Source organism: Inhella gelatinilytica (genome assembly GCF_016093295.1).
Lineage (GTDB): Bacteria > Pseudomonadota > Gammaproteobacteria > Burkholderiales > Burkholderiaceae_C > Inhella > Inhella gelatinilytica.
The window spans coordinates 56494-111576 of record NZ_JAEDAL010000003.1; the positions used below are offsets into that span (position 1 = coordinate 56494).

At 64.2% G+C, this 55083-nt stretch carries 55 protein-coding genes and 2 tRNA genes (2 of these 57 cut by a window edge); 29 read left to right on the forward strand and 28 right to left on the reverse strand.

What is annotated here, in order from left to right:
• From I7X43_RS08140 to I7X43_RS08150, 3 genes are all read left to right on the forward strand, one after another.
• Nucleotides 1–668, forward strand: partial view of a histone deacetylase family protein gene (locus tag I7X43_RS08140; RefSeq protein ID WP_246480279.1) — the 3' portion only. The gene continues 277 nt to the left of window position 1, outside the view; 668 of the gene's 945 nt are visible here — the last part of the coding sequence; its start codon lies beyond the left edge, outside the window; its stop codon occupies nt 666–668.
• On the forward strand, nt 631–1893 hold the full coding sequence (locus I7X43_RS08145) for a mechanosensitive ion channel family protein (protein WP_246480281.1): 1263 nt from the start codon (nt 631–633) through the stop codon (nt 1891–1893). The genes I7X43_RS08140 and I7X43_RS08145 overlap by 38 nt, the downstream gene beginning before the upstream one ends.
• 66 nt (nt 1894–1959) lie before the next feature.
• Entirely contained in the window at nt 1960–2817 is an 858-nt protein-coding gene (locus tag I7X43_RS08150; RefSeq protein WP_198100442.1) for a hypothetical protein, read from the forward strand.
• 14 nt (nt 2818–2831) lie between these two features.
• Here I7X43_RS08150 and I7X43_RS08155 read toward each other — a convergent pair whose 3' ends face one another.
• The 5 genes from I7X43_RS08155 to I7X43_RS08175 form a co-directional block, all read right to left on the reverse strand.
• Nucleotides 2832–5630 (reverse strand): M16 family metallopeptidase, encoded by a 2799-nt coding sequence (locus I7X43_RS08155; protein WP_198100443.1) that lies wholly within the window; start codon nt 5628–5630, stop codon nt 2832–2834.
• Between the two features lie 134 nt (nt 5631–5764).
• Complete coding sequence (locus I7X43_RS08160) at nt 5765–7303, reverse strand: fumarate hydratase (RefSeq protein ID WP_198100444.1); 1539 nt, start codon at nt 7301–7303, stop codon at nt 5765–5767.
• A 74-nt stretch (nt 7304–7377) separates the two neighbouring features.
• Complete coding sequence (locus I7X43_RS08165; RefSeq protein WP_198100445.1) at nt 7378–8949, reverse strand: sensor histidine kinase; 1572 nt, start codon at nt 8947–8949, stop codon at nt 7378–7380.
• A gap of 31 nt (nt 8950–8980) precedes the next feature.
• Nucleotides 8981–9877, reverse strand: a complete 897-nt coding sequence (locus tag I7X43_RS08170; RefSeq protein WP_198100446.1) for a DMT family transporter — start codon at nt 9875–9877, stop codon at nt 8981–8983.
• A 70-nt stretch (nt 9878–9947) separates the two neighbouring features.
• Entirely contained in the window at nt 9948–11582 is a 1635-nt protein-coding gene (locus tag I7X43_RS08175) for an alpha-amylase family glycosyl hydrolase (RefSeq protein WP_198100447.1), read from the reverse strand.
• Between the two features lie 259 nt (nt 11583–11841).
• Here I7X43_RS08175 and I7X43_RS08180 point away from each other — a divergent pair, with 259 nt between their 5' ends.
• The gene (locus I7X43_RS08180) at nt 11842–14553 is read left to right on the forward strand and encodes an alpha-1,6-glucosidase domain-containing protein (RefSeq protein WP_198100448.1); all 2712 of its coding nucleotides are present in this window, start codon (nt 11842–11844) and stop codon (nt 14551–14553) included.
• Between the two features lie 80 nt (nt 14554–14633).
• Nucleotides 14634–16061 carry an ATP-binding protein gene (locus I7X43_RS08185; protein WP_198100449.1) on the forward strand — a complete coding sequence of 476 codons (1428 nt, stop codon included), beginning with the start codon at nt 14634–14636 and terminating at the stop codon, nt 16059–16061.
• A 171-nt stretch (nt 16062–16232) separates the two neighbouring features.
• Here I7X43_RS08185 and argF read toward each other — a convergent pair whose 3' ends face one another.
• Together argF and I7X43_RS08195 are read right to left on the reverse strand one after the other, a co-directional pair.
• Nucleotides 16233–17189, reverse strand: a complete 957-nt coding sequence (gene argF / locus I7X43_RS08190; protein ID WP_198100450.1) for an ornithine carbamoyltransferase — start codon at nt 17187–17189, stop codon at nt 16233–16235.
• Complete coding sequence (locus I7X43_RS08195; protein ID WP_198100451.1) at nt 17186–18379, reverse strand: aspartate aminotransferase family protein; 1194 nt, start codon at nt 18377–18379, stop codon at nt 17186–17188. The genes argF and I7X43_RS08195 overlap by 4 nt, the downstream gene beginning before the upstream one ends.
• Before the next feature lie 116 nt (nt 18380–18495).
• On the opposite strand from I7X43_RS08195, the gene I7X43_RS08200 reads away from it, so the two are divergent.
• Nucleotides 18496–18816 carry a DUF3579 domain-containing protein gene (locus tag I7X43_RS08200; RefSeq protein ID WP_198100452.1) on the forward strand — a complete coding sequence of 107 codons (321 nt, stop codon included), beginning with the start codon at nt 18496–18498 and terminating at the stop codon, nt 18814–18816.
• Nucleotides 18817–18909: 93 nt separating this feature from the next.
• Here I7X43_RS08200 and rpsT read toward each other — a convergent pair whose 3' ends face one another.
• A complete protein-coding gene (gene rpsT / locus I7X43_RS08205) occupies nt 18910–19206 on the reverse strand; it encodes a 30S ribosomal protein S20 (RefSeq protein ID WP_198100453.1) in 297 nt (98 codons plus the stop codon).
• 176 nt (nt 19207–19382) lie between these two features.
• Here rpsT and murJ point away from each other — a divergent pair, with 176 nt between their 5' ends.
• Genes murJ through folK form a run of 6 tightly spaced genes read left to right on the forward strand, consistent with a single transcriptional unit; the run spans nt 19383 to nt 25356 of the window.
• Nucleotides 19383–20939 (forward strand): murein biosynthesis integral membrane protein MurJ, encoded by a 1557-nt coding sequence (murJ, locus tag I7X43_RS08210; protein WP_198100454.1) that lies wholly within the window; start codon nt 19383–19385, stop codon nt 20937–20939.
• Between the two features lie 27 nt (nt 20940–20966).
• Nucleotides 20967–22040, forward strand: coding sequence for an AI-2E family transporter (locus tag I7X43_RS08215; protein WP_198100455.1), 1074 nt, complete (start codon nt 20967–20969; stop codon nt 22038–22040).
• A complete protein-coding gene (locus I7X43_RS08220; protein WP_198100456.1) occupies nt 22037–22708 on the forward strand; it encodes an HdaA/DnaA family protein in 672 nt (223 codons plus the stop codon). Before I7X43_RS08215 ends, I7X43_RS08220 begins: the two co-directional genes overlap by 4 nt.
• Nucleotides 22689–23357, forward strand: a complete 669-nt coding sequence (locus I7X43_RS08225; RefSeq protein ID WP_198100457.1) for an HAD family hydrolase — start codon at nt 22689–22691, stop codon at nt 23355–23357. Before I7X43_RS08220 ends, I7X43_RS08225 begins: the two co-directional genes overlap by 20 nt.
• Nucleotides 23354–24868, forward strand: coding sequence for a polynucleotide adenylyltransferase PcnB (gene pcnB / locus I7X43_RS08230; RefSeq protein WP_198100458.1), 1515 nt, complete (start codon nt 23354–23356; stop codon nt 24866–24868). Before I7X43_RS08225 ends, pcnB begins: the two co-directional genes overlap by 4 nt.
• Nucleotides 24865–25356: a 2-amino-4-hydroxy-6-hydroxymethyldihydropteridine diphosphokinase gene (gene folK, locus I7X43_RS08235; RefSeq protein ID WP_198100459.1), complete on the forward strand. Its 492-nt coding sequence runs from the start codon at nt 24865–24867 to the stop codon at nt 25354–25356. Before pcnB ends, folK begins: the two co-directional genes overlap by 4 nt.
• Before the next feature lie 18 nt (nt 25357–25374).
• On the opposite strand, the gene I7X43_RS08240 is transcribed toward folK, so the two are convergent.
• Together I7X43_RS08240 and I7X43_RS08245 are read right to left on the reverse strand one after the other, a co-directional pair.
• Nucleotides 25375–25800, reverse strand: coding sequence for a TM2 domain-containing protein (locus I7X43_RS08240; protein ID WP_198100460.1), 426 nt, complete (start codon nt 25798–25800; stop codon nt 25375–25377).
• Nucleotides 25797–26345, reverse strand: a complete 549-nt coding sequence (locus I7X43_RS08245) for a GNAT family N-acetyltransferase (RefSeq protein WP_198100461.1) — start codon at nt 26343–26345, stop codon at nt 25797–25799. Before I7X43_RS08245 ends, I7X43_RS08240 begins: the two co-directional genes overlap by 4 nt.
• A 183-nt stretch (nt 26346–26528) precedes the next feature.
• Here I7X43_RS08245 and rpsP point away from each other — a divergent pair, with 183 nt between their 5' ends.
• From rpsP to I7X43_RS08275, 6 genes are all read left to right on the forward strand, one after another.
• Nucleotides 26529–26792: a 30S ribosomal protein S16 gene (gene rpsP, locus I7X43_RS08250; RefSeq protein ID WP_198100462.1), complete on the forward strand. Its 264-nt coding sequence runs from the start codon at nt 26529–26531 to the stop codon at nt 26790–26792.
• An 8-nt stretch (nt 26793–26800) separates the two neighbouring features.
• The gene (gene rimM / locus I7X43_RS08255) at nt 26801–27364 is read left to right on the forward strand and encodes a ribosome maturation factor RimM (RefSeq protein ID WP_198100463.1); all 564 of its coding nucleotides are present in this window, start codon (nt 26801–26803) and stop codon (nt 27362–27364) included.
• Nucleotides 27365–27382: 18 nt separating this feature from the next.
• Nucleotides 27383–28141: a tRNA (guanosine(37)-N1)-methyltransferase TrmD gene (gene trmD, locus I7X43_RS08260; RefSeq protein ID WP_198100464.1), complete on the forward strand. Its 759-nt coding sequence runs from the start codon at nt 27383–27385 to the stop codon at nt 28139–28141.
• A gap of 116 nt (nt 28142–28257) precedes the next feature.
• Nucleotides 28258–28611 carry a 50S ribosomal protein L19 gene (gene rplS / locus I7X43_RS08265; protein WP_198100465.1) on the forward strand — a complete coding sequence of 118 codons (354 nt, stop codon included), beginning with the start codon at nt 28258–28260 and terminating at the stop codon, nt 28609–28611.
• A gap of 112 nt (nt 28612–28723) precedes the next feature.
• The gene (locus I7X43_RS08270; protein WP_198100466.1) at nt 28724–29434 is read left to right on the forward strand and encodes an NUDIX hydrolase; all 711 of its coding nucleotides are present in this window, start codon (nt 28724–28726) and stop codon (nt 29432–29434) included.
• Between the two features lie 11 nt (nt 29435–29445).
• Nucleotides 29446–30435, forward strand: a complete 990-nt coding sequence (locus I7X43_RS08275; protein WP_198100467.1) for a CobD/CbiB family protein — start codon at nt 29446–29448, stop codon at nt 30433–30435.
• A 41-nt stretch (nt 30436–30476) separates the two neighbouring features.
• On the opposite strand, the gene I7X43_RS08280 is transcribed toward I7X43_RS08275, so the two are convergent.
• From I7X43_RS08280 to I7X43_RS08290, 3 genes are all read right to left on the reverse strand, one after another.
• The gene (locus I7X43_RS08280) at nt 30477–32513 is read right to left on the reverse strand and encodes a S9 family peptidase (RefSeq protein WP_246480282.1); all 2037 of its coding nucleotides are present in this window, start codon (nt 32511–32513) and stop codon (nt 30477–30479) included.
• Between the two features lie 64 nt (nt 32514–32577).
• Nucleotides 32578–33192 (reverse strand): RluA family pseudouridine synthase, encoded by a 615-nt coding sequence (locus I7X43_RS08285; RefSeq protein ID WP_198100468.1) that lies wholly within the window; start codon nt 33190–33192, stop codon nt 32578–32580.
• The gene (locus tag I7X43_RS08290; protein ID WP_198100469.1) at nt 33189–33662 is read right to left on the reverse strand and encodes a protein-tyrosine phosphatase family protein; all 474 of its coding nucleotides are present in this window, start codon (nt 33660–33662) and stop codon (nt 33189–33191) included. The genes I7X43_RS08285 and I7X43_RS08290 overlap by 4 nt, the downstream gene beginning before the upstream one ends.
• 44 nt (nt 33663–33706) lie before the next feature.
• Here I7X43_RS08290 and I7X43_RS08295 point away from each other — a divergent pair, with 44 nt between their 5' ends.
• From I7X43_RS08295 to I7X43_RS08305, 3 genes are read left to right on the forward strand one after another with little or no spacing between them, the layout of a single operon-like run.
• Complete coding sequence (locus I7X43_RS08295) at nt 33707–34207, forward strand: YbaK/EbsC family protein (protein ID WP_198100470.1); 501 nt, start codon at nt 33707–33709, stop codon at nt 34205–34207.
• Nucleotides 34197–34415 (forward strand): DUF1289 domain-containing protein, encoded by a 219-nt coding sequence (locus I7X43_RS08300; protein WP_198100471.1) that lies wholly within the window; start codon nt 34197–34199, stop codon nt 34413–34415. The genes I7X43_RS08295 and I7X43_RS08300 overlap by 11 nt, the downstream gene beginning before the upstream one ends.
• On the forward strand, nt 34415–35071 hold the full coding sequence (locus I7X43_RS08305) for a 2-hydroxychromene-2-carboxylate isomerase (RefSeq protein WP_216860104.1): 657 nt from the start codon (nt 34415–34417) through the stop codon (nt 35069–35071). Before I7X43_RS08300 ends, I7X43_RS08305 begins: the two co-directional genes overlap by 1 nt.
• 71 nt (nt 35072–35142) lie before the next feature.
• Here I7X43_RS08305 and I7X43_RS08310 read toward each other — a convergent pair whose 3' ends face one another.
• From I7X43_RS08310 to I7X43_RS08340, 7 genes are all read right to left on the reverse strand, one after another.
• Complete coding sequence (locus I7X43_RS08310) at nt 35143–35943, reverse strand: substrate-binding periplasmic protein (RefSeq protein ID WP_198100472.1); 801 nt, start codon at nt 35941–35943, stop codon at nt 35143–35145.
• A gap of 35 nt (nt 35944–35978) precedes the next feature.
• Nucleotides 35979–36968 (reverse strand): porin, encoded by a 990-nt coding sequence (locus I7X43_RS08315; protein ID WP_198100473.1) that lies wholly within the window; start codon nt 36966–36968, stop codon nt 35979–35981.
• Nucleotides 36969–37135: 167 nt separating this feature from the next.
• Nucleotides 37136–38809, reverse strand: coding sequence for an NAD(P)/FAD-dependent oxidoreductase (locus I7X43_RS08320; RefSeq protein WP_198100474.1), 1674 nt, complete (start codon nt 38807–38809; stop codon nt 37136–37138).
• A gap of 65 nt (nt 38810–38874) precedes the next feature.
• A complete protein-coding gene (locus I7X43_RS08325) occupies nt 38875–39039 on the reverse strand; it encodes a hypothetical protein (RefSeq protein ID WP_198100475.1) in 165 nt (54 codons plus the stop codon).
• 280 nt (nt 39040–39319) lie between these two features.
• A complete protein-coding gene (locus I7X43_RS08330) occupies nt 39320–41041 on the reverse strand; it encodes a cation acetate symporter (protein WP_198100476.1) in 1722 nt (573 codons plus the stop codon).
• Nucleotides 41038–41346 (reverse strand): DUF485 domain-containing protein, encoded by a 309-nt coding sequence (locus tag I7X43_RS08335; protein ID WP_198100477.1) that lies wholly within the window; start codon nt 41344–41346, stop codon nt 41038–41040. The genes I7X43_RS08330 and I7X43_RS08335 overlap by 4 nt, the downstream gene beginning before the upstream one ends.
• A gap of 142 nt (nt 41347–41488) precedes the next feature.
• Nucleotides 41489–42091, reverse strand: coding sequence for a TIGR00645 family protein (locus tag I7X43_RS08340; RefSeq protein ID WP_198100478.1), 603 nt, complete (start codon nt 42089–42091; stop codon nt 41489–41491).
• 126 nt (nt 42092–42217) lie between these two features.
• On the opposite strand from I7X43_RS08340, the gene acs reads away from it, so the two are divergent.
• On the forward strand, nt 42218–44161 hold the full coding sequence (gene acs, locus I7X43_RS08345; protein WP_198100479.1) for an acetate--CoA ligase: 1944 nt from the start codon (nt 42218–42220) through the stop codon (nt 44159–44161).
• Between the two features lie 162 nt (nt 44162–44323).
• On the opposite strand, the gene I7X43_RS08350 is transcribed toward acs, so the two are convergent.
• Nucleotides 44324–44635 (reverse strand): c-type cytochrome, encoded by a 312-nt coding sequence (locus I7X43_RS08350; protein WP_198100480.1) that lies wholly within the window; start codon nt 44633–44635, stop codon nt 44324–44326.
• A gap of 116 nt (nt 44636–44751) precedes the next feature.
• Here I7X43_RS08350 and I7X43_RS08355 point away from each other — a divergent pair, with 116 nt between their 5' ends.
• Nucleotides 44752–44991 (forward strand): TIGR04438 family Trp-rich protein, encoded by a 240-nt coding sequence (locus tag I7X43_RS08355; RefSeq protein WP_198100481.1) that lies wholly within the window; start codon nt 44752–44754, stop codon nt 44989–44991.
• A 35-nt stretch (nt 44992–45026) separates the two neighbouring features.
• Here the strand turns inward: I7X43_RS08355 and ilvD are convergent, their stop codons facing one another.
• A complete protein-coding gene (ilvD, locus tag I7X43_RS08360; RefSeq protein WP_198100482.1) occupies nt 45027–46709 on the reverse strand; it encodes a dihydroxy-acid dehydratase in 1683 nt (560 codons plus the stop codon).
• A gap of 93 nt (nt 46710–46802) precedes the next feature.
• Here ilvD and I7X43_RS08365 point away from each other — a divergent pair, with 93 nt between their 5' ends.
• The 6 genes from I7X43_RS08365 to I7X43_RS08390 all read left to right on the forward strand — a co-directional run bounded on the left by I7X43_RS08365 (nt 46803) and on the right by I7X43_RS08390 (nt 50621).
• Nucleotides 46803–47714: a LysR family transcriptional regulator gene (locus tag I7X43_RS08365; protein ID WP_198100483.1), complete on the forward strand. Its 912-nt coding sequence runs from the start codon at nt 46803–46805 to the stop codon at nt 47712–47714.
• 58 nt (nt 47715–47772) lie between these two features.
• Nucleotides 47773–48747, forward strand: coding sequence for a tetratricopeptide repeat protein (locus I7X43_RS08370; protein WP_198100484.1), 975 nt, complete (start codon nt 47773–47775; stop codon nt 48745–48747).
• Between the two features lie 58 nt (nt 48748–48805).
• Nucleotides 48806–49603 (forward strand): prolipoprotein diacylglyceryl transferase, encoded by a 798-nt coding sequence (lgt, locus tag I7X43_RS08375; protein WP_198100485.1) that lies wholly within the window; start codon nt 48806–48808, stop codon nt 49601–49603.
• Nucleotides 49600–50328 carry a DNA polymerase III subunit epsilon gene (gene dnaQ, locus I7X43_RS08380; protein ID WP_310737540.1) on the forward strand — a complete coding sequence of 243 codons (729 nt, stop codon included), beginning with the start codon at nt 49600–49602 and terminating at the stop codon, nt 50326–50328. Before lgt ends, dnaQ begins: the two co-directional genes overlap by 4 nt.
• A 40-nt stretch (nt 50329–50368) precedes the next feature.
• A tRNA-Val gene (locus tag I7X43_RS08385) sits at nt 50369–50443 on the forward strand.
• Between the two features lie 103 nt (nt 50444–50546).
• A tRNA-Val gene (locus I7X43_RS08390) sits at nt 50547–50621 on the forward strand.
• Nucleotides 50622–51273: 652 nt separating this feature from the next.
• Here I7X43_RS08390 and I7X43_RS08395 read toward each other — a convergent pair.
• The 6 genes from I7X43_RS08395 to I7X43_RS08420 all read right to left on the reverse strand — a co-directional run.
• Nucleotides 51274–51738: a hypothetical protein gene (locus tag I7X43_RS08395; RefSeq protein WP_198100487.1), complete on the reverse strand. Its 465-nt coding sequence runs from the start codon at nt 51736–51738 to the stop codon at nt 51274–51276.
• 3 nt (nt 51739–51741) lie between these two features.
• Complete coding sequence (locus I7X43_RS08400; protein ID WP_198100488.1) at nt 51742–51888, reverse strand: hypothetical protein; 147 nt, start codon at nt 51886–51888, stop codon at nt 51742–51744.
• Nucleotides 51885–52262, reverse strand: a complete 378-nt coding sequence (locus I7X43_RS16570) for a helix-turn-helix domain-containing protein (RefSeq protein WP_310737541.1) — start codon at nt 52260–52262, stop codon at nt 51885–51887. The genes I7X43_RS08400 and I7X43_RS16570 overlap by 4 nt, the downstream gene beginning before the upstream one ends.
• Complete coding sequence (locus I7X43_RS08410) at nt 52225–52449, reverse strand: helix-turn-helix transcriptional regulator (RefSeq protein WP_198100490.1); 225 nt, start codon at nt 52447–52449, stop codon at nt 52225–52227. Before I7X43_RS08410 ends, I7X43_RS16570 begins: the two co-directional genes overlap by 38 nt.
• Before the next feature lie 535 nt (nt 52450–52984).
• Nucleotides 52985–54169, reverse strand: coding sequence for a tyrosine-type recombinase/integrase (locus I7X43_RS08415; protein WP_198100491.1), 1185 nt, complete (start codon nt 54167–54169; stop codon nt 52985–52987).
• Nucleotides 54170–54347: 178 nt separating this feature from the next.
• Nucleotides 54348–55083, reverse strand: partial view of a transporter substrate-binding domain-containing protein gene (locus I7X43_RS08420; protein ID WP_198100492.1) — the 3' portion only. The gene runs 149 nt beyond the window's last position; 736 of the gene's 885 nt are visible here — the last part of the coding sequence; its start codon lies beyond the right edge, outside the window; the stop codon is at nt 54348–54350.

Here is a 55083-nt window from a genome sequence, read left to right on the forward strand (position 1 = left end):
CGGCGGCTCTGCACGCGGCGGGTGCCGCGGTGCAGGCCACGCAGTGGGTGCTGGAGGGCCGGGTGCGCAACGCCTTTTGCGCAGTGCGCCCCCCGGGGCACCATGCCACGCGGGACCGCGCGATGGGGTTTTGTTTCTTTTCCAACGCGGCGCTCGCCGCCCGCGTGGCGTTGCGCGTGCACGGTCTCCAGCGCGTGGCGGTGATCGACTTTGATGTGCACCATGGCAATGGCACCGAGGACGTGTTGGCGGACGACCCGGGGGTGCTCATGGTCGGTCTCTTTGAGCACCCGCTGTATCCCTATAGCGGGGTGCCTCCCAAGGGCAACAACATGTTGAATCTGCCCCTGCCGGCCCAGACCGGGTCAGCGGAAATCCGCGAACTGATTCGCGCCCACTGGGTGCCGGCGTTGGAGCGTTTTAAGCCGGAGCTTCTGGTGATTTCAGCGGGTTTCGACGCGCACCAGCTCGACCCGTTGGGCCTTTTGCGGCTGACCGAGGCGGATTACCGCTGGATCACCGAAACCTTGGTGGAGGTGGCCGGGCGTCATGCGCAAGGGCGCATCGTCTCCTGTCTGGAAGGCGGCTATCACCTGCATGCCTTGGCTCGCAGCGTGATGGCCCATGTGGATGTCTTGGCACACGATGGAGAGCAACACCGTGGATGAATGGAGCCAGTTGCTGGGGCAGCGCGGTGTGAGCTGGGAGGCTCTGGCTTTGGGGGTGGGGTTGGCGTTGGCCTGGGTGCTGGTGCGGGCCCTGGCAAGCCGACGCGAGGGGGAGGCCGGTGTGCTCTTGGGCCGGCACGGGGTCGACGGCTTGTTTTTCCCGTTGCTGTTGATGCTGCTGACCTATGCCCTGATCAAACTGTGGCCGGCGTTTGGGTTCAAACCCGCGCTGTTGAAGTTGGTGCAGCCCATTTGGATCAGCCTGGCTGTCATTCGCCTGGTGGTGCGGGTACTCCAAGCGGCGCTGCCAGCGTCGCGCGGGACGTTGCTGGCCGAGCGGTGGGTGGCTTGGTTGGCGTGGGGCGGTTCGGTGCTTTGGATCACCGGTTTGTGGCCTGCGGCGATGGAGGAGCTGGAATCCATTGCGTGGAAGCTGGGCGGGAGCACCGTCAGCCTGCGCAGCTTGCTGGAAGGCGCCGTTGCGGTAGTCGTCATCCTGGTCGGGGCCCTGTGGCTGTCGGCGGTGCTGGAGAGCCGACTGCTCAAGAACAGTGCCCAGAACGACCTGAGTGCGCGCAAGATCATCGCCAACCTCATCCGGGCCGGTTTGCTCTTCACGGGCCTGTTGTTGGCTTTGTCGATCGCCGGGATTGATCTCACAGCACTGTCCGTGCTGGGCGGTGCCTTGGGCGTGGGCTTGGGCTTCGGCCTGCAAAAGCTGGCGGCCAATTACGTCAGCGGTTTTGTGATCTTGGCCGAACGGTCACTGCGCATCGGGGACGTGGTCAAGGTCGATGGCTTTGAGGGGCGGATCACCGACATCAAGACACGCTACACGGTCATCCGGGCCCTGAACGGACGCGAAAGTGTGGTGCCCAACGAACTGCTGATCACGCAGCGAGTCGAAAACAGCTCACTTGCCGATCCGAAGGTGTTGCTCAGTACGGCAGTGACCGTGGGCTATGAAACCGACTTGGAGCCCCTCATGGCGGCGTTGCAGACCACGGTGGCCGCGGTCCCGCGGGTTCAACAAGACCCAGGCCCGGTGGCCCAGTTGCACGGGTTCGGTGCGGATGGGCTGGACTTGCATCTGCACTTCTGGATTGCGGACCCGGAGAACGGCAGCGGCAATGTGCGCAGCGATGTGAACCGCGCCATCCTGAATTTGTTGCGCACCCAGGGCATTTCCATTCCGTATCCCCAGCGCGTGGTCCATCAGCGCTAACCCGGCTGGTTGCGCCGGCGAAATTGCGGTGAGATGGCGGGGTCTTGCACTTCCCGCGCGAATCTGGTGAGAGTTGCTGCCCTGGCCCTGTTGCTCAGTTTGGCGTCGTCGGCACGCGCCACCGAGGTGGTGTGGGCGATTGTGGACAGCGCGCCCTACCACTTGAGCGGGCTGGGCGGCCTGGGACACACGGTGGATAGTCTGGGTCACGGCATCACGGATCATTTGATTCGCGGATTGGCCACCCGAATGCCCGGATTCAAACACCGCTTGGTTCATCTGCCGCGCACCCGGTTGTGGCGCGACATGGCGGCAGGCCAACCCCTTTGCTATGCCGATGCCTTCAAGACACCCCAGCGCCTGAAATGGGCCCACTTCACCTCTGTGACGCCGCCGCTGCGCCAGATTGTGGTGACCCGCCAGGGCACCCTGCCCGATGCGGGTGAAAAATCGCTGGCCGATTTGCTGTCCCAAGTCCAGCTCCACGGTGTGTTTGAAACCGATCGCAGCTATGGCGTGCATTTGGACCGCGTAATCGCGGCCGCTGGGCCCCATGTGAAGCGTCAAGCCCTACCGGATTCCCCCCAGTTGTTGCGCATGCTCGAGGCCGGCCGCATGGACTATGTGGTCGAGTACCCCCCGGCAGTGACGTATTTGTACGAGCGCCTGCAACCGCGGCCCAAGCTGGACTTCCATTTGATCGCGGAAGACCGGCAGGCCGATGCGGCCTATGTCGCCTGCACCCGTGGGGCCTGGGGTCTGAAAGTGATTCAGGCGGTCGATCGTGCGATGCGGGACTGGGCACTCCAGCCCGAGGCAAGTCAGGCGCTTTTGCGTTGGATGCCGCCCGAAACCGCACAGCAAGAGCGCCCCGGCATGGAGCGCTTCTACACGGAGCGGGCGGCGCGCAGCGACGTGGAGTGAGCTGCCCGCAGCGATCAGGGCTGAACTGGGGGCTTGGCCTTGTAGTCGCCGGCGCTCGACCACACCATTTTTTCGGGTTTCAGGTAGCGGCGCAGGGCGGCATTGACTTGCTCGGCCGTGACGGTGCGGTAGCGGGCATCCCATTCGGCGGTGTACGCCCAAGTCTTTCCATGTTCCTGCAGCTTGGTCAGGGAGAACGCCAGGCTGGATTCCTTGGCGCGCCCCTGCAGGCGGCCCTCCAAGAGATCTTTTCTGGCGCGCTCCACCTCGGCCGTGCTGAACCCCTGGTTCAGCACTTCCTCTAAAACGGTACGGATTTGGGCTTCGACCTTCAAGCGGTTTTGGGGAGCAAATTGGGTGCGGAGGGTCCAGGCACCGGCGTCGCCCCATTCCGGCAGGGTGAGGGAGGACTCGATGCCGTAGGTCAAACCCCCTTGCTGACGCAGGCGAGTGTTGAGTCGGCTTTCCAGTGAACCGCCGCCCAGCAGGTGATTGGCCACCAGCAGCGCCACTTCGTCGGGATGGTCTGCCGGGAATTGCAGTTCCTGCCGCACCTGCAGCAAGGCAGCGGCCTTGTCGGAGGCCTGGGCATGGAAGCTGGCGGGCGGCACGTCCTTGAAGGGCCGGGTGTGGCGGCGGTAGACCGGCGCCTCGGGTTTTTTCCAGGCGGCCAGTTCGTGGTCCAGCAGGGCTTCAAGGCCGTCGGGCAGGGGCCCCACGAAGGCCAGTTCGCCCTCATTGGCACTCCAGTAACGCGCATGGAAGGCCTTCAACTGGTCCGTGGTAATGCTCTGCACATAGCCGATGCGATCGTCCAGGCTGGCGAGGTAGTCCGGTGAACCCGGTTCAGCCTGACGGACTTGGTTGTAGTGAGCGCGTACCTCGGCCTGACGCAAGGTTTCGGGTTCCTGGCGTGAGGCCTGCAAGCCCTGTACCGTGGCGCGCTGGCGCCGCTGCCAGGCTTCCTCGGGGAAGGTGGGCGTGCGCATGACCTTGAAGGCCAACTGGAGCAACTCGCCAAAACTGGCCTTTTCTCCCTCCAGCGTCAGCGTCAGACCTTGAGGGCCGCTGGTGATGTTGAACTGGCCTTTGAGGCGAAACGCCTCGTCGATGAGTTGCTGCTTGCTCATCTGGGCATTGCCCTCCATGAGCTGTATGGCCACGTGGCTGGCCTCATGGAACTGATGGGCCTGTGCCCCATCGCCCCAACGAAGCTGAATGCGACCAAACACCTGGTCGCCGCGGGTCTTTTTTTCCACCCAGGCCAGCGGCAGTCCACTGTGGGTGAGTCGGGTCCAACGCGTGCGGGCCTGCAGGTGCTCGGGGGCGGGGTTCAACTGCTCGCCGGCATTGAGCTTGGCGCTGTCGCTCAGCGTGTCCAAGCCTTCCTGACGATTGGCCAGCAGCGCAATGGCGACCTGCCCGGAGGTTTTCACCGGCTCATAGCGGGCCACGGTGCGGTTGTTGGCCTGGAAGGTGCGAGCCGCGGTTTGGTGCAGGTCCTCCAGTTTCACGGTTTTGACGAGTTGCAGCAGCTTGAACACCAGGCGCCAGTCCCCCGCAGCCACCATCTCGGTGAGCAACATCGTGAGCTGCTGCGGGTTTTTCAGCAACTGGGCGTAGGCCGTGGCGAACTGCTGCTGCATGCGCTGGAATTGGTCGGCCTGCAGCAGTTCGGCGCTCTGGGTTTCCAGCGCGTTGAGCAGATCTTTCTCAAGCTGAGCCAAGGGCGCGTCGGCGGTCGGCACGGCCACCACGGTGAAGAGCCCCGGGTCAAACCCGCCGCAACCCCCACCGCCGACAGTGGCGGCCTGCTTGCCTTCGACAAAGCGCTTGAACAGCGGGCCTGTGGGGGGCTGCATCAGCATTTGGCTGATCAAGTTCAGGTTGGCGCAGTCCGGGTGGGCGAAATTGGGGGCGTGATAGCCGATGAAGCTCATTGCCTGCCCGCCCACGCGGCGCAGCACCACGCTGCGCTCGCCGTCTTGTGGGGGCTCCACCGTGTAGGTTTGCGGCGCCTGACCGGCCGGGTTGCTCAGCGGGCCGAAGTGCTGCTGAATCTGGGCCAATACCGCGGCTTCATTCAATTGGCCGCTGACCATCAGCGTGGCGTTGTCTGGCCGGTAGTGGTTGCGGTAGAAGCGACGCAGGGACTCGATGGGCACGTTTTCCACGTCGCTGCGGCTGCCGATGGTCAGCCGGCCGTAGGGGTGGAAGCGGAAGGCCGCGGCCTGCAGGCGCTCACGCAGCAGCTGGCCCGGGTTGTTCTCGCCGCGCTCCATCTCATTGAGGACGACTGGCATTTCCTTGGCCAGGTCCTCGGCCTCGACGCGCGAGCGTTGCATGCGCTCGGCCTCCAAGGCCAGCATGAAGTCCAGCGTTGCCGGGTTGGCATTGAAGCTGCTGAAGTAGTTGGTTCGGTCCACGCTGGTGGTGGCGTTCCAGCGCACGCCGCGCTCACTCATGGCCTTGGGGATATCCGCCACCGAGGGGGTGCCCTTGAACAGCAGGTGTTCGAGCAAGTGGGCCATGCCGGCCTCGCCGGATCCTTCGTGGCGGCTGCCCACGCGGTAGACCAGGTTGACCAGCGTCGTGGTGGAGGCGGCGTCGGCAAACAGCAGCACTTGCAAACCATTGGCCAAACGGAACTCGCGGATGCCCTCTAGCTCCCGCACCAACTGGGGTACGGCGACAGCGGGGGCCGCCAAGGCGGCCTTGACCGCCGGCTTGACGGGTTTGGAGGTGGCGTGGGCCCACGAGGCGCAGGCCAGGGCCAGGGTGACCACCAGGGTGGAGGGGATGAGGGCGTGCATGCGGAGGTCCCAAAAAAAGGCCCCCTCGACGAAGGGGGCCCCGCACTGTAGGGAACCGACGGCTTGAAACGGTGGGGAGATGCCCCCTCAGACTGGGGGAGCCGTGGTCCCTGGCGACCGGGTGTTGATGGGCGTCAAGCAGCGTTGATGGGAATGCCCGCGAACTCCCCTTTGGCGATGCGTTCTTGCCACTGGGCCGGCCCGGTGATGTGGGCGCTGGTGCCGCCCGAGTCCACAGCCACCGTCACGGGCATGTCGACCACGTCGAACTCGTAGATGGCTTCCATCCCCAAGTCAGCAAAGCCCACCACCTGGGCAGCCTTGATGGCCTTGGAGACGAGGTAGGCCGCTCCCCCGACGGCCATCAAGTAGGCCGACTTGTGCTTTTGAATCGCCTCGATGGCGACCGAGCCGCGCTCGGCCTTGCCGATCATGGCGATCAGGCCGGTTTGGGCCAGCATCATCTCGGTGAATTTGTCCATGCGCGTGGCGGTGGTGGGGCCGGCTGGGCCGACCACTTCGTCGCGCACCGGGTCCACCGGGCCCACGTAGTAAATGACGCGGTTGGTGAAGTCGACGGGTAGTTTTTCACCCTTGGCGAGCATGTCCTGGATGCGCTTGTGCGCGGCGTCGCGGCCAGTGAGCATCTTGCCGTTGAGCAGCAGGGTCTGGCCCGGCTTCCAGCTGGCAACCAGCTCGGGGGTCAGCGTGTTCAGGTCGACGCGGGTGCTCTTGTTGTAGTCGGGTGCCCAGTGCACATCGGGCCACAGGTCCAGGCTCGGCGGCTCGATGTAGCTGGGGCCGCTGCCATCGAGCACAAAGTGGGCGTGGCGGGTGGCCGCGCAGTTCGGGATCATCGCAATCGGCTTGCTGGCCGCGTGCGTGGGGTAGGTCTTGATCTTGACGTCCAGCACCGTCGTCAGGCCGCCCAGGCCTTGGGCGCCAATGCCCAGGGCATTGACTTTCTCATACAGCTCGATGCGCAACTCTTCCAGCTTGTTTTGCGGGCCGCGCTGCAGCAGCTCGTACATGTCAATGTCGTCCATCAGCGCTTCTTTGGCGAGAAGGGCGGCCTTTTCGGCCGTGCCACCCACGCCAATGCCCAGCATGCCCGGCGGGCACCAGCCCGCGCCCATGGTGGGCACCGTCTTGAGCACCCAGTCGACGATGTTGTCGCTGGGGTTGAGCATGTAGACCTTGCTCTTGTTCTCCGAGCCGCCTCCCTTGGCGGCCACGATCACGTCCACCGTGTGCCCGGGCACCACCTCCATGAAGACCACGGCGGGCGTGTTGTCCTTGGTGTTTTTGCGCTCGAAGATGGGGTCCGAGAGCACGGAGGCGCGCAGCTTGTTGTCCGGATGGTTGTAGGCCCGGCGCACGCCTTCGTTGATGGCGTCCTGAATTGAGCCGGGGAAGTCCGCCCAGCGCACGTCCATGCCGATCTTCAGGAAGACGTTGACGATGCCGGTGTCCTGGCAGATGGGGCGTTTGCCTTCGGCGCACTGACGGGAGTTGGTCAGGATCTGCGCGATGGCATCCTTGGCCGCAGGGCTCTGCTCGCGGGCATAGGCGCGGGCCAGGTGCTGGATGTAATCCGCCGGGTGGTAGTAGCTGATGTACTGCAGGGCGGCGGCGACGCTTTCAACAAGGTCGTCGTGGCGAATGACGGTCATGGAGCACTCCGAAAGGCAGGGGGAACCCTGAATTTCAACAGTGTAGGGGGCGCTCCTGAACCGCGGCTTGCAACTCAGACGCCGGCGCCGGCGTCCGCGTGCTCTGTACGCTCGGGCGCTTGCTTGGGCAGACGCAGGCGCATCACCGCACCTTGATTGGGCTCGCTGATGACATCAATGCCGCCGCCCAGGAGTTGGGTCACGATGTTGTGCACGATGTGCATGCCCAGGCCGGTGCCGCCGCGGCCCAGTTTGGTGGTGAAGAAGGGGTCGAAGATGCGCTTTCGAACCGATTCGTCCATGCCCCAGCCGTTGTCGGAGACGCTCAGCACCACCCAGTCACTGGACTCAGGCGCTTGATGGCATTCGACGGTGACGGTGCCCTCGGGCCGGTCATGCAGACCGTGAACCCGGGCGTTGACGAGCAAATTGGTGAGCACTTGCCCCAAGGAACCCGGGAAGCTGTTGAGCTTGAGCCCGTCTTCCAAGTGGGTTTCGATGACGAAAGGTGTGTGTTTGAAGCTGGGTTCCACCATCACCAGCACATCCCGCACCATTGCCGCGAGGTCGAACTCCCGGCGGGCATCTTGGGTTTGGTCGATGGCGACTTGTTTGAAGTCGCGCACCAACTCAGCGGCCTTGCGCACATTGCGCTGCAAGATGTCCTGGCCGCGGCGCGTATCCGCAACCAGCGACTCCAGTTGGCTGCGGCGCATGGGCTGGCCCGAGTGCAGGGCCGAATCCAGCTCCGCCCAGCGGTCTTCGAGCGACGTGACGACGGTGATGGCGTTGCCCAAGGGGGTGTTCAGCTCGTGCGCGACGCCGGCCACCAAACGACCCAAGGAGGCCAGCTTTTCTGACTCCACCAACTCGCGCTGAGCGGTCTTGAGCTGGAGCATGGCGCGGGTCAGCTCTTGGTTGGTTTTGCTGAGCTCGGCTGTGCGCTCGGAGACCTGGTCTTCCAGCGTGTTGGCGTGTTGGCGCAGGCGGTCGAAGGCTTCGATCAGCGCCAAGCGCATGCGTTCCATCGCTTGCCCCACGCGGGCGATTTCGTCTTTGCCCTCCACCACGACGGGGGAGGTCATGTGCCCCGAACCCAGTTCAAACGCCGCCTTGGACAGGCGCTCCATCGGGCCCAACACGCGACGGCGCAACAGCCACAAAATCGTCGCCATGGACAGGGCTGCGACCAGCAAGGTACGACCCGCCGACTTGAAGAGATCGCCCTGGGCGCGCTTCAGCAAGGGCTCGCCGCTCATGGTCACCACCAGCTGGCCGATCTGGCGGCCTTCGCGTTCAATGGGGTGAACCTTGGTGCGGGTCAATTCGGGCGTTGTGCTGTCCTTCTGTTGTTGGACGAACGGCTTGTTGCTGTTGGTCTCGGTGACGATCACTTCGACAAAGCGAGGGTCGTCGAACTGGGCTTTGACCATGGGGGCCGCCAAGTCGGGCGACACCTGCCATAGGGGTTCAGCCAAGGACAACGCCAGCACCTGGGTGCCGCGTTCCATGTCCTTCTCCAAATCTTCCATCACGGTGCGACGGGTCACTTGGAGGTCGTACACCAACACCACCGCGCTGGGCACCATGAGGCCCAGCAGCAAGGTCAAGATCACCGCCCAGCGAAGTGAATTGGAAAAAGCCATGAACCTTGGAGGTGGGTCCGGTTGCCGGTGTTCACCGATTGGATGACACCCAGATGCCGGATGCGATCAGCAAAAACGCGAACATGTGAAAGGTTTGTGGGGCGGCACTCATCAGGGCCAACCCCAGCAGCGCGGTGATTAAGGGGGTCAGGTTGTAGAAAAACGCCGCCATGGCGGGCCCGCCGCGCTCCACGCCCAGTCCCCAGCAGCGGTAGGCCAGCAGGCTCGGGCCAATGGCGATGTAAAGCAGACCCAACCAGGTGCTGGGCGAGGCGTCGAAGTGGAGGGCGCCCCACGCTGCCTCGCCGACGGTGCTGAGTCCGGCCAAGACCACCCCGACCAGCACTTGGGCCCCCAGGCGATCTGCCCAGTGCCATTGCTGCACTTCGCTGGGAGCTCGAGTCAGGAGCCAGGAATACACCGCCCAGGCGACATTGGCCAGGAGCATCAAGACATCCCCCTGAACGAACTCGATCGCCAACAGTCGCTGCCACTGTCCTTGGCTGAGCACGGTCAACACGCCCGCTAGGGAGAGCAAGGCGCCCACCGCTTGACGCCGCTGCACGGGGGCCTGAAAGCCCAGGGCGCCCACGATCAACATGAACACCGGCAGCCCCGAGGAAATCAGCGTCACATTCAGGGGGCTGGACGTGTGCAGCGCGCGATAGAGCAGGGCGTTGTACAAGCCCATGCCCAAAAAGCCCGTCACGACAAACCAGCGCCAATTCCGGTAAACCCGTTCACGCCCCCGCCACAAGCCCCGAGTGAACGGTAGCAGCACGGCCAGGGCCACGGCCCAGCGCAGCGCATTCAGCAGCACCGGCGAGACGGCAGGGGCCAACACCGCGCCGACCACCGCATTGCCCGCCCACAGCAGCGGGGGCAGGGAGAGCAGAACGAGCAAGCTGGGCGAGAGGGGTGCGGTCATGAACCGTGGACTCTATGCGATGGCATGGCTCCGCTCACCGCCTTTGCATCGCCTCCGTCAGGTCGCGCCCTCAGTTCGCCAACTGTTCAACCCGAACGCCCCAGGGTGGCAAACGGCCGGACTGCGGGCTTGGACTGCCCCACAGGGTGCGACCCTGGGATGGCCAGTCCACTGCGGCGTCGCTGTAGTTCAGCGAGATTCGCAGCGCTTCGCCATCGGCGCGCCGCTCGAAGCTCAGAACCTGCCCTTGCACGATGACCGCTTCGTAGCTGCCCCGCTTGAGGGCTGGGTGCGCCTTGCGCAGGGCGATGAGTTGGCGGTAGTGGTGGAACAGCGACCCCGGATCGGCACGCTGGGCGGCCGCGTTGTGCGTCCCGGCATTGGGGCTGCGGCCGCGCAGCAAAGCGCCGGCATGCGTGCTGAAACCTGCGTGTGGGGAGGTGGCATTCCAACTCATCGGGCCGCGGATGGGCCCATCGCCGGGCAGGTCCATCAGGCCCCCCATACCGATTTCTTCGCCGTAGTAGATGAAGGGAACGCCGGGCTGTAGCAGGTAGCTGGCGGCGGCCAGTTTGTACTTGGCTTCGTGACCCTTCAGTTGGTCCCAGATGCGGTGCCCTGCAAAGATGTCGTGGTTGGCCAGCATGGTCGCCATGCGGTGAGGGCGGGTCTTGAAGAAGTCGCCAATTTGTTGCACGTGCTGGTGCACAGCCTCCGACTTCTCGCCTTTGAGGGCCTCCAGGATGGCCCGCTCCAGCCCAAAGGCGAAAGCGCTGCCGCACACGGTCTCGCTGCTGTAGGCCGCGGGCTCAGCGGTGGCTTCGCACACCGTGTAACGCTGCGGGAAGCTGCTGATCAGCGTGTAGAACTGCTGGGTCAGCCGGCGGCTCTCCGGTTGGTCGTTCCAATCCTTCGCGTTGTGTTCCACCAGGTGGGGCACGGCGTCCAGGCGAAAGCCGTCCAGGCCGCGATTGAGCCAAAAGCGCAGGTTGTCCTCGTGCCAACGCACGACTGCCGGGTTCTTCAGGTTGAAGTCGGGCATGTGGGGGCCAAAGGTGCCGAAGTAAAACTCGCGGGCCCCACTCGGCGCCAAAGGCATGTCTTTGACTTCGCCAGTCCAGGCCCATGGCTGCTGACCCGTCCAGTACCACGGGTACTTGCCCCAGATGTCCCAGTCCGGCGGGGCTGTTTCGGCCCACACGAACCAATCGCGGTAAGGGTTGCGGGGGCTGGATTTGGCCTGCTGAAACAGGGGGTGCGCGTGGCTGCTGTGATTGACCACGTAATCGATGATTACGCCCATGCCGCGCTGGTGGGCTTCCCTCAGCAATTCGTCGAAGTCGGCCAGACTGCCATAGTCGCTTTCAATGGCGCGGAAGTCCGTCGTGGCGTAACCGTGATCACGATCTTGGCTTTGCGTCACGGGCATCAGCCAGAGCCCCGTGACCCCCAGGGCCTGGAGGTGATCCAGACGCTGAATCAGGCCGCGCAAATCCCCCCGGCCATCTCCATCGCTGTCTTGATAACTGCGGACAAAAATTTCCATGAACACGCCCTGGTGCCAGTCGGCAGCCAGACCATTGCTGCGGGGCGTGGCGGTCACGGGGCCGAGATCGCGCAGCGGAGGCTGTGCGGGCGCACCATGACCGGGCGCGAGAAGCGCCAGGGCGAGCGCGAGACCCAGACTCAGGCGAAGCGATTTCATGGTTGCGCCTTCGAGCCCCGCGGGGTAGGTCTCGGTGTTGGGGCGCCGGCCCGGTCCGGGAGCGCTCCGCGGGTTGCGAGGGGGAAACGGCCTTGCTGGGGGCGACACCGATCGAACATGGCTTAATGTAGGAAAAGTACGTTAACTGATGGTCAGTATGGCCAAGGGTTGTTGCGGATTTTGTAGGTGTTTACCGTAGTGAGTTGCCTTGGTGCTTAGGGCAAGATGTAGTTTTAATACTTTGCTGGGTCGCAGTGCCATGACAGTGTTTTCACGCCTGGGGTGGGTGAGTTGGGTGCTGTTCATGGGGCTGCCCACCTGGGCGCAGAGCCAAACCCGCGAACTGGCGGCCTGCGATGAAACCCGCACGCCCTTTGCGCAGGCGCTGCCCCACGCCGGCGCCGCCGTCCTCAACGCGCAAGCTTATGGGGTCAGCGCCGAGTTGTTTCGCTGGCCCGGTCAGCCGCTCGATGGGCAATTCCGGCTTCTGCACAGCGCACAAGGGGGCATTCAGGTGGCTGTGGGCGAACAGGCTCAAGGCTTTGACTCGTCCTTCCCGCTTGCGGCAAGTTCCCGGGACCTGCCCGCGGGTTTTACCTGGCTGGGGGCCGGGCCCACACTGCAATGGGCGGCGCCGCTGGATCGCACGGCACAGCTCGAGGTATTGCGGGGCCAGACCATCTTGGTTCGCGAAGACGAGCGGGGGAATGTCTTGGCGGCCACGCGCATTCAGATGGCCGGCGCGCTGGATGCCCTGTTTGCGGATGCGGCCGAGCCGCTGAGTTTCGGCATCGTGAGCCGGCCCGACCGGACCGAGGGCCGGGTGTGGGCCCCGACCGCTCGGACGGTGGAGGTCTGCGTGTACCCTGGGGCGCAGGCTGCACCCAGTGGACGCTTGGCCGCGGCGTGGGACGCCGCGAGTGGCAGTTGGCACTGGCGCCAGCCCCTGGACATGCAAGGGCAGTTCGTCACGTACTTGGTGGAAGTGTGGGTGGAAGGTCAGGGTTGGGTGCGCCAACGGGTGACCGATCCCTACGCGGTGTCCCTCAGTGCCAATTCGCGCCGCACCGCTGTCCTGGATTTAAGCGCCCCACAAACGCAGCCCAAGGGGTGGAACGCACCGACCCGCGTGCGTGAAATTCAACGTCTCAACGAAATGGTCGTGTACGAATTGCACGTGCGCGATTTTTCTCGCGACGATCCGACCGTGCGCCCGGCCTGGCGCGGGAAGTACAACGCGTTCTTGGAGGGCCACAGTTACGGCATGCGCCACCTGCGGGCGTTGGCCCAAGTGGGGGTGACCGATGTGCACCTGCTGCCGGTGTTCGACCTGGCCACCGTGCCCGAGCAGGGTTGCCTCGAGCCCAAGCTCCCGAAGGCCGCCCCCAGCAGCCCGCTGCAGCAGGCCACCGTGATGGCCGTGGCGGGGCAAGACTGCTTCAATTGGGGCTACGACCCCTTCCACTTCAACGCGCCGGAGGGCAGCTTCGCCACGGACCCAGACGACCCGGCGGTGCGCGTGCGTGAGTTCCGACAGATGGTGCAGGCCCTGCACCGCGCCGGTCTGCGGGTGGGCATGGACATGGTCTACAACCACACGACGGCTGCAGGCCAAAAAGAGCGTGCCGTGCTGGATCGCATCGTGCCGGGCTACTACCAGCGCCTCAATGCCCAAGGGGAGGTGGAACGGAGCACCTGTTGCGACAACACCGCCACGGAGCACCGGATGATGGCCAAGCTGATGAGCGACAGCCTGCTCTTGTGGAGTCGCGAATACAAGCTGGACAGCTATCGTTTTGATCTCATGGGTCACCAGCCCCGTGCCGCCATGTTGGCCATGCGCGAACGCTTGCGGCGCGAATTGGGTCGCGAGATTCTCTTCATCGGCGAGGGTTGGAACTTCGGCGAGGTGGCCAACGGCGCCCGGTTCGTCCAAGCCAGTCAGCTCAGTCTCAAGGGCGATGGCATCGGCACGTTCAGCGACCGCGGCCGCGACGCCGCGCGCGGTGGCAGCTTCGGCAGCGTGAAGGATTTGATGGGCAGCAAGGGCTGGCTCAATGGCTTGCTCGACGATCCGGCTCGCCGACTCGAGGCCCTGAGGGCGGCGGACCTGCTGCGCCTTCAGTTGGCGGGCACCTTGGCCGAGTTTCGGTTCGTCACCCACGAGGGCACCGCGAAGCGCGGCGCCGAGATCGATTACGCCGGACAGCCGGCTGGTTACGCCGACCAGCCGGGCGAGGCCGTGCACTACGTCGAGAACCACGACAACCATACCCTGTTCGACGCCAACGTGCTCAAACTGCCGCCTGCAGCCAGCCTGGCTGAGCGTCTCTTCCGCCAGACCCTGGGGAGCGCCCTGGTCGCGTGGAGCCAAGGGACGGTGTACGTGCACGCCGGCCAGGAGTTGCTGCGCAGCAAGAGCCTGGACCGCAACAGCTATGACAGCGGCGATGCGTTCAATCGCCTGGACTACAGCCTGCGCGACAACGGTTTTGGTCACGGCTTGCCGCCGGAGCCGGACAACGGAAGAGACTGGGCCGCCATCGCGCCGCTCTTGGGCAACGCCGCATTGCGGCCCACGCCGGCGCAGTTGCGCCAGGCGGTGGCCGCCTTTGGCGATGTGATGCGGATTCGCAGCAGCTCCAGCCTCTTCAGCTTGCCCACAGCGGCAGAAGTCCAGAAGCGTGTGCGCTTCCATGGAAGCGGTCCCCATCAAGACCCTGCACTGATCGTGGCAGAGCTGGATGGGACGGGCTGGCCGGGGGCCCGTTTCCAGGGCCTGCTGCTGGTGTTTAACGGGGCCTCGGAAGCGCGGGAGCTCAGTGTGCCGGGGGCGTGGCGTCTGCACCCGGTGCACGCCTCGCCAAACGCCGCCGACCGCCGGGTGGCGCCCACACTTCGCGCGTCCCGTCCCGGTGTGCTGCGCGTACCACCCTGGAGTGCCGTGGCCTTCGTCCGCGACGGCGGGTAAACACCGCAGTTTGAAGGGTGGCTTGTTGGGCCGGGTCCGGCGAATAATCAAAGCGGTTTGCTCTTCCGCGGACGCCCTGCATGCCCCCGAACTCACCGGCCCCTCCGGAATCCTCCAGCGCACCGGAGTCGGAATGTCCCCCGGCGGCGCCGGTTCGCGGGCGCGTTCACTGGACGGTTAAAAACAACTATCCCCTGCGGGTGGGTTCGTATTTTTGTGCGTTTGTTGCGGTGGTGCTGCACGGTACGACGCTGGGCATCGGGCCCGGGCTGTTCGCTTTTTTCGCGGTGCACCTGCTGGTCTACCCGCATGTGGTCTTTTGGGTGGCCTGCCGCGCGGTGGATTCCCGTCAGGCCGAAGTGCGAAGTCTTTTTGTCGATAGCTTGTTGTTCGGTGTGATGACGGCGGCCCTGCAATTCCCCTTGTGGGTGGCGTTTCCGGTCTATATCGCCAGCACGTTGAATCTGGTGATCAACCACGGCGGCCCCGGGTGGGTTCGTTCCCAACTCAGCTTTGCGGCCGGCGTGGTGCTGGGCGGTGTGGTCTGGGGGTGGAAGTTTTCCCCTGAAACCGAATGGCCGGTGACGCTGGTGTGCATCGTTGGGGTGGTGATCTATTTGTCCATCATTGGTCGGGTGACGCACCGCAGCAATGTGCGACTGCGTGAAATTCGTCAGGCGCTGAGCCAGCGAACGGCGGAGTTGTCGCAGGCGTTGGCGCAGTTGCAGCAAACGCAGGCCGACCTCTTGGAGGCAGAGAAATTGGCGGCTCTGGGGTCCTTGGTGGCCGGCGTGGCGCATGAGCTGAACACGCCCATTGGCAATGCGCTGGTAACGGCCACGGCCCTGGATCAGGAGTCCCGCAGCATGGCCGCCCAGGTGGACACGGGGGCGGTGCGGCGCACGGCGTTACATGATTTTTTTGAGCGCACGCGTGAAATGGCCGATTTGATCGTGCGCTCGTGCCAACGTGCGGCCGGACTCATCCTAAGCTTCAAACAAGTGGCCGTGGAGCAGCCCACCGAGCAGCTCCGTGCTTTTGATCTGCGGCAGGTCGTGGATGACCATTTGGTGGCCCTGGCCGCGGCGGCCGGGCCGCATCGCATTGCCGTGCGCAACCAGGTTCCTGCCGCCATTGAATGCGTGGGCTATCCCGGTACCCTGGGGCAGATTGTTGTCGGTCTGGTGGACAACGCCTTAGTTCATGCGTTTGAGGCGCAAGACGACGGCGCGGTCACCCTCAGTGCCGAAGTGGAGCGCGGATGGGTCACGCTGAGCGTGCGTGACAACGGCAAGGGCATGTCGGCCGAGGTGCTCAAGCGGGTTTTCGACCCGTTCTTCACCACACGTCTGGGTCATGGCCAGAACGGGCTGGGGCTCACCATTTGCCACAACCTGGCCAGTGGGCTGTTGGGCGGCCATTTGCAGGCCCTCTCCACCGAGGGCGAGGGCTCGGTTTTTCTTCTCAGCCTGCCCTTGCAGGCGCCCCATCGCGCCCAAAGTGGGTGAACGAAAGGCACGGCCCGCAGGGCCGGCCTATGCTGCCCCCATGATGGACCGGCGAGCGTGTCTGATGGCGTTGCCTGGCCTATGGGCGGCGGGCTGTACCACCGTGTGGAAGCCTTGCGACGCCCCAAGGCGACAGCCACGGGCGGCAACTGAGGGAGGCGCTGGCGCGGATCAGCCAATCCGGCCGAGCAGCAGCCACTCCATCAGGGCTTTTTGAACGTGCATGCGGTTCTCCGCCTCGTCCCAGACGACGGACTGCGGACCGTCGATGACGTCGGCATCGACTTCCTCACCCCGGTGGGCCGGCAGGCAGTGCATGAAGAGGGCTTCGGGTTGGGCCACAGCCATCATGTCGCGGCTGACGCGCCAGCGGGCGAAGGCCGCTCGGCGGGCTTCGTTTTCAGCTTCGTAACCCATGCTGGTCCAGACGTCGGTGGTGACCAAGTCCGCACCCCGACAGGCCTCGAGGGGATCCGCAAACACCTTGACGCAGGCCTCACGCTGAATGCCGGCGACTTGGCGATTGACCTCGTAGCCGCTGGGGGTGCTCACATGGACCGTGAACCCGAGCAATTCAGCGGCCTGCAGCCAGGTGTTGGCCATGTTGTTGCCATCGCCCACCCAGGCGACTACCCGACCTTTGAGGGCCTCCATGTCCACGTTGCCGCGCTTATCCATGCCGCGGGCTTCAAGAAAAGTGAACAGATCCGCCATGATCTGGCAGGGGTGGTACTCGTTGGTCAGACCATTGATGACCGGCACACGCGAATGGGCAGCGAAACGTTCAATCTTGCTTTGCTCAAACGTGCGGATCATGACCAAGTCCACCATGCGACTGATCACGCGGGCACTGTCTTCGATGGGTTCGGCCCGGCCCAGCTGGCTGTCACCCGTGGTCAGGTGCACCACGGAGCCGCCCATCTGGTACATGCCGGCCTCAAAGCTGACCCGCGTGCGGGTGCTGGCCTTCTCGAAAATCAGCGCCAGCGTGCGGTCCTGCAGCGGCTGGTACTTCTCGTAGTTCTTGAAGCGGCGCTTGATGATCGCGGCGCGCTGAAAGAGGTAGCCGTAGTCCTCGGCCGTCAGGTCCTTGAACTGCAGGTAGTGACGCAGGGCAGGGCGGGTCATGACTGGGCCTCGGCACAGAACGTCTGGATCAACGGAATCAGGCGCGCGGCGATGTCGTCGACCTCGGCCGCGGTCACGATCAGCGGGGGCAGAAGTCGAACCACGCGCTCCGCCGTGACGGAGAACAACAAGCGGGCTTCAAGTCCACGCTGCAGCAGGGCGCCGCAGGGCCGGTCGAGCTCAATGCCCAGCATCAGACCGTGCCCGCGAATTTCACGGACGCCCGCCACACCGGCCAAACCGGCTGCCAGCGCGGTCTTGAGGCGTTCGCCCATAGCCGCCGCGTGGGCGCAAAGGCCGTCGGTTTCCATGATGGACAGGGTTTCAATCCCTGCTCGCATGGCCAGGGGGTTGCCGCCAAAGGTGGTGCCATGGTTGCCGGCGGTCAGCACGCCAGCCGCACGCGGGCCGCAAACAATGGCGCCCACCGGAACGCCGGAGCCCAGGCCCTTGGCCAAGGGCATGACGTCCGGTTGAATGTCGGCCCACTGATGGGCGAACCATTTGCCGGTTCGGCCAATGCCGCACTGCACCTCGTCCAGCATCAGCAGCAGGTTTCGCTCGTCGCACACCCGACGCAAGCCTTGCAGGAACTCGATGCGCGCGGGGTTGATGCCGCCTTCACCTTGGATGGTTTCCAGGAAGATCGCGCTGACCTGCGGATGGTCATCCAACAGGCGCTCGACGGCCGGCAAATCATTGAGCGGGGCGCGCACGAAGCCCGGTACCAGAGGCGCAAAACCTTCGTGAATTTTGGGGTTGGCGGTGGCGGACAGGGTGGCCAGCGAGCGGCCGTGGAAGGCGCCTTCGAACACCAGCGTTTCCGGCGTGTCGAAGCCGCGCTGGTGGCCGAACTTGCGGGCGATCTTCAGCGCGCCTTCGTTGGCTTCTAAGCCGGAATTGCAGAAGAACACATTCGTCAGCCCCGACAACTCCACCAGCTTGGCGGCCAGCTGTTCCTGCAGGGGGGCTTGGTAATAGTTGCTGGTGTGGATCAGTTTGGCCACTTGGTCCTGCAGGGCCGGCACCAACTTGGGGTGGGCGTGCCCCAAGGTGTTGACCGCGATGCCGGCCAGCGCATCGAGGTATTCCCGTCCCTCGTTGTCCCACACCCGGCAGCCTTGACCGTGGGTCAGGGCAATTGGCAGGCGCCCGTAGGTGGGCATCAGCGGGGAGACGGCGGCAGACATGGGCAACTCCAATGCGGGTGTGCGAAAAAAGGCCGCCGATTATGCGGTGTTGCGGTGCAGCAAGGGCAAAATGCAGCCTTTGCCTTTTGCGCAAGGGTAATCCCTCGTTTGTGACGATGACCGCCAAGCCTCGCCAGATCTTTATTCAGGGGGTGACCCTGGAGGGGCGCACTTTCCGTCCCAGTGACTGGGCGGAGCGCTTGGCCGGCGTGATGTCCTGTTTTCAGCCACCGGGCACGCGGGTCCGAACGGGCTCACACATTCGCTACTCGCCGTACTGTGTGCCGCGGGTCATCAACGGCGTGAAATGCGTGATCGTGAACGAGGCGCTCAAAGACGTGGAGCCCAAAGCCTGGGAGTTCGTCTTGAACTTTGCCAAGGACAACCACCTGCAGGTGGTGGATGCCTGTTTGCTCCCGGAAGATCGCGACAGCTAACCAATGAAGTGCGGCTGAATCACCGCGGCGCAAGAATGAAAAAAGCCCGCTTGCGCGGGCTTTTTGGTTTGCACCCAGTTCGGAACCGAGTGATTAGGCGCCGAGCGCCTTGATCTTGGCCGACAGGCGGCTCTTGTGGCGAGCGGCCTTGTTCTTGTGGAAGATGCCCTTGTCAGCGATCGAGTCGATCACCGACTGAGCGAGCTTGAACAGGTCAGCTGCCTTGGACTTGTCACCAGCAACCACAGCCTTCTGCACGTTCTTGATGACGGTGCGGAAGTGCGAACGCAGCGCGGTGTTCTCGGCGTTGCGCTTAACGTCCTGGCGAGCGCGCTTGCGGCCCGATGCCAGGCGGACGGTCTTTTTCTTGGCTTTGGACGAAGTGGCCATTGTTTGTTTCCGGTTGATCCGTTGGGTGCAAAGCATGCGAGTATAGCAGGCTTGCGGCAAATCTCCAGGGTAAACCGCAGGGACGACCATAATGCGGCCGTTGACGCCGAGCCCTTCGGTTGGGTGTTGCCTACAAATTTTTTGAAATATCTTCGGGCCCAGTTGCCTCGTCGTTCATGAACTTGCTCCGTGCTGCCGGCTTGGTCTCGGCACTCACTCTGTTATCTCGGGTTACGGGATTGGTGCGGGAGCAAGTGGTCACGGCGCTCTTTGGCGCCACTGCGCTGACCGATGCCTTTCAGGTGGCATTTCGCATTCCCAATATGTTTCGGCGCCTGTTCGCCGAAGGGGCGTTTTCACAGGCTTTTGTGCCCACGCTGGCTGCCCAGAGGTCCACCGAAGGGGACGAGGCGACTCGAAGCTTGGTCGATGCCACGGCCACCGTCTTGTTGCTGAGCCTGATGCTTGTTTGCCTGTTGGGCATTGCAGGCGCGCCCGTGTTGGTGTGGCTGATGGGAGGGGGGCTCAACCCTCAGGCCCACAGCGCGGCCGTGGATATGACGCGGTGGATGTTTCCCTACATCGCCTGTATGTCCTTGGTGGCGCTGTCTGCGGGTGTTTTGAATACCTGGCGACATTTCGCGGTGGCGGCGGCAACGCCCGTTCTGCTGAACCTTTCAGTGATTGCCGCTGCCTGGGGCCTGTCAACGCCCATGGCGCAATGGGGTTGGCCGCCGATTTACTCGCTGGCAGCGGGCGTGATGCTGGGCGGTGTCGTGCAGTTGGCTGTTCAAGTGCCGGCGCTTCGGCGCATCGGCATGCTGCCGCGCGTCAGTCTGAGCCTGAGCGGCGGGCTCAACGCCTGGCGGCACCCTGGGGTGAAACGCATCCTGGCCCTGATGGCCCCCGCGCTCTTGGGGGTCGGTGTGGCGCAGGTCTCGCTCATGATCAATACGCACATTGCGACCACGGTGGCTGAAGGGGCGGCCACTTGGGTCAGCCTGGCCGATCGGCTGATGGAGTTCCCCATTGCCCTGGCGGGGGTTGCGCTTGGGGTGGTCCTTACGCCGCTGTTGGCGGCCGCCAAGACGGACGAACGTGGGAACGAGTTTTCTTCCCTGCTGGACTGGGGCCTGCGACTCGTGTGGCTCTTGGGGGTGCCGTGCGCGGTCGCGCTGCTGGTGTTTGCGCTGCCCCTGGTGTCGGTGCTGTATCAGTATGGGAAATTCACACCGACCGATGCCCTGCAAACGGCCCATGCCGTCCAGGGCTACGGGGTGGGGCTGATCGGCCTACTGGCCATCAAAATCCTGGCGCCCGGGTATTTCGCTCGGCACGATACGCGAACCCCGGTGAAAGTGGCTGTGGTGGTGCTGGTATTCACGCAGGTCATGAATTTGATTTGGGTTCCGGTCTTCGGGGCTGCAGGTTTGGCGTTGTCGATTGGTCTGGGTGCGCTACTCAACGCCGGATGGTTGGCGTGGGGCCTGCGTCGCTCAGGCGTTTACCAGCCCGGTGCGGGGTGGCTCGGTTTTGCGGTCAAGTCCCTGCTGGCCGCGGCTCTGATGGGGATGTTTTTGTGGGGGCTGGCGTCAGAATTGAACTGGCTCACACTGCACAAGGGCTGGCGCGTCGCGCTCATGGGCGCGTCCATGGTGGGGGCGATGCTGATTTATTTCGGCAGCCTGTGGGGGCTCCGCATCCCCTTGCGCCAACTGGTGCGCCGTGCTTGAGGCCCCAACAATCCGGGAGGAAACACCATGAATGCAGCGGCTTTCAAACTTTCACCCGCTCAGCGGCGCGGGCTGGCCTGGACAGCGCTTGCGCTTGGGGTGGCGATTCTGGTCTGGGCCCTGGCGCCCGTGTTGACGCCCTTTGTTGCGGCGGCCGTGCTGGCCTACGCGCTCGACCCCATGGTCGAGCGGCTCTCCAAGCGCATGCCCCGGGTGCTGGCCGTGGTGTTGGTGGAGTCGGTCACCCTGGCCTTGGTGCTGGCTGTTCTGCTCCTGATCGTTCCCATCTTGTCCAAAGAGCTGCCGCTCCTGAAAGCCCAGATTCCGGTCGTGGCGGCTCGCATCAACCAGGACTTGATGCCGTTCTTACAGCGTTTGGGCATTAGCGCAAGTCTGGATGTTGCGGCGATCAAAGATTTCGTCATTCGCCATTTGGGTGCCAATGCCGACGACGTGGCCACCGCTTTGCTGGGTTCGGTGCGGATTGGCGGTTCGCTGGTCTTGGCGCTGGTGGGATATTTGGTGCTGATCCCGGTGGTGCTGTTCTACCTGCTGCTGGATTGGCCGCAGTTGCGCGAGCGGGCTTGGTCATTGGTGCCCCCCCGTGTCCGTCCGCCGCTACAAGGGTATTTGGATGAGGTGGACACCGTACTGGGCAGTTACTTGCGTGGCCAGCTTCTGGTGATGGGCGCTTTGGCGCTTTATTACACCGTCACCTTGGGTCTGGCGGGTTTTGACCTGGCTCTGCCGCTGGGCGTCTTTACGGGGCTGGCGATTTTTGTGCCCTACATCGGGTTTGGTTTGGGTTTGGTGCTGACCCTATTGGCTGCCGCGTTGCAGTTTGCAAATCTGTATGGATTGCTGGCGGTGGCGGTGATTTTTGGTGTGGGGCAGCTGATTGAAGGCTTCTTCTTGACGCCGCGTTTGATTGGCGAGCGCATTGGCCTCTCGCCCTTGATGGTGATTTTTGTCTTGTTGGCTTTTGGCCATGTGCTGGGGTTCGTTGGGGTGTTGCTGGCTTTGCCCTTAAGTGCGGTGGCGCTGGTGGGGCTCAAAAGGGCGCACCGACACTACCTGGACAGCGGGCTGTATCGCGGATGAAGCAACTCTCGCTGGACCTGGGACCTGAGCCGGAGTTTTCCCTCGAGCGCTTTGTGGTCGGCGATAACGCGGCCTTGCTGGCGCATCTCAACGCTTTGGGGCCAGGGGAGGCGCCCACCCTGATTTGGGGCGCGATGGGCAGTGGCAAGACGCACTTGCTCAACGGCCTTGCTCGCCAGTGGCGACATCGCGGCCAGGGTGTCGTGGCCTTCGACGGTGAGACGCGGGGTCGGTGGGTGCTGCCTCCAACGGCCAGCCTGGTGTTGATCGATGACGCGGACCGTTTGGATGCGGCGCAGCAGCACGAGGCGTTTGCGGTTTTCATCGAGGCCGTTGGTCGGGGGGCGACCGTGGTGGCCACCAGCCGGTTGCCGGTGGTGGACATGGCCGTCCGCGAAGACCTGAGAACCCGATTGGGGTGGGGTCCCAGCTTCGCCCTGCGTCCCTTGAGTGAGGCCGCGCTTCGGGAACTGCTCGCCGTCGAAGGGGTGCGGCGGGGTTTGGTGCTGCCCCCCGAATTGCTGGATTACGTGCTGCTGCGCTTTACGCGCGACCCGGCGGCGCTGATACCGCTGTTGGATCGCCTGGATCGATACGCCTTGCAAACCAAGCGGGCGCCTACGGTGCCGCTGTTGCGGCAAATGCTCCATGAACCTGACGCTATTTGATCTGGACGGCACCCTGTTGCCGATGGACTCAGACCACGCCTTCGGCGAGTTTTTGGCCCAGCAAGGTTGGGTGGAGGGGGCCGCGTGGCGGGCACGCAATGACCAGTTCTATCAAGACTATTGCGAGAACCGCCTGGACCTGAACGCCTACATTGAGTTCACGACCGGGGGATGGCGTCATCGCCCACTGCTGGAGGTCATGGCGCTCCGCGAGCGGTTCATGGCGCAAGTGCTGCTGCCCGCAATCCGCGACAATGCGCGGGCGTTGGTGCAGCGACACCAGGCGGCCGGTGATTGTGTGGCCATCGTGACCGCGACCAACGTGTTTGTGACGGAGCCCATTGCACGCGCCTTCGGTGTTCCCCATTTGATCGGGGTGGAATTGGAGCGAGACTCGCAAGGGGGATACACCGGCGCAGTGGCCGGTGTCCCGTCTTTTCAAGCCGGCAAGATCACCCGGGTGCACCAATGGTTGGAAAGCCTGGGGCACCGGTGGGATGACTTTGAGTGCAGTACTTGCTACAGCGACACAACGAACGATTTGCCGCTCCTGGAGGCCGTGACCCACCCGGTGGCCACCAATCCCAGTGCGGCGCTGGAGGCTGTGGCCCTGGAGCGCGGCTGGTCCATTTTGAAACTGTTTGCATGATTAAGAAATTCATCAACAAGCTGCTCGGCAAGGGCGCAACGAAAACCACCACGCTGGGCAAGCGGGTGGAGGTGCCCGCGAGTGAACACGGCATTGACCCCAGCTTGCTCGACGAGCGGGCGGTCAAGGTGGTGCGGACGCTGACCGATGCGGGCTTTGAGGCCTATGTGGTTGGCGGCGCCGTTCGTGACTTGCTGCTGAACCGCCGCCCCAAAGACTTTGATGTGGCCACCAACGCCACACCGGAGCAGGTCAAGCAGTTGTTCCGACGCGCCTTCATCATTGGCCGGCGGTTCCGCATCGTGCACGTGGTGTACGGGCGCGGCCGCGACCACGAGGTGATCGAGGTGTCGACCTTCCGCGCGCTGCTTGGGGAGGCGAGCGCGGAGCGCGTTAGCGGCAACGAGAAGAGCAGCAAGCATGAGTTGGCAGGCAAGGCCCACGTGGTGGACGCCGAAGGGCGGGTGCTGCGCGACAACGTGTGGGGGCCGCAAATTGAGGATGCAGCGCGGCGCGACTTCACCGTCAATGCCATGTATTACGAGCCGCAAAGCCAGTTGCTGGTCGACTACCACGGCGGCTTGAAGGACTTGCGCGCCAAGCAGTTGCGGATGATTGGCGACCCGGAAACCCGGTACCGAGAAGACCCTGTGCGCATTCTCCGGGCCGTGCGTTTTGCGGCCAAGCTCGGGTTTGGGTTTGAGCCCGCCACGAAAACGCCGCTGAAGACGATGGCGGCACAGTTGCCCAATGTGCCGGCCTCGCGGCTCTTTGATGAGATGGTCAAGTTGCTCCAGACGGGCCATGGCGTGGCCAGCTTGGAGCAGCTCAAGTTGTTGGGCTTGGGGCGGGGCATCTTCCCCATCCTGGATGCCGTGCTTCAGCCGGATGGCAGCTTGCCGGCGGGTGCGCAAGGGGCGTTTGTCCAGCAAGCGCTGCAGGACACTGACGCGCGGGTGGCGGATGGCCGCAGCGTGTCGCCCAGTTTCTTGCTGGCTTGTTTGCTTTGGCATGAAGTCAAAGCGCGGTGGCAAACCCTCCGCGCGGCGGGGGAGAACCCGGTTCCCGCCTTGCAACAGGCGATCGACCAGGTCTTTGAGGCCCGTGTGGGCGACATTTCCGGTCGAGGCAAATTGGCTGCTGACATGCGTGAAATTTGGCTGATGCAACCGCGCTTCGAGCGCCGGGGAGGCTCGGGCCCCTTCAGCTTGGTGGAGCAGCCCCGTTACCGAGCCGGATTCGACTTCCTTCGCCTGCGTGCCGATGTGGGCGATGCCGATGCGGGGCTGGCGGACTGGTGGGAAGACTTCGCGTTGGGTGAGGAGGATGACCGCCGAGCGCTACTGGAAGAAGCCAAACAGCAGGACAAGCACAAACCCAAGGCTGCGCGTGCCGAAGGGGAGCCGGAGCCCCTGGTGGATGCCCCGGCCAAAAAGCGCCGCCGGCGCCGCCGGGGCGGAAAAAACATGAAGTCAGAGGGGGGGGCTGCCGCGCCCGCCGAGGGGTCTTGAAGCCTGAGTGCGCCTACATTGCCCTGGGAGCCAACCTGGGTGATGCTCGCGCGGCGCTGAGCTGGGCGTGGGCTCAGCTGCAGCGACTGGGGCCGGCCCGCGCGTCGTCGCTGTACCGCACGGCACCCATCGATGCGCAAGGGCCCGACTTTCTGAATGCGGTCGTAGAACTTCACATCGATTGGGCTCCCCAAACACTGCTGACCCACTTGTTGCATTTGGAGGCCGAGCAAGGCCGCGAGAGGCCTTTTCGGCATGCGCCGCGGACCTTGGACCTGGATTTGCTCGCCGTGGGGCAGCAGACGGTGGTGACGCCCAGCCTTCAGCTCCCCCATCCGCGTTTGCACCTCCGGGCGTTTGTGCTCCAACCCTTGCTGGAGTTGGCGCCGGCGTTGACTTTGCCGGGCATTGGTCGGGTCGCGGCTTACTCGGCGGACGTGGCCGAACAGGCCATTGAGTGCTTGGGGCCCTTCACCGCTCCGGACTGACGGGGCCGAGCGGGCTGATTAGGCCGTGGCGCTGAGCTCAAAGTAGCGCTGTGCGGCGAACACGATGGCGGACATGAGGGCTGTACCCCCCAATAGCAGCCCCGCAATGGCGGCCAGCACAGGGCCCCAGCGGGTGGCCGGGGCGGGTTGCTGCGGGTTGTGGCGAGCGTTCCACTGTTCATCTGAGGTTAGCCCCAGGTAAATTGCGGTCAACGCCCCTTGCGCCAACATCAAACCCAGCAGCGGCAACAGCCAAGCCGCGAGCAGATCGTCTGCACCGAGGGTGCGAAAGCGTGCCAGACCGACGCCGCCCGCCAGCGTCGGCCAGGGTAGCAACCACGCCCAGATGTCACGGGCGCCACGCAGGTAAAACCGGTGCAGACCAATGCTTCCACCCAGCAAGGCCAACCATGCGGCCAGACTTTTGCTTTTCGGGTTGCTCATGCGGGATCTCCCTGGTCACCGGCGCCCAAGGGACGCTGCATCAACACCACATCCAACCAGCGATTGAATTTCCAGCCGGCTGAACGAATGATCCCCGCATCTTCGAAGCCCACAGCGCGGTGCAGCGCGATGGAAGCAGTGTTGGCGCTGTCACCAATCACTGCCAACATCTGGCGCCCCCCCACTTGGCTGCAACGGGCCATGAGTTCGGCCAAAAGCAAGCGGCCTACACCCAGACCGCGAGCTTGTGGCGCCAAGTAGACCGAATCTTCGATGCAATAGCGGTACGCCAAACGCGGACGGAAGTAGTTGCCATAGGCGTATCCCAAGACCTGGCCGTTTTGCTCCGCCACCAAATAGGGAAGATGGCGCGACAGCACCTCGTCGCGGCGGCGCGCCATTTCGGCCTCCGTGGGTGGGTCCAGTTCAAAGGTGCCGGTGCCGTGCAGCACCGCTTCGGCATAGATGGCGGTGATGGCCGGGAGGTCTTCGGGCTGGCTGTTTCGCACGCGAATGCCAACAAGGGAGGGTGGGGACTGGTTCATTGCGGAACGAAGTCTATAATCGAAGGCTTTTCGTGCTGGTCACTTTTCAATAAGGGGCGTATCTACAGCATGAAGTCTGGTGGCTTTTGCCGATTTCGGCGGGCTGCCATCCGGTTCAAACGCCCCTGACGTGTCCCTGTGGTGCGGTGGAACCTTCAATTGATTGAACCGAAGGAATTCAACATGGTCGTGATCCGTCTCGCTCGCGGTGGCTCTAAGAAGCGCCCGTTTTACAACATCGTCGTGGCTCCGAAGCAAGAGCGCCGTGACGGCCGCTTCATCGAGCGCGTGGGCTTCTACAACCCCGTCGCTTCGGGCAAGGCCGAAGGTCTGCGCGTTGCGATGGACCGCCTGACCTACTGGACCGGTGTCGGCGCCCAGATGAGCCCGGTGGTTGAGCGTCTGGTCAAGGAAGCCCAGAAGGCTGCCGTGGCCCCCGCTGCCTGAGCACCGTGATGCAGGCCACTGCGTGGCCCGAGGACGCGGTCGAAGTCGGCCGGATCCTGGGAGCGTTTGGCGTCAAGGGCTGGATCAAGGTCCAGCCCTTTTCTTTTGACGCTTCAGCCTTGGGGGCGACCAAGACCTGGTGGCTGTCAGGGGACCGCCCTGGGCAACCGTCTCGTCAGGCCTTCAAGGTCGTGGCGTTGCGCGACCATGGCGAAGGCTTGGTGGCTCAACTCGAAGGCGTGAACGACCGCGATGCGGCCGACAAGCTCAAAGGGGTCTTGCTGGCGGTTCCCCGCTCGGTGTTCCCCAAGACTCAGGGTGAAGAGTATTACTGGGTGGACTTGATCGGTCTCTCGGTGGTCAACGTGAACGGTGAGGCCCTGGGAACGGTCATCGACCTGATCGACACCGGCCCCCACTCGGTGTTTCGCATCGCGCCCCCAGGCATTGACAAGCCCACGCCCAAGCAAGAGCGCCTGATCCCGTTCGTCAGCGCCTATGTGCAATCGGTTGACTTGGCAGCCCGCCAAATTCGGGTGGACTGGTCGACGGATTGGGAAGCCGAAGACTGAGCGTCGGCAGTCCAGCGCATGCGCTTTGATGTCCTGACGCTTTTCCCCGAGTTGGTGCTGCCGTTTACGCAGCAGGGCATCACGCGGCGGGCCTTTGCGTCGGGCCAGATTGCGCTGCAATGCTGGAACCCGCGGGACTACGCGGAGGACAACTACCGCCGCGTGGACGATCGCTGCTACGGCGGCGGCCCCGGCATGGTGATGCTGGTCGAACCGCTGGAGCGCGCGTTGGCAGCGGCCCGCGCAGCGCGCGCAGAGGTGCCGGGCCCGGTGATCCACTTCAGCCCGGCTGGCCGGCGCCTGGATCAAGCCTTGGTGCAGGAGCTGGCCATGGGGCCGGGTGCCATCCTGGTGTGCGGTCGCTACGAGGGTATTGATCAGCGCTTCCTGGATCGACACGTCGACCTGGACGTCAGCCTGGGTGACTTTGTGCTGTCCGGGGGAGAACTCCCCGCGCTGTCGCTGATCGATGCCATCGCCCGCTTGCAGCCGGGGGTGCTGGGTGATGCCGCGTCGCATGAGCAGGACAGTTTTTCCGATGGTCTGCTCGACTGCCCGCACTACAGCCGCCCCGAGGTCCTGGTGGGCGAGGCGGTGCCGGCGGTGCTGTTGTCCGGTCACCATGCGCAAATTCAGGCGTGGCGTCGGCGTCAGTCACTGTGGCTGACCTGGACCCGGCGCCCGGATCTCATCGAGGCTGCCCGCCGCGCCGGCCGGCTCAGCCGGGCGGATGAAGCTCAGCTCTTGCGCTGGGCCCAGGGTGAGGATCAACCCTGAGTGCAGGGTCAAATCCTGGCTATAATGGCGGGCTTTTCGATCCTCTGCGCGGCGACTGAGGGCTTGCCCCTCAAACACTTCAACAACCCGGCCCGCACGATCGCTTGGAGACCCTCATGGATCTGATTCAAACCCTCGAACAAGAGGAAATCGCCCGTCTGAACAAGACGATCCCCTCGTTCATGCCCGGCGACACCGTGATCGTCAGCGTCAACGTGGTGGAAGGCACGCGCAAGCGCGTGCAGGCTTATGAAGGCGTGGTGATTGCCAAGCGCAATCGCGGCCTGAACAGCAGCTTCATCGTGCGCAAGATCTCCAGCGGCGAAGGCGTGGAACGGACGTTCCAGCTGTACAGCCCGCTGATTGCCTCGATCGAAGTCAAGCGCCGCGGTGATGTGCGCCGCGCCAAGCTGTACTACCTGCGCAGCCGCTCGGGCAAGTCGGCCCGTATCAAGGAAAAGCTCGCTTAATCGAGTTTTTCGGCGATGCCGCGAAAACCGCCCTGGGCAACCTGGGCGGTTTTTTTACGCCTGGGGCTGGGCCGTCCGGTTAAGGTGCTGGCCTCTGCCCCGTGAATGTCCCATGACCCTGCGTTTGCCCTCGTTCAACCCTCGCGAAGTGCCGGTGGAACGCATTGACCGTGCGTTGGCACCCCTGCCTGAAGCGTGGTTGGCGCCCGACGCGCTGCGCTCGCACTTTCAGACCGTGCCCTTGGTTGCGCCGGAGCGGCCCGGCGACGGAGGGCGCGTTCCGCAACACCTGTTGCGCAGTCCCCGGCCCGCCGCCGTCTTGGTGCCCTTGGTGATGCGGGACCAGGGCGTGCAGGTGCTCCTCACGCGGCGGACAGAACACCTCAAAGATCATGCGGGGCAGATCAGCTTTCCGGGCGGCCGGGTGGATGCAGAGGACGCCGATGCCTGGGCCACGGCGCGCCGAGAATCGCTGGAAGAGATCGGTCTATCGGCTGCCTTCATCGAACCGATTGGGGTGTTGCCCCTCTATGCCACCGTGACGGCCTATAGCGTGACGCCCTGTGTGGCCTTGGTGCGCCCCGGCTTCTCGTTGGCCCTGGAGGCCGGGGAGGTCGCAGAAGCCTTTGAGGTGCCGCTGGCGTTTTTGATGAACCCTGCGCATCACCGCTGGCATCGGCTGAGCCTGCTGGGTTTTGAGCGGCAGTTCTTGTCGATGCCCTGGACGTCCGACGGCCGAGAGCACTTTATTTGGGGTGCCACGGCGGCCATGCTGCGCAACCTGTACCACCAACTGCGTCAGGGTCGCGAAGCCAGCCAGTAACATCCCGGCCCATGAGTTTCTTTGCTGTGCTGCTGGCCTTGTTGGTCGAGCAACTCAAACCCTTGCCCCACGGCAACGCTGTGCACCGGGCCGTCGTCAATTGGGCGCGGTGGGCCGGGCGTAATTTTGATGCCGGTCGCCCGCACCATGCTTGGGTGGTGTGGACGGTGACCGTGGTGGCGCCGGCTGTGCTCGTGTGCTTGATTTATGCGGCTTTGCGCTGGCATTCGCTGCTCCTGGCCCTGGTCTTTGATGTGGTGGTGCTTTATGTGACGCTGGGCTTTCGGCAGTTCAGTCACTATTTCACCGACATCCGCATGGCGCTGGAGCGCGGGGATGAGTTGGAGGCGCGCAATCTGTTGGCCCAGTGGCAGCATCTGGACGCGAGCGAGTTGCCACGCAGTGAGCTGTTGCGCCACGTTATCGAGCACTCGCTGCTGGCGGCACACCGGCATGTATTTGGCGTTTTCTTCTGGTTTGTGGTGTTGTCAGCGGTGGGCCTGGGGCCCATGGGGGCGGTGCTGTACCGCTTGGCCGAATTCGCCAGCCGGTACTGGGCCTTCCGCAACCAGACGCTGGACACGCAAACGCATGAAGGGTTGCGGCAGCGTTCTGAGCGCAGCTTTGCATGGGTCGACCACGTGCCCGCGCGCCTGACGGCCACCGGCTTTGCCATCGTCGGCAACTTTGAAGAGGCCGTAAATGGCATGCGGCGGGATGCCGCGCTGTGGCTGCGTCCGAACGAAGGGGTCATCCTCGCCGCCGCCGCCGGTGCAGTGGGGGTTCAGCTCGGCGGTGCGGCAGCGCCGGGGGTGACCCCCGACCGCAGCAAGACCCTGGCGGCCGGCGCAATCCAAGACGCGACGGCGGCCGATGGCTCCACACCCGGTGAGCCGGCCACCCTGGGCCACTTGCAAGCCATCGTGCGCTTGGTTTGGCGCTCCGTGGTGCTCTGGATGCTGCTTCTGGCCTTGCTAACTGTTAGTAACCTGATCGGATAAAAAAACGGCCCCGCGGGGCCGTTTTGTTTGAATTCGCGTGCTTATTTCAGGATGGTTTGCTGCATGAACTGCACCAGCGCCCAATTCATGTAGTCGCTGTTTTCCTTGCGGGCGAAACCGTGGCCTTCGTTGTCGGCGCGCATGTACCAAACGGGTGTACCCAACTCGCGCACCTTGGCGACGATTTGCTCGGCCTCGGTATACGGCACGCGCGGATCGTTCTTGCCTTGGATCACGAACAGTGGTTTCTTGATCTTGTGGGCGTTGGTCAACGGGGAAATGCGTTCTTGGAATTCGCGCATGGCCGGATCGCGTTCGTCACCGTATTCAACACGACGCAGGTCACGGCGGTAGCTCTCGGTGTTGTTCAGGAACGTGACGAAATGGCTGATGCCCACGATGTCCACGGCGCCCGCGATGCGGTCGCTGTAGTGCGTGGCCACGGCCAGGCTCATGTAGCCGCCGTAGCTGCCGCCCGCCACGATGACGCGTTCCGGGTCCAAATCTGGTTGGGTTTTGATCCACTCCAGCAGGGCACCAATGTCCTTGACTGAGTCTTCGCGCTTGAAGCCGTTGTCCAGAGCCAGGAAGGTCTTTCCGAAGCCGCTGGAGCCGCGCACGTTGGGCTGGATCAGGGTGATGCCCAGCTCTTGGATGTAGTACTGCCAACGGGCCAGGAAACCGACGGTGGCCTGGCCTTCCGGACCGCCGTGAATGCTGATCAATACCGGGCGACGGCCCTTGAAGTTCGCGGGCGGGCGGGTGATCAGCCCGCTGATGGGCAGGCCATCAAAGCTCTTCCAGCGAATGATTTCTGTGTCCCGGAAGGCGCGGGTATCAATGCCAGCGGGCACAGCCGCTTGGGTCCATTGCTGACTCTTCCCCTGGGCATCAAGGACATGAATCTGGCTCGGGCCCTGGGTGCTGCTGACGCTATACGCCATCAGGGGCAGCTTGGGGTGGAAGCGGGTGGTGCCCACCGAACCGGCAGCCACGCCCTGGGGGGCGGGAATTTCCTTGCCGGTTTTGAGGTCGAAGAAATGCAATTCGTCGCGGCCGTCGGCATTGGCTTGCACCACCAGGGTTTTGTTGTCCGCGCTGACCGAGCCGCCGCTGATATCCCAGGGGATGTGGCGGGTCAAGGGCTTGAGGGCCTGCGTGGCCAAGTCCAGCAGCGCCAGCTCGCGGAATTCGCCAAAACGGTCGGTCGCGACGAGCAGGGTCTTCCCATCGCGCATGAAGCTGCCGAAATACACAGCGGGCGGCTCCTTGCTGTCGGGGCGCGGCAGCAACTGCACCGGCTTGCCGGCCTGCTCACCGTCCAAATCCATCATCCACAGCTGCGATTCGTTGGCGCTGCGGTAGTTGCCCAGCGCGAGTCGACGGCCGTCCTCGCTGACGCTAGCGCCCCAGCCGCCGCCTTCGAGTTCCACCAGCTTGCGGCGCTCGGCGATCGGGTCCTTGGCCTCAGGGTTCACGGCCCAGAAGGTGGTCATGATCTTCGTGCGAGTGCCGCCCTGGGCCGTACGGTCGATGGGCACGCTGGTGTAGACGATTTCCTTCTGCTTCTTGCGCCAACCGATGAAGGCGTTGCGTTCGTCGTTGTGGGTGAGTTGCACAGCGGCGCTGCCGTCCAGCGCCTGGCGGAACACTTGCGTCACCTCGTTGCCGCCCGAGGCGCGGCTGAACACGATGTAGCGCCCGTCATTCGGTTCGTAGCTGCCGCCGCCGGCGGGCTCGGGCCCCTGCGTCACCGGCTTGATCTCGCCCATCGCCATATCCAGGCGGAAGAGCTGCGCCGTGCTGGCCCCCGCCGCGCGGTGGCTCACCAACATCTCGGCCTTGCTGGGGTGCCAGTCAGAAAACCCATGGCCACGGAACTCGGTGTAGGCGGCCATGCGCTCGGCCACGTCTCGTGGGATGGCGGGCACACCCTGCAAGAACATGGCCGCAGGCGGCGTCATCACGTTGGAGGCGGTGGCCGGGGCGGCTTCTTGAGCGCGCAGACCGGGCACGGTGGCCAAGGCCATCAAGGCCAGGGCTTGCTGGGCAAAGGCACGACGGGGAAGGTGCGACATGGTGGCGAAGCGGAGTAGAAGAAAACCGCTGATTGTTCAGCAACCGAGCGACCGGTGCAGAAAGTCAGAACGGGCAGGGGGCGTGCACCCTGAGGTGTGCGGGCCACTCCAGCGTTTGCGCGTGCAACAGCAGTCGCTCGGCGGGCCGCTCGGGGTCGTACAGCGCGTCCCCCACGATGGGGTGACCCAGGCTCAGCAAATGCACGCGAAGCTGGTGTGCCCGCCCCGTCAGGGGCCGCAGCAGCAAGCGGCTGCAACCCGGGGGCGCCCAGCCCGGCACGCGTCGCCATTCGGTCTGACTCGGCTTGCCCTGTGCGGCACACACCTTTTGCCGCGGGCGGTTCGGCCAATCGGCGATCAAGGGCAGGTCGATACGCTGCCAGTCCGGGCCCCAGGGCAGCTCGCCGTGCACCACCGCCACGTAGTCCTTGAGGAGCGCTCGCTCGGCGAACAGCGCCGACCAGCGGCGCTGGGCCTGTGGGTTGCGCGCAAACAGCAGCAGGCCTGAGGTGGCCATGTCCAGGCGGTGCACCACCAAACTCTCGGGGTGCGGGCCTTGCAGGCGAGCCCAGGCGCAGTCCTGCTTGTCTTCGCCCCGGCCGGGAACGCTGAGCAAGCCGGCTGGCTTGTCGATGACGATCACCTCCTCATCGACGTGGCAGAGGGTGAGGGCGTTCAAAACGCCTCGATCCACCCGCTTTGCAGGGCCGACTGCGGGTTGGAGCCCGCCGCACTCACCTGGGCGCAGGCCGCTTCGCTGCTCAGCCCCAGGCTTTTGAGCACACAGGCGGCCGTTGTGCCCGTGCGGCCAATCCCCGCGGCGCAGTGCAGCAGCACCGACTCCCCGGCCTGCAGCGCCCGCACCACCGTGGCCACCCCTTCACGGTAGGTCTTTGCTTGGGCATGCAGGCCGAAATCCGCCATCGGCAGGGCCTGCCAGACCCAGGGTGGCCCGGCTTCCACAGCCGCGGCATAGGCGGGTGCAAAGTACAGCAGCTCGCTCCAGGGCGTGAGGCAAACGATGCGCGTGAGCCCGGCGGCTTGCGCCAACTGCTCGAAGTCGGACCAGGGCTCCAAACGCCCGGGCATGGAGTACAACCACAGGCGCCCCGATACAGAGGGGGGCAGGGGAAGAGGGCGGAACGGCATGCCCCCATTGTTCCGCAAGGGCGTCGAAATGATCCAATGGCGTGATGACTGACGAGATCGAAACCCACCCCTCCGTCGAACGCGTGCGCGCGGCCCTGCAGCACGCCGGCGTGGACTATGAAATCCGCTGGCTGGCTGACGGCGCCCACACCGCCGCCGACGCCGCCGCGCAACTCGGCGTCCCCTTGGGCGCCATTGCCAAAAGCGTGGTGCTGCGGCTGGGCGACCAGCCGGTGCTGTGCATCACGGCGGGTGACCGCCGCGTGAACGCCGAGCGCCTGGTGCCCCAGTTCGGCCCGGTGGCACGGGCCGATGCGGCCTTTGTGCGGCGCCACACCGGCTTCCCCATTGGGGGCGTCGCGCCGCTGGGCTTTGCGCCCCAGGACGAAGCGGCCCCGCCCGCCGTGCTGATGGACCCCAGCCTAGAGCGCTTTGAGCGCGTCTGGGCGGCAGCCGGTCACCCGCGCACCGTGCTGGGCCTGCGCTTTGACGCTCTGCAACAAGCCGCTGCCGCTCGGTTGGAGGCCTTCACCGATGCCGTTTGAAGCGCCGCTGCCATCCCCCTGCACCAAGGTCTGCAAGCTCGATGCGAGCGGGCAGTTCTGTCTGGGCTGCGCCCGAACCCGCGATGAAATCGGGGCCTGGTCCAGCCTAGGCCGGGCCCAACAAGCTGAGGTGTGGCGTGCCCTGCCCGAGCGCGCCCGCACGTGGGGCGTCGCCCTGGCGCCCTTGCCACCGGAGTTAAAGCTGTGATGTCAAACCCACCTGTGAAGGCGCTGCGGTTCTACTGGGACCCCATCTCCCCCTATGCCGCCCTGGCCTTTCAGCGCTTGCCTGAAGCCCTGGCAGGCCATTCAGTGGTGGTGGACTACGTGCCCATCCTCTTTGGCGCGCTGCTCAAGGCCAATGGTCAAAAAGGTCCGGCAGAGATCCCCGGCAAACGCGAGTGGACCTACCGCCAGGTGCTGTGGCTGGGACGTGAGCACGGCCTGGCGCTGCCGGCCCAGCACCCCTTCAACCCCTTGGCCTTGTTGCGCCTTGCTTGGGCCTGCACGCCGGAAGGGCTGCCCCCCTCGCGCTGGGTCACCGAGCTAATCCTTGAGCACGTCTGGAGGGCCGACGGCGCGGACGCCAACGCCCCGGAGCGGCTCGCGGCCCTGACCGAGCGCCTCGCCCCGCGCCGCCAAGCCAGCGACGAGCAGGCCAAGCAGCGCCTGCGCGACGCGACCGATGCGGCGCTGCAAGCCGGCGTCTTTGGCGTGCCCACCATCGAATGGCAAGGCAAACGCTTCTGGGGCCAAGACGCCCTGCCCATGCTGCGCGCTGCGCTGGACGGCGACCCGTGGTTCGCTTCCGGGGCGTGGGAGGCGGCGGGGGAGCGGCCTGCGGGACTTGTGCGGGGCAGCTGAGTTCTGAAACCCGTATAGCAGGAGGCTACGGTGCGGGCAGGCGGGCGCAGTTCTGCCTTTTTGCCACTCGATCAAAGCGTTGCGGCAATGATGGCGTTCAACCGCCCACTCTTTTGAAGTTTTGCCAAACCGCGATCGAAGAGTTGCTGCCATTCCAGGCCCTTGGCGCTTTTGGCAAACACCAGATGCAGGGGCCCGGCGTTGAGGGGGCGGGGGAAGTAGGTCAGGGTTGCGGCCTCCTGGGCGGGAATGACCCGGCGCAGCAGGTCCAGGCCCACGGCCAGGGACATGGCCACGGCATCCACCCGACCCAGCAGCAGCTTGCGGAGGTTTTTGTCGTCCGATGGGGCCCGGTCCACCGTCAGCCGTCCCGTTTTTTCGGCCTCCTGAAACGCTTCACCGTACACATACCCCGTCGTCGCCCCAATACGCTTTCCCTTCAGGTCATCCAGGGTTTTCCAAGCCAGCGGTTCGCTGCGGCGATGGAACAGGACCTGCTGCTCCACAAACAGCGGCGCACTGAAATGAAATTTTTGCGCCCGCTCCGCCGTGACATACCAGGCTGCAGAGGCGACGGAAGTGCCAGCCTCCACTTGCAGCATGGCCCGCGCCCAGGGGAAGAACGCGAACTCAACCTGGATCCCCTCCTGCGCAAATGCCTCCCGAACAATTTGCAGCACAAAGCCTTGCTCGGGCAGTGCCTCCGACATGAACGGGGGCCACTCACCCGTGGCCACCTTGACCGTGACAGGACTGGCCCAGGCGCCAGGGGCCAAGGCCACGTGCATCACCCAGGCGGCGGCAAGCTGGCGCCGCGAGACCCCAGCGATTGCAGATTCTTCAAGGCGTGGTTGCAGGTGCGAAGGGGGCATGGACAAGGGGAGGGTCGGAGGTCGTGGGCGGCGTCTTAGAAGCGATGGGTCAGCCCCAAGCCCAGCGCGTGTTGCACCCGTGATGGGGGACGAAGATGCCCGGCGCTGAACGACAAAACGGTCCGTTTGGAAAAACCGTAATCCAGCCCCAGCCCCAGGAATCGTGACGCCCCTGCATCTTTGACCAAGCGCCCACCGCCAAGTTTGAGTGTCCACGGCCCCTGCGTACGGCTGGCGCCTAGCGTGAGCGCCCGTCCTGTACTGGGGCGCACGTCCGCATGGCGGCTGTGGTCGTAGCCCACCATCCAGGTCACGCCGATCCAGTGCGTTTTCAAACCGAGGAAGGTGTCGCGATCCCCGGCGCGATTGCGCGCGTGAGCCAGCAATCCCTGGGCCCCCGCGTGCTGGTAGCCAAGGGCCATGCCCAAGGCATGACCGCCGCCCCCGCCCGCCGTGGCGGATCGCTCGGGAGAACCGGACGCTTGCAGCGTGAGTCCGTGCCACTGGGGGGAGTCGTAGAAGACGCCATCACTGAGTCGCGCCGGTTCTGGTGCACCTTGGTTCGAGACCCGATCCGTGACGTAGTTCGAGTGCCAAAGCTGCCAGGCGGGCGACGCAATCCGGTTGAAGTTGTCCCAGGGGTCAAAGGCCCATGCATTGGCATGGATCACATCCAGCGCCCGCCCCACGCGCAGGGTTCCCGCGTCGCCCCGCAACCCCACCGTTGCTTCGTCATGCCAAAAGGGGTTCTTTTCAGCGCCCTCGACCGCGCCGGTGTCCAACTCAAGGCGGTGGCTCAAACGGAAGGTCAGGCGCAGCCCGCCCTCCAGGTCTTCTTCACCGCTCAGGGCAATGTTGGATCGTTGCAAGGTCCCCACGTGGGACACGCGCGCAAAGTCTCGATACAGCCCGATGTCCAGATACCCACTCAGCATCACCCCGGCGGTTGAAGCGGGAACGCCGGCTCCCAGGCTCACAACGAGGCACAGACACCGAAGGGCTCGAACCGGCTCCTGAGACGACATTCCACCAACCCATGGTCCACGTCTGAATCATCTTGCCGGAAAAGTCCAGCAGCGAACAGGCCATCTTCCCTCGAAGAATCTCCATAGGAGCGGGCGAACCCGCCGATGATGGCGCAGGCCAGCCGTTTAGCGGGGCCAGGCGGTCTGCCTGCAGGGCCGCACCAGCGTCAGTCCGCGTTGAGCCCCAAGAGCGAGCGGCCCAGTGCTTCGGCGGCTTCAATCCCGTCCACGCCTGCGGACATGATGCCGCCCGCATAGCCCGCGCCTTCGCCGGCCGGGTAGAGGCCGCGCACGTTCAGGCTTTGGTAGTCCTTGCCGCGCGTGATGCGCAAGGGGCTGGAGGTGCGGGTTTCAACGCCGGTGAGCACCGCGTCGGGGCGGTCAAAGCCGCGAATCTGGCGGCCAAAGGCGGGCAGGGCTTCGCGGATGGCCTCCAGCACATAGGGCGGCAGCACGGTGCGGCCCTTTTCCTGCAATTGGGTGAGCGTGATGCCCGGTTTGTAGGAGGGCTCGACCTCCCCCAGCACCGTGGAGGGCTGGCGCTTGAGAAAGTCGCCCACCAGGGCGCCTGGCGCGCGGTAGCCCCCGCCGCCCAGCTCGTAGGCGCGGGATTCCCAGATGCGCTGGAAAGCCATGCCATCGAGCGGGTTTACCGGCCCCTCGGCGTGGCCGTCTTGTCGGTAATCCTGTGGGTTGATGCCCACCACGATACCGGCATTGGCGTTGCGTTCAGCGCGTGAGTACTGGCTCATGCCATTCGTGACCACGCGTTCGGGCTCGGAGGTGGCCGCCACCACCGTGCCACCGGGGCACATGCAGAAGCTGTAGACCGAACGCCCGTTTTTGGCGTGGTGCACCAGCTTGTAGTCGGCCGCCCCGAGGATGGGGTTACCGGCGTTGGGGCCAAAACGCGCTGCATCGATCAGGCTTTGCGGGTGCTCGATGCGGAAGCCTACGGAGAAAGGCTTGGCCTCCATGAAGACGCCGCGCTGGTGCAGCATCGCAAAAGTGTCGCGCGCGCTGTGGCCCAAGGCCAGGATCACATGATCGGTGGTGATCTGCTCGCCCGATTCGAGGCTCAGGCCCTGCACCACGCCGTTTTCAATCAGCAGGTCGGTCACCTTCTGTTCAAAGCGGATTTCGCCGCCCAGCGCTTCGATGTCGGCTCGCATCTTTTCGATCATGCTCACCAAGCGGAACGTACCGATGTGGGGTTTGCTGACGAAGAGAATTTCTTCGGGTGCACCGGCCTTGACGAACTCCGTCAACACCTTGCGGGTCAAAAACCGCGGGTCCGAGATTTGGCTGTAGAGCTTTCCATCTGAAAACGTGCCCGCGCCACCTTCGCCGAATTGCACGTTGCTCTCGGGCGTGAGCACGCCCTGGCGCCACAGGCCCCAGGTGTCTTTGGTGCGCTTGCGCACGGTGCGGCCGCGCTCCAGCACCAGTGGTCGGAGGCCCATCTGGGCCAGGATGAGCGCGGCAAACAGGCCACAAGGCCCAAAGCCCACGACCACCGGGCGGCGGCGCCCCTCTTGCGCGTAGAAATCGGCCGGCGCGTGACCGATGACGTGATAACCGGTGTCGGGGCTGGGGCGCAAGTGCGCGTCACCCTGGGCCAGCAATTGCGCCTCGCGGGCTGGGTCAGCCAGTTCGCAGTCCAGCGTGTAGATCAGCTGCATCGCCGTCTTCTTGCGCGCGTCATGGGCGCGCTTGAAGACGGTGAAGGCCACCAGTTCGGCCTTTTGGTCTGGCTTCAAGCCCAGGCGCTGCAACACGGCGGTGTGCAATTGCTCCTCGGTGTGGTTCAGCGGCAGACGCAGGTCGGTGATTCGAAGCATGGTGGGTCAAGCTAAAAAAACTACGGCGCCCCAGGGCGCCGTGAAGACATCCGAGCGGCGAGCTCTTAGCCTTGGTGCGGGCGCTTGCCGGGGTTCTTCTTGCTGCGGGTGTGCGAACCCCGCTCTTGGCTGCGCTTTTGGCCGCGCGCCGGGGTGAACGTCACGCCAGCGGGCGTGACAGGGCGCGGAGTGGCTTTGCGGTCGGCTTCGGTACGGATCTTGTTGCCCATGGTGTGGCTTTCGAAAAAATGTGAATTTGACAGCCAGAAGTCCACAACGGTTTCGGCCCTGTGCTTGCAAAGCCCGCGCGCGCAAACGGGCACAGACTCAGCAAGCCGGGCGAGAGTTTAGGCGATGTGTCCCGAGCCCGGGGTTCAGCCCCATTTCTAGGGTCTCGCGCCGCGTGCAATTCAGGGCGTCGCAGGGCGGGCGCCGGGGTTACCGCGGGGTGGCCACGGCAAGAAAAAGAGCCGATCACTGGACCGGCTCTTCGGGCAGGGACCGTGGGGTTCAGTGCCCGCTGGCGCCGGCGGCACCCAGGCCGGTTTCCGAGCGCACCTGCTGCGCGGCAAAGGCGGCCCGCTCCTTCGCGGCCTGGGCCGATCGGTCCAGGATGGAGAACAGCCAGATGCCGACGAAGGCGATGGTCATGGAGAACAGGGCGGGCGAGGTGTAGGGGAACCAGGCCGAGCCTTTGGGGTTGCCCAGCGTGGCTTCCCACACCGAGGGGCTGACCACGGTCAGGCCCACCGAGGAGATCAGGCCCAGGAAGCCACCGATCACCGCGCCCTTGGTGGTGCAGTCCTTCCACAGCACGCTCATGAAGAGCACCGGGAAGTTGGCGCTGGCGGCGATGGCGAAAGCCAGGCTGACCATGAAGGCGATGTTCTGCTTCTCAAAGGCAATGCCCAGCACCACGGCGACCACGCCCAAGGCCAGGGTGGTGAGGCGCGAAACCTTGAGCTCCGAGGCGGAGTCCGCCTTGCCCTGCTTGAACACCGTGGCGTAGAGGTCGTGGCTGACGGCCGAAGCGCCCGAGAGCGTCAGGCCGGCCACCACGGCCAGGATGGTGGCGAAGGCCACGGCCGAAATGAAGCCGTAAAACACATTGCCGCCGACCGTCTTGGCCACCAGCACAGCCGCCATATTGGCCGTGCCCGCGCCACCCTTGATGACGCCCTTCGCCGTGTCGGCCATTTCGGGGTTGGTCAACACCAGGGTGATGGCGCCAAAGCCGATGAAGAAGATCAGGATGTAGAAGTAGCCAATCCAGGTCGTGGCCCAGAACACGGACTTGCGCGCCTCCTTGGCGTCCGGCACGGTGAAGAAGCGCATCAGGATGTGGGGCAGGCCGGCGGTGCCGAACATCAGCGCCATGCCGAAGCTGATGGCCGAGATCGGGTCCTTGATGAAGCCGCCCGGGCCCATGATGGACAGACCGGCGCTGGCCGCGGCGGCGGCGTCTTTGCCGCTTTGGGCGGCGATGTCCGACTTGACCTGCACCGCCTTGGCGAAAAGGGCCTCGGGGCTGAACCCGTACTGCGCCATCACCATGAAGGCCATGAAGGTCACGCCCGAGAGCAGCAGCACGGCCTTGATGATCTGCACCCAGGTGGTGGCCGTCATGCCGCCAAAGAGCACGTAGATCATCATCAGCGCGCCCACCAGCACCACGGCGACCCAGTACTCCAGGCCGAACAGCAGTTTGATCAGCGAGCCGGCGCCCACCATTTGGGCGATCAGGTAGAAGGCCACGACCACCAGCGTGCCGCTCGCTGCAAAAGCGCGAATCGGCGTTTGCTTGAAGCGGTACCCGGCCACGTCCGCAAAAGTGAATTTGCCCAGGTTGCGAAGGCGCTCGGCCATCAGGAAGGTGATGACGGGCCAGCCGACCAAGAAGCCGATGGAGTAGATCAAGCCGTCATAGCCGTTGGCCATGACGGCGGCCGAAATGCCCAAGAAGGACGCGGCGCTCATGTAGTCACCGGCAATCGCCAGACCGTTCTGGAAGCCCGTGATACCGCCGCCGGCGGTGTAGAAGTCCGCCGCCGAGCGCGTGCGGCCGGCCGCCCACTTGGTGATCCACAGCGTGCCCACCACGAAGAGGCTGAACATCGAGATGGCGGTCCAATTGGTGGCCTGCTTGGCCGTGGGGCCCAGGTCACCGCCCGCTGCAAAGGCCGAACCCGCAAGGGCAAGACCAATCAGGGCGAGGTAGCGGGAGGCTTTCATTGGTGCACATCCTTCAGCAGAGATTGCGTCAGCGCGTCGAACTCCTTGTTCGCGCGGTAGACGTAGAGACCGGTGATGGCGATGGTGAACACGATCACGGCCATGCCGATGGGCACACCCACCGTGGTCACGCCGGCGCCGAGCGGTGCGGCGAGGAAGGGCTTGTTGAAGGCAATCAGGGCCACATAGCCGTAGTAGGCCAGCAGCATCAAGACGGTGAGCAGCGCGCCCAGCGCATTGCGCTTGCGGCGCAACTCCAGGTACTGCGGGTGGCGCTGAATGCGCTGAACGATGGAATCCGCCATGGAAGTCTCCGGGGAGAAAGGATGGGCGGATTCTTTGAAGGGGCGCTGACCCTGCTCTGACGCGGAACTTGCGCCAAGCTTGCAGGGGCCGGAAAAACAAACGCCGCCCCGAGGGGCGGCGTGGGCACTCAGGGACTTTCCCTTAGTGGCTGTTTTGTGGGCCGGCGGGCGGGTGCAGCAGGCGATCGGTGTAGGCAATGGCCAGGGCCGAAAGCAGGAAGACGACATGAATGATCGTTTGCCACATCACCGTGTGCGTGGTGTAACTCTGAGCGTTGATGAAGGTTTTGAGCAGGTGAATGGATGAGATGCCGATGATGGCCGTGGCCAGCTTGACCTTGAGTACCGAGGCATTCACATGGCTCAGCCACTCGGGTTGGTCAGGGTGGCCCTCAAGGTGCATGCGCGACACAAAGGTTTCGTAGCCGCCGACGATCACCATGATCAGCAAGTTGCTGATCATGACCACGTCGATCAGGCCCAGAACCACCAGCATGATCAGCGTCTCATTGAGCGCCGGAGGCAGCGCGTTGCCGGCCACGTCTTTGGCGATATACCCGGTGCTGGTGATCAGGATCTGCAAAGCCTCTTTGCTGCCGAACGCGGCTTCGACCAGATGCACCAGTTCCACCCAAAAGTGAAACACATACACCGCCTGGGCCAGGATCAAGCCCAAGTACAGCGGCAACTGCAACCACCGACTGGCAAAAATGAGGTTGGGCAGGGGACGCAAGGGATGGGACATGGGAGCTCCGTTTAACAGCGGCGCGATTCTAGGGAATGGCCCTAGGTGCGTCGGCGGGCAAGGTAAGGGTTTCGTCAGCGGACACTTGGATCATTCCCATCAAACTTTTCAAAGTGGAGTGACTGGATGAGCACGCTTTTCCCCCCGCTGCAGCAAGCCCGCATTCAGGGCATGGACCAGTACCAGGCCCTGTGCGGCGAAGCCGAACGGGATTACCCTGCCTATTGGGCTCGCTTGGCACGCGAGTTCTTGAGCTGGAAGAAGCCCTTCACCCAAGCCTTGAACGACAGCCAGGCCCCGTTCTTCAAGTGGTTCGAGGACGGCTTGCTCAACGTCTCCTACAACTGTTTGGACCGTCACGTGGAGGCGGGGCGGGGAGAGCGCACCGCCCTGATTTTTGAAACGGACGACGGGCAGGTTCGCCCCGTGACGTACCGGGAGCTGCTGGCGCTCACGAGCCGCATGGCCAATGCGCTCAAAAGCCGTGGGGTGAAGAAGGGTGACCGCGTGGTCATTTACATGCCCATGTCGGTGGAGGGTGTGGCGGCGATGCAGGCTTGCGCGCGCATCGGTGCGACCCACTCGGTGGTGTTTGGCGGCTTTTCGGCACAAAGCTTGCGCGATCGGATTCAAGATGCTGGCGCTGTGCTGCTGATCACGGCGGATGAGCAAATGCGCGGCGGCAAGGCGTTGGCGCTGAAATCTATCGTCGATGAAGCCCTTGCTGACCACTGCTGCCCGACGCTCAAGGACGTGCTGGTGTACCGCCGCACGGGGGGAGCCGTGGCCTGGACCGAGGGGCGTGACCTCTGGTTGCACGAGGTGATGGCCGGTCAATCAGACCATTGCGAGCCGGAATGGGTCGAGGCCGAACACCCCTTGTTCTTGCTCTACACCAGTGGCTCGACGGGCAAGCCCAAGGGCGTGCAGCACTCCAGCGGGGGCTACCTGCTGCATGCGGCGCTGACGACGAGTTGGACCTTTGACCTACAGGACTCGGATGTGTTCTGGTGCACGGCCGACATCGGCTGGGTCACGGGCCACAGCTACATCGCCTATGGCCCCTTGGCCCTCGGTGGCACCGAGGTGGTGTTCGAAGGCGTACCGACATTTCCAGATGCCGGGCGCTTCTGGCAAATGATCCAGAAGCACAAGGTGACGGTGTTTTACACGGCGCCGACGGCCATTCGCTCGCTGATCAAGGCCGCTGAAACAGTGCCGACCGTGCACCCGAAGAACTACGACCTCTCCAGTCTTCGCATCCTGGGCAGTGTGGGTGAGCCCATCAACCCCGCGGCCTGGGAGTGGTACTACCAAAACGTGGGCGGCGGTCGCTGCCCCATCGTGGACACGTTCTGGCAAACGGAAACCGGTGGCCACATGATCACGCCGTTGCCGGGGGTCACGCCCATGGCGCCGGGCTCGTGCACGCTGCCGTTCCCGGGCATTCAGGCGGCTATCGTGGACGAAATGGGCAACGACGTGCCCAACGGCACGGGCGGCATCCTGGTGGTGAAGAAGCCTTGGCCCAGCATGATTCGCACCATCTGGGGGGACCCGGAGCGCTTCAAGAAGAGCTATTACCCCGAGGAGCTCAAGGGCTACTACCTGGCGGGTGACGGGGCCATTCGCAACGCCGAGACAGGCTACTTCACCATCACCGGCCGCATCGACGACGTGCTCAACGTCAGCGGCCATCGCATGGGCACGATGGAAATCGAATCGGCGCTGGTGGCCCACACCGAGTTGGTGGCCGAGGCCGCGGTGGTGGGGCGGCCGGACGATGTCACGGGTGAAGCCATTTGCGCCTTTGTGGTGCTCAAGCGCGCACGACCCACGGGCGAAGAGGCCAAGGCAATTGCCAACGAACTGCGGAACTGGGTGGCCAAAGAGATCGGCCCCATCGCCAAGCCCAAGGAGATCCGCTTTGGTGACAACCTGCCCAAAACGCGCAGCGGCAAGATCATGCGCCGCCTGCTGCGCTCGCTGGCCAAGGGTGAGGCGGTGACCCAAGATACCTCCACGCTGGAGAACCCGGCGATCTTGGATCAATTGGCGAAGGCCAATTGATCCTGCCGCCGCGCCAGCGGCGGGCACCGTCAGCGCGATCGTCGGGGGACGGCGTAGCCGACAAGCCGGCCATCCTCGATCAATTGGCAAAGGCCAACTGAGGGCCTAAAGGCCAAAACAATCGGGCCCCGCGGGGCCCGATTGTTTTGGCGCTTGGCGTGTTTACTTCAGGCTCAAGATCCAAGCCACGAGCTTCTTGGACTCTTCCGGCGTCACGCTGTTGGGGGGCATGGGGGCGTTGCCCCAATTGCCGCTGCCGCCCTTGATGATTTTGTCGGCCAGCATGGCAGCCGCCTTGCTGTCCTTGGCGTACTTGGCGGCCACTTCCTTGAACGAGGGGCCGACGACTTTCTTGTCAACGGTGTGGCAGGTCAGGCAGGCTTTCTTCTGAGCCAGGGCTTGGTCAGCCTGAGCGGCCGTGTTGGCGGCCAGGGCTGCGACGGTCAGCACAACAGTGCGAAGCGTAGCGTTCATGGAGTCATCCTCTGGGAAGGTTGGGGGGGAACAAACGGGCTGATTGTGCGGGGTTTTCGTGCGATTTCGCGCGTAAAGTGCCTGCGTCAGCCGACGGAATTGACGTGGAGGTCCCTATGGCGCTGGTGCTATTGGCAGTGGTTCTGATTCTGCTCAAATTTCTTGAAATCGGTCCCGTTGCCGGCTGGTCGTGGGTTTGGGTGTTGTCGCCTTTGGCCGGGGCTGTGGCCTGGTGGGCTTGGGCCGATGCCACGGGCTATACCCAGCGCAAGGCGATGGACAAATTGGACGAGCGCAAAGAAGAGCGTCGACGCAAGGTCATGGCGGCGCTGGGGACCGACAAGACCAAACGTTGACCCCAAAACACCAGGTTCCTCAGTGGCGCGGCTGACTATTCAAAACGGTCCAAGACCGCGCCGGAGCTGGCTGAGCTGGCACTGAAGGCAAATTTGGCCAAAACGCCGCGGGTGTAGCGGGGCGCTGGCCGCACCCAGGCGGCCTTGCGGCGGGCGATCTCCTCGGCGGGCACGTTCAGCTGCAGCAGCAACTGGTGCGCGTCCACGGTGATGGAGTCCCCCTCTTGCACCAGGGCGATGGTGCCGCCCTCGTAGGCCTCCGGGGCCACGTGGCCGACCACCATGCCCCAGGTGCCCCCGCTGAAGCGGCCATCGGTGATCAGACCGACCGACTCCCCCAGGCCCTGGCCAATCAATGCGCCCGTGGGCGCCAGCATCTCCGGCATGCCCGGGCCGCCCTTGGGGCCGAGGTAGCGCAGCACCATCACATCGCCGGCTTGGATCTTGCCCGCCATGATGGCGGCCAGCGCCGACTGCTCGTCGTCGAACACCCGCGCCGGGCCGGTGATGACCGGGTTCTTCAGCCCGGTGATCTTGGCCACGCAGCCTTCGGGCGAGAGATTGCCCTTCAGGATGGCCAAGTGGCCTTCGGCGTAGATCGGCTGGCTGACGGGCCGGATGACGTCTTGATCGGCGCGCAGATCGGGCACCTCGGCCAGGTTCTCGGCCACGGTCTTGCCGGTGATGGTGAGGCAGTCGCCATGCAGCAGCCCGTGCTTCAGCAATTCCTTCATCACGGCCGGAATGCCCCCCGCGCGGTGCAGGTCGATGGCCAGGTACTTGCCGCTGGGCTTGAGATCACAGAGGACGGGCGTGCGGCGGCGCACGCGCTCGAAGTCATCAATCGTCCACTCCACCCCGGCCGCATGGGCAATTGCCAAGTAGTGCAGCACGGCATTGGTGGAGCCCCCGGTGGCCATGATGACGGCCACAGCGTTCTCGATGGCCTCTTTCGTCACGATGTCCTTGGGCTTCAGATCGGCCTTCACGGCCTCGACCAGGATCGCAGCGGCCTTTTTGACGTTCTCCACCACCTCGTCCTCCACATTGGCCATGGTGGAGGAGTAGGGCAGGCTGACGCCCAGCGCCTCGAAGGACGAGCTCATGGTGTTGGCGGTGTACATGCCGCCGCAGGAGCCGCTGCCGGGGATGGCGCGCTTCTCGATCTGGCAAAAGTCCTCTTCGCTCATCTTCCCGGCACTGAACTGGCCCACGGCCTCGAAGACCGAGACGATGTTCAGGTCCTGGCCCTTGTACTTGCCGGGCAGGATGGTGCCGCCATACACATACAGCGAGGGCACATTGGCGCGCAGCATGCCCATCAGGCCGCCGGGCATGTTCTTGTCGCAGCCGCCAATCACCAGCACGCCGTCCATCCACTGGCCGCCCACGCAGGTTTCCACGCAGTCGGCAATCACCTCGCGGCTGACCAGCGAGTACTTCATGCCCTCGGTGCCCATGGCCATGCCGTCGCTGATGGTGGGGGTGCCGAAGACCTGCGGGTTGGCGCCGGCTTCTTTCAGGCCGATCACCGCCGCGTCGGCCAGCTTCTGCAGGCCGGAGTTGCAGGGCGTGATGGTGGAGTGGCCGTTGGCCACGCCGATCATGGGCTTGCCGAAGTCGCCCTCCTGGTAGCCCATGCCGTAGTACATGGAACGGTTGGGCGCGCGGGCGACGCCCTCGGTGATGTTCTTGGAGCGGCGGTTGACGTTGGACATGGCGGGCGGTCCTGTTGGAATGACACTGGGTGTCAGTATTCCGATCTCAATTGATTCGATCAAGATCGTAAATGTTGATATATTGATTCCAGTATGGAATCAATAGACGTCGCCAGCGCCCGACTGTTTTTGACTTTGGCCGAAGAGCTGCACTTTGGCCGAACGGCGGAGCGGCTGGGCTGGCGGCAGCCCCAGGTCTCCAAAGTTCTGCAATCGCTCGAACACCAGGTTGGTGTGCGTTTGGTGGCGCGCAGCAGTCGCCGGGTGACCTTGACCGAAGCTGGAGATGCGCTGCTGGAGCCGCTGCGCTCGTGGTTGACCCAGGGCGAAGGCCTGGCCGACATCGCCAAAGCGGCCGCCTTGGGGCTTCGTGGCCAACTCCGTGTGGGGCTGGTCTCGCCGGCCGGGTTTGGCTTACTGCCCCAGTGGCTTCGACACTTCAAGTCAGCGACGCCGGAAGTTGAGTTGATTTTGCGCGAGGCCACACTGGACATTCAGGCCGAGGCGCTGCGCAGCGGAACGATGGATTTGGGCTGTGTCTTGATGCCGCAGGGCGCGTCTCCCGCGGGCTTGTCAGGGCGACTCGTCGCCGTCGAGCCCATGATGCTGGCGCTGTCTCAGCCGGCCATGATCCGCTTGGGGCCCACGCCCTCGCTGGAGGCTTTGTTACAGGAGCCGCTGGTCCTGTTTCCCCGGGAGATCGCGCCAGAGCTTCACGATGCGGTGGTGGACTTCTATCACCGTCAGGGTCACGAGCCGCGCTTGGTTCAGCGGGCGGTCCAAATGGCCACATTGATTCATTTGGTGTCGGCTGACTTTGGTGTGGCCTGGGTGCCGGCCTCGATGAGAGCCCTGCAGCGCGAGGGCGTGGTGTACGTCCCGGCGCCCGCGCAGGCCCCGAGCTGTGAGACTTGGATGGTTTGGCAAGCCCCGGCCCGGGCGGTGGTCCAGCGCTTCATGGCCTCGCTCCCGGTGGAGGGCGCCGGGGCCGTGGTGGCCGCCTGAGGTCAACGTCACAATCGTCGGAGCGTTGGGAATCAATGACGAGAACAGGGGCGTGGGCGTGCGACAAGTGATCAGCGCAGTGGTGGTGCTCGGGTTCAGCGCGGTCGCAGGAGCGGGGCCCTTCCAGGATCCCCTCCTGGCCCAAGCCTATGACACCGGGCGGATGCCGGAACTGGCGCGCTTGGCGGCGACTCAAGACACACCGGAACGCTTGGCGGCCTACGGTTACGCCCTGGCGCTGCCCAATGATGGCCGTTCGCTCGGCCTGGCCTTGGAGGCGACGGAGCGCTGCATTCGCCAGCACCCATCGGCCTGGATTTGCCACTGGACGCATGGACACGCGCTGGGTGTGAAGGCCTTGCGCGGGGGATGGATGCGCGGGCTCAGTGTGCTCAAGCCCTTGCGGGAGAGCTTGGAGCGTGCCGTGGCCTTGAAGCCGGACAGTTTCGATGCCCGCAGCCGGCTGCAGCAGTATTTTTTGCTGGTGCCTTCGGTGGCGGGGGGCGGGGTGGATCGTGCCCGGGCGCTGGAGAACGAGCCCGCTTTGACCCCTTCCCAGCAGCGCTTGTTGAAAGCGCGCGTGGCGGCCAAAGAAAAACGGTGGGATGCCGCCGAAGCCGCATTGGATGGGCTGCACCGAGTCGGTGATCGCGCGTTCTTGAATGAGGTCTTGGATGCGTGGTCGCTGTTGCTGCACCATTGGCTGAAATCGGATGCCTACGCTGCGGCGCGGGTGCGACTGCAACCGCTGCAGCGGGATTTGCCGGAGCTTGCGTGGCCGGCGTACGCCTTGGGCCGCATTGAAGCCGACGCCAAAAACCATGAGGAGGCCCTGCGGCACTACGTGCGGGCGAGCGGACTTTCGGGGGCAGCCGAGTTGCCGCTGGATCATCGGATGGGGCTGTCTTACGAGGCGCTGGGTCACCTCGATGCTGCGCGCCGGCATTTGGAGCGATTCGTGCAGGATCCCCACGCGACGCCCAATGCCATGGAGGACGCGCGAAAGCACCTCAAGCAATTGGGCTCGTCCTGAAGGCGCGGCGGGGGCGCTCTCCTACACTCGCCCCCTTCCCCCTAAGAGCTTTCTTCCCATGTGGATTCATCCGCAATTTGACCCCGTGGCGCTGCGCGTGGGCCCGCTGGCCATCCACTGGTACGGAATCAGCTATCTCATCGCGTTTGGGCTGTTCTTCTTTCTCTTGCGGCGCCGCATGGCGAGCCAAGGGGAGGGCGTTTGGCAAGCCCGAGACGCGGATGACGTGCTGTTTTTCGGCGTCCTCGGGGTGGTGCTGGGGGGGCGACTCGGCTACGTGTTGTTCTACAAGCCCGATTACTACCTCACCCACCCACTGGAAATTTTTGCGGTCTGGCAAGGGGGCATGTCCTTCCACGGCGGGCTACTCGGTGTGATCGCGGCTTTGGCGTGGTTTGCCCGTTCGCGCCGCCATTCGTTCTTTGCGGTAACCGACGTGGTGGCCCCCTGCGTGCCCATCGGCATTGCCGTCGTCCGCGTACTGGGGAACTTCGTGAATGGGGAGCTGTGGGGACGATTGGCGTCGCCCACGTTGCCGTGGGGCATGGTGTTTCCGCAGTCCGGTAGCGCCGAACCTCGCCATCCCTCCCAAATCTATCAAGCGCTGGGCGAAGGGCTGCTGCTCTTTGTTGTGCTGTGGTGGCTGGCCAGGCGGCCGCGAGCGACCGGTGTCGTGAGCGGCTTCTTCTTGGTGGGCTACGGGGCCTTTCGATTCGTGGCGGAGTACTTCCGCGAACCTGACGCCTTCTTGGGCTTGCGGTGGCTGCAACTCAGTCAGGGGCAATGGCTGTGCGTGCCCATGATCCTGTTTGGGCTGTTTTTGGTGTTGCGCAAGCCCGCGGGGGAACGGTTGTGAGGCAGGTTTTTTTCGATACCGAAACCACAGGTTTGGAGGCCGAGGGGGGCGACCGCTTGGTGGAAATCGGCTGTGTGGAGATGGTGAATCGTCAGCTGACGGGGCGCCACCTACACGTCTACTTGAACCCGGAGCGTGAGGTTCCGGAAGAAGCGTTTCGTGTGCACGGCTTGTCCACCGCATTCTTGGCTGATAAGCCCAAGTTTGCGGAAAGGGCGGAGGAGGTGCTCGGTTTCTTGGCCGGGGCTCAGTTGGTGGCTCACAACGCCGCCTTTGACATCGGGTTTATGAATGCGGAATTGCGTCGCGTGGGGCGTCCGCCGTTGATCGAATCCGTGGCCAGCGTGCTGGACACTTGGCAGTTGGCCAAAGAGCTCTACCCCGGCAAAGCCAATTCGTTGGACGCCCTATGCCGGCGTCTGGAGGTGGACAACAGCGGCCGAACCTTTCACGGAGCGTTGCTGGATGCAGAACTCCTGGCCGAGGTCTATGTTCGACTCACGCGCGGTCAGCACAGCCTCTTGGGCGATGACGGCGGAAGTGCCGGCGGCGCGCAAGAGGACGACTTGGAACCCTTTGATTTCTCGGCTTTGGCCTTGCCGGTGTTGGGTGCGACAGAGACCGAACGGCTTGTGCACGAAGCGGTGCTCAAGGGCTTGGATAAAGAGAGCGGCAATCAAACGATTTGGCGCGCGCTGTTCGAAACCGAAAAACCCATGGCATAATCACAAGCTTTCCCGGATTCGGCAGGCAGTTGCTGGAGTCGGGCGGTTAGCTCAGCGGTAGAGCACTGCCTTCACACGGCAGGGGTCGCAGGTTCGAACCCTGCACCGCCCACCAAATAAAACCTTTGAAATCAAAGGCTTACTGCGAGTCGGATCTGAGGCGAATAGGGAAGTGGGCCAAAAGTGGTCCAAAACGGGTTCCGAACCCGTAAAAAATCGGGCGGTTAGCTCAGGGGTAGAGCACTACCTTCACACGGTAGGGGTCGCAGGTTCGAAACCTGCACCGCCCACCAAAGACCCAGCACAGACCCGGCCTTGAGCCGGGTTTGTCGTTTCTGGGCGAGCTAGGTTCGGTGAGCACGGCGGTAATAAACGCCAACCCATGCGGGGTTGGAAATTGTCGATCTGGGCGGCTCTGCGTGCCCGCCTTGAGCATGATCATGGAGGACCCGTGCGCGCCGTGCGGCCGAGTCGGCAGGCAGACACGCCGGCTGGCGCTTTGATTGTTTTCAAGCAGGCGATTTTTTCCGCGCGTGGGGAACCTCGCGGTCTGGAGTGCCAGCACGCCCAAGGATGACATGCCCCCACGGGGCACAGCCGGACCAGCAGCCCCACCAGATCGCGCCAGGATCGGCCGCCGCCTCTTGCCTATGCTGGGGGTGCCTCGCACGCGCACGCGCACGACACGCTGTGGCGCGTTTTCCGGGTTTGCGATGAAGCGGCACTCACCCTGCCGTCTTGTGGACGGGCCTGCAGACTTTTCAGCCCCCCGCCGTTTGGGGCGCCCACCCCTGGAGCCTGGAAAGCAACAACCGGTCGCTGTGCTCCCAATAGATGGCAGTTCTATAGAGCACTCCACCGCATGGAGCAGGCGCCGTTAGAAAAACGGCGGAATAGCGCCAGCAGGTGGAGTAGTGGCCGGCTCCCCTACTCCACCGCGTGGCGCTATGCGGCTTTTGCTACTCCATGGCGCGGAGTAAGGCCCGCGTTATGGGCTGGCAGCGGCACCAGTGCAGCCGGCCCGGTGAAGCGGTAGGCACCACGCCGGAAGGCCGCCTTGGTGCAGTCGTGCTTCGGGCTCGGGTTGAACTCCCGCCACGTCAGCGCGTACAGGCCACACACATTGGGGCGCCGGCCCTTGCGGGCTTCAAACAGAAAGCCGGCCTCGATCAGCTCCTGCTTGGCCTTGTTCAAGGTGGTCTCACTGCGCCAGCCGCGCGGCTTCATCAGCTTCCAGGCGCACGACAGATCGCCGTTGTTGTCGCCCCGGTACTGGACGGCCACATCCAACAGCAGCACCTTGGCGTGCGGCGACAGGGCAATGAAGGCGTGGTGATTCAGCATCTCGTGCGGCAGGCCGAGAAACTGGCCGCCCAGCTTCTCGCCCTTGTAGCGGTTGCGCGCCGCCACGCCTCAGCCCTCAGCCAGTCGCAGCAGGTTGCAGTACAGGCCCCACTGCTCGGCACGCGTCATGTCCGCTAGATCATGCGCAGCGCCCACCAGAGGAAACCTGAGAAGCAGCGCGTACAGCATCACCAGCAAATCGTCGGAGGCACTCATGGCGTGGCCTCCAGGGCGGGCGCATTGGCGGCTTCTACGTGGGCCAGCAGGTACACGCCCACGCGGTGCAGCTCGCCGGCCTCGGTGGGCGCATCGGTCCACAGCGTCAGGATGTTGTGGCCCTCGTCGCGCAGCTCCTTCACGCGGCCGGCCGGGTGCAGGATGTCCAGCAGGGTGCGGGCTTCGAGGGTGGAGATGGCGAAACCCATGCGCAGTGCGGCCAAAAGCAGATCGCGCTGCGTGGCGGCATCGGTGCCAATAAACTGCGGGGCGCAATGCTTTGATGGCCGCTTCCTTCTCGGGGGTGGTCTTTTTTTTGTCCACGGTGCGCCCCCCTTACTGGCCCTGGGCCTGTAGCCAAGCCTGAATTTCACTAGCCCTAAACCGCACGGCGCGTTTGCTGAGGTGGATTGGCTTGAACTCGCCGGTTTTGATGCGGGCGTAAACCGAGGTCTTGCCTAAACCCGTCAGAGCCTGGACTGTGGGGAGCTTGAGAAGGGCGTCGGCTATTTGGGCCGCGTGCAAGGGTTGCGGGGTGCGGGTCTTGGCGTCGTTTGCCATGGTTTGTTCCTCGAATCGTTGGAAAACCATGCGACGGACAGGCTGCCCCAAGCCCCAGGTCATTTGACCGGGCGGCAAAACCGCACCACGACAAAAAAGCGGTGCAGTCGGTGTAACCTTGCAATGTCGTCCGTCCAAGTTCGACATTGCGCGTCCATCGCGTCGAGGGGCTTTCCGTTTGGCGACGGTTGGCCCCTCACCTTTTTGCCCTGCCGATTTACTGCACCATCTTGTGGGTCTCTCCACGTACATGACGCTGTAAGTCGTATTGGCGATCCAATTATGGTGACGTCGGTAGATCGCGGAAGCCCCATTGCGTCCTAGGTTGCTTGTTGTCGCGCTGCAGCCCTAGGGGCGGCTGGATCTTTCGAGGTAGAGAAAGAGATGTTCTCCAGCCTGTTTTCCGTGGAGCTTATGAAGGGGGACGTCATGCGCTCTCCCGGGGCGGGCCAAGTCTGCTAGAGGGCGGCGGGGCGCCAGCCCGTCAAGGAAACGGGTTTTCGGGGATCAGCCTAGGCGCGGCGAAAACGAAGTGTCAGAGCGCCAGCCGCTCCAAGGCCTGGGCCGCATGGTCGGCGCGCAAGTGGCCGTAGTGCCGCTCGATCATGGCCACGCTGGTTCCAGCAAGCTGCGCCACGGTCAACAAGTCCAGCCCGCCAGTCACAAGGTCGGTAATCGCGCTGTGACGCAGCGTGTAGGCCACGGTTTCAGGTGGCAGGCCTGCGGCGGCGGCGGCGGCCTTGATGGGGCCTTTCCAGCCGTCCTTTGACCAAGGCTTGCCATCGGCCCGGGCGAACAGTGGCGCCGCTGGCAGCTTGTTGCGAGCCTGCGCCCGGAAGAAATCGGCCGTGGCCTCGGGCAGCTTGATGCGGCGATCTTGCCCGGCCTTGTCATGGCCCACCGTCAGCACGCCAAGCCGACTGTCCAGCGACGCCACCGTGAGCGCCCCTAGCGCACCGGGGCGCAGGGGAACAAGGGCCAGGGCGCGAAGCAGGGGCGCGACGTCAGAAGGGGCGGCCTCCACCAATCGGCGCCGCTGCTCTCGGTCGAGGTAAAGCGTGCGGCGACCATCGGCGCGCTTGATCGAGCGCAGTGCCACGCGCCAGGCCGCGTCGCTGGTGACAAACCGGGCATCGAGCGCATGGTTCAACAGGGCCCGCAGCGCCGACATGTCGCGGTTTACGGAAGAGGGCGCGCGGGCGCGGCTTTCTTGTTGCTCGCTTGCGGCGTAGGGATTGACGACCACGGGCGCGGCGGCGAGCGCCGCCCGCCATGCTTTCACCTTGGCCTCTGTGAGCTTGGAAAGGGGCAGGGCGGCGAGCTTGGATGACAACACCCACCGCGTCAGGCGGGCGCTCAAGTCGGCGGCTTGGCGCTCACCTTTTTCGCTGCGAACGTGCGCGACGTAGGCTTCACACGCGGCCTTGACCGTGATGGTTTCCGAGGTGCCGCCGCGTCCTTTATGTTCGAACCAGGCTTCGGCGGCCTTCTTGGCGGCGGAATAGCGGTCGTTCGGCAGCAACTCGCCAAACTCGCCCAGCGACTTTTTCGGGCGCTCACCCGATTCCGCATCGCTGTAGCGCGCCATCCAAGTTCCGGTCGATTGCGCGGTGAGCTTGCGAAAGCCCAACATGCAGCCGCGATCCAGCCGCTGCCAGTAGGGTGCGTTCCTGGGTTTGAGCTTCTCGCGGTCCGAAACCTTGTCGAGCCGAATTGCCATGCTGATTCCCCCAGGTGGGCCAAGTGGGCCAAAAGTGGGCCAAAACGATGGGCAATTCTACGAACGATTGCGAACAATCTTCATAGGGGAACGTTGTTCGGGAAGGTCCGAAAAAGTGCTGTTTCCCAGCCTTCACACGGCAGGGGTCGCAGGTTCGAACCCTGCACCGCCCACCAAATCAAAGCCCCTCTGCAGTCCGCAGCGGGGCTTTTTTGTTTTTGCCCCTGCGCTCCGACAGGGGCAACCCCGGTCCGTCAATGCGGATGTAATCCCGCATCCACTGAATGGGGACTGCGGCCTGATAGAGGCTCAGCACCGTGCCATCCTGAACGCTAAGGGTGATGGCGGCGGCCAGCGCCTCGCGCATGTCACGGGGCAATCGCTCGCGGGATAAATACACCCCAATTTGAGCCTGGGGCAGTCCCAGCAAGGGGTTTTGCTCAAAGTCTTCAAGGGACCATTCGCGTTTGCCCTGGCCCTCCTGAAGGATGGACAGAAACAAGCTGGGGGGAATCAAGCTGTAGTCGGCCAGTCCATTGCGCAAGCGCTCGATGATCCGTTCGGTATCGGCCACGTACTGAACGCGCCCTTGCGCCTCCAGTTGCGTGATCAGCGTCTCGTATTCATCGCCCCAGCTATAGCCTCGCAGCACCACGACCTTGCCGCGGTCTTTGAGGAGTGCATCGACAGAAGGCAGGTCGATGTTCCGCTGGCGCAAACTGACCAGCATGGTGAGGGAGCGAACGACCGGCACGAACTGCCCCTTGCCATCCCGTTCGGTGGTCCGGGTCGCTGGCGCCAAGACGTCAGCCGCCGCCTCGGCCAAAAACATGCGGGCCACACGAGCGCGGGGGACGATGGGGAAATCAATCGCGCAACCCACTTGGGTGGCCGCCAACTTGAGGACGGTCGGA

Coding starts and splice junctions, on each gene's coding strand:
- rimM (WP_198100463.1), top strand. CDS start 26,801: ATGCAGGCCACTGCGTGGCCCGAGGACGCGGTCGAAGTCGGCCGGATC.
- I7X43_RS08300 (WP_198100471.1), top strand. CDS start 34,197: ATGCCGTTTGAAGCGCCGCTGCCATCCCCCTGCACCAAGGTCTGCAAG.
- I7X43_RS08310 (WP_198100472.1), bottom strand. CDS start 35,943: ATGCCCCCTTCGCACCTGCAACCACGCCTTGAAGAATCTGCAATCGCT.
- I7X43_RS08145 (WP_246480281.1), top strand. CDS start 631: ATGTCTTGGCACACGATGGAGAGCAACACCGTGGATGAATGGAGCCAG.
- I7X43_RS08315 (WP_198100473.1), bottom strand. CDS start 36,968: ATGTCGTCTCAGGAGCCGGTTCGAGCCCTTCGGTGTCTGTGCCTCGTT.
- I7X43_RS08330 (WP_198100476.1), bottom strand. CDS start 41,041: ATGAAAGCCTCCCGCTACCTCGCCCTGATTGGTCTTGCCCTTGCGGGT.
- I7X43_RS08165 (WP_198100445.1), bottom strand. CDS start 8,949: ATGGCTTTTTCCAATTCACTTCGCTGGGCGGTGATCTTGACCTTGCTG.
- I7X43_RS08410 (WP_198100490.1), bottom strand. CDS start 52,449: ATGGCAAACGACGCCAAGACCCGCACCCCGCAACCCTTGCACGCGGCC.
- I7X43_RS08415 (WP_198100491.1), bottom strand. CDS start 54,169: ATGGCAATTCGGCTCGACAAGGTTTCGGACCGCGAGAAGCTCAAACCC.
- I7X43_RS08305 (WP_216860104.1), top strand. CDS start 34,415: ATGTCAAACCCACCTGTGAAGGCGCTGCGGTTCTACTGGGACCCCATC.
- rpsP (WP_198100462.1), top strand. CDS start 26,529: ATGGTCGTGATCCGTCTCGCTCGCGGTGGCTCTAAGAAGCGCCCGTTT.
- I7X43_RS08280 (WP_246480282.1), bottom strand. CDS start 32,513: ATGTCGCACCTTCCCCGTCGTGCCTTTGCCCAGCAAGCCCTGGCCTTG.
- trmD (WP_198100464.1), top strand. CDS start 27,383: ATGCGCTTTGATGTCCTGACGCTTTTCCCCGAGTTGGTGCTGCCGTTT.
- I7X43_RS08275 (WP_198100467.1), top strand. CDS start 29,446: ATGAGTTTCTTTGCTGTGCTGCTGGCCTTGTTGGTCGAGCAACTCAAA.
- argF (WP_198100450.1), bottom strand. CDS start 17,189: ATGACCCGCCCTGCCCTGCGTCACTACCTGCAGTTCAAGGACCTGACG.
- I7X43_RS08290 (WP_198100469.1), bottom strand. CDS start 33,662: ATGCCGTTCCGCCCTCTTCCCCTGCCCCCCTCTGTATCGGGGCGCCTG.
- I7X43_RS08295 (WP_198100470.1), top strand. CDS start 33,707: ATGACTGACGAGATCGAAACCCACCCCTCCGTCGAACGCGTGCGCGCG.
- I7X43_RS08225 (WP_198100457.1), top strand. CDS start 22,689: ATGAACCTGACGCTATTTGATCTGGACGGCACCCTGTTGCCGATGGAC.
- I7X43_RS08340 (WP_198100478.1), bottom strand. CDS start 42,091: ATGTCCCATCCCTTGCGTCCCCTGCCCAACCTCATTTTTGCCAGTCGG.
- I7X43_RS08270 (WP_198100466.1), top strand. CDS start 28,724: ATGACCCTGCGTTTGCCCTCGTTCAACCCTCGCGAAGTGCCGGTGGAA.
- I7X43_RS08335 (WP_198100477.1), bottom strand. CDS start 41,346: ATGGCGGATTCCATCGTTCAGCGCATTCAGCGCCACCCGCAGTACCTG.
- murJ (WP_198100454.1), top strand. CDS start 19,383: ATGAACTTGCTCCGTGCTGCCGGCTTGGTCTCGGCACTCACTCTGTTA.
- I7X43_RS08355 (WP_198100481.1), top strand. CDS start 44,752: ATGGCGCTGGTGCTATTGGCAGTGGTTCTGATTCTGCTCAAATTTCTT.
- I7X43_RS08155 (WP_198100443.1), bottom strand. CDS start 5,630: ATGCACGCCCTCATCCCCTCCACCCTGGTGGTCACCCTGGCCCTGGCC.
- lgt (WP_198100485.1), top strand. CDS start 48,806: ATGTGGATTCATCCGCAATTTGACCCCGTGGCGCTGCGCGTGGGCCCG.
- I7X43_RS08200 (WP_198100452.1), top strand. CDS start 18,496: ATGACCGCCAAGCCTCGCCAGATCTTTATTCAGGGGGTGACCCTGGAG.
- I7X43_RS08220 (WP_198100456.1), top strand. CDS start 22,037: ATGAAGCAACTCTCGCTGGACCTGGGACCTGAGCCGGAGTTTTCCCTC.
- ilvD (WP_198100482.1), bottom strand. CDS start 46,709: ATGTCCAACGTCAACCGCCGCTCCAAGAACATCACCGAGGGCGTCGCC.
- I7X43_RS08245 (WP_198100461.1), bottom strand. CDS start 26,345: ATGAACCAGTCCCCACCCTCCCTTGTTGGCATTCGCGTGCGAAACAGC.
- I7X43_RS08240 (WP_198100460.1), bottom strand. CDS start 25,800: ATGAGCAACCCGAAAAGCAAAAGTCTGGCCGCATGGTTGGCCTTGCTG.
- I7X43_RS08215 (WP_198100455.1), top strand. CDS start 20,967: ATGAATGCAGCGGCTTTCAAACTTTCACCCGCTCAGCGGCGCGGGCTG.
- I7X43_RS08175 (WP_198100447.1), bottom strand. CDS start 11,582: ATGAAATCGCTTCGCCTGAGTCTGGGTCTCGCGCTCGCCCTGGCGCTT.
- pcnB (WP_198100458.1), top strand. CDS start 23,354: ATGATTAAGAAATTCATCAACAAGCTGCTCGGCAAGGGCGCAACGAAA.
- I7X43_RS08400 (WP_198100488.1), bottom strand. CDS start 51,888: ATGAGTGCCTCCGACGATTTGCTGGTGATGCTGTACGCGCTGCTTCTC.
- I7X43_RS08195 (WP_198100451.1), bottom strand. CDS start 18,379: ATGTCTGCCGCCGTCTCCCCGCTGATGCCCACCTACGGGCGCCTGCCA.
- I7X43_RS08185 (WP_198100449.1), top strand. CDS start 14,634: ATGCCCCCGAACTCACCGGCCCCTCCGGAATCCTCCAGCGCACCGGAG.
- rpsT (WP_198100453.1), bottom strand. CDS start 19,206: ATGGCCACTTCGTCCAAAGCCAAGAAAAAGACCGTCCGCCTGGCATCG.
- I7X43_RS08325 (WP_198100475.1), bottom strand. CDS start 39,039: ATGGGCAACAAGATCCGTACCGAAGCCGACCGCAAAGCCACTCCGCGC.
- I7X43_RS08160 (WP_198100444.1), bottom strand. CDS start 7,303: ATGACCGTCATTCGCCACGACGACCTTGTTGAAAGCGTCGCCGCCGCC.
- acs (WP_198100479.1), top strand. CDS start 42,218: ATGAGCACGCTTTTCCCCCCGCTGCAGCAAGCCCGCATTCAGGGCATG.
- I7X43_RS08170 (WP_198100446.1), bottom strand. CDS start 9,877: ATGACCGCACCCCTCTCGCCCAGCTTGCTCGTTCTGCTCTCCCTGCCC.
- I7X43_RS08320 (WP_198100474.1), bottom strand. CDS start 38,809: ATGCTTCGAATCACCGACCTGCGTCTGCCGCTGAACCACACCGAGGAG.
- rplS (WP_198100465.1), top strand. CDS start 28,258: ATGGATCTGATTCAAACCCTCGAACAAGAGGAAATCGCCCGTCTGAAC.
- I7X43_RS08365 (WP_198100483.1), top strand. CDS start 46,803: ATGGAATCAATAGACGTCGCCAGCGCCCGACTGTTTTTGACTTTGGCC.
- I7X43_RS08350 (WP_198100480.1), bottom strand. CDS start 44,635: ATGAACGCTACGCTTCGCACTGTTGTGCTGACCGTCGCAGCCCTGGCC.
- I7X43_RS08180 (WP_198100448.1), top strand. CDS start 11,842: ATGACAGTGTTTTCACGCCTGGGGTGGGTGAGTTGGGTGCTGTTCATG.